51 protein-coding genes (1 of these 51 running past the window's edge) are annotated in these 57671 nt (G+C 43.4%); 16 read left to right on the plus strand and 35 right to left on the minus strand.

The window, feature by feature from the left end; genetic code table 11:
- The first annotated feature begins 400 nt into the window (after positions 1–400).
- A complete protein-coding gene (locus tag BLQ81_RS06610) occupies positions 401–1303 on the plus strand; it encodes an NAD-dependent epimerase/dehydratase family protein (protein ID WP_092729171.1) in 903 nt (300 codons plus the stop codon).
- Between the two features lie 58 nt (positions 1304–1361).
- Here the strand turns inward: BLQ81_RS06610 and BLQ81_RS06615 are convergent, their stop codons facing one another.
- Positions 1362–1910 carry a C40 family peptidase gene (locus tag BLQ81_RS06615; protein WP_092729172.1) on the minus strand — a complete coding sequence of 183 codons (549 nt, stop codon included), beginning with the start codon at positions 1908–1910 and terminating at the stop codon, positions 1362–1364.
- A gap of 476 nt (positions 1911–2386) precedes the next feature.
- On the opposite strand from BLQ81_RS06615, the gene BLQ81_RS06620 reads away from it, so the two are divergent.
- Entirely contained in the window at positions 2387–3904 is a 1518-nt protein-coding gene (locus BLQ81_RS06620; protein WP_092729173.1) for a M20/M25/M40 family metallo-hydrolase, read from the plus strand.
- An 86-nt stretch (positions 3905–3990) separates the two neighbouring features.
- Here the strand turns inward: BLQ81_RS06620 and BLQ81_RS06625 are convergent, their stop codons facing one another.
- Both BLQ81_RS06625 and BLQ81_RS06630 read right to left on the minus strand, forming a co-directional pair.
- Positions 3991–4701 carry a DUF502 domain-containing protein gene (locus tag BLQ81_RS06625; protein WP_175454175.1) on the minus strand — a complete coding sequence of 237 codons (711 nt, stop codon included), beginning with the start codon at positions 4699–4701 and terminating at the stop codon, positions 3991–3993.
- A gap of 141 nt (positions 4702–4842) precedes the next feature.
- Complete coding sequence (locus tag BLQ81_RS06630) at positions 4843–7113, minus strand: helix-turn-helix domain-containing protein (protein WP_092729175.1); 2271 nt, start codon at positions 7111–7113, stop codon at positions 4843–4845.
- Between the two features lie 110 nt (positions 7114–7223).
- On the opposite strand from BLQ81_RS06630, the gene BLQ81_RS06635 reads away from it, so the two are divergent.
- Both BLQ81_RS06635 and BLQ81_RS22205 read left to right on the plus strand, forming a co-directional pair.
- A complete protein-coding gene (locus BLQ81_RS06635; protein WP_092729176.1) occupies positions 7224–7844 on the plus strand; it encodes an FMN-binding negative transcriptional regulator in 621 nt (206 codons plus the stop codon).
- 56 nt (positions 7845–7900) lie between these two features.
- On the plus strand, positions 7901–8068 hold the full coding sequence (locus BLQ81_RS22205) for a hypothetical protein (RefSeq protein WP_175454176.1): 168 nt from the start codon (positions 7901–7903) through the stop codon (positions 8066–8068).
- Between the two features lie 219 nt (positions 8069–8287).
- Here the strand turns inward: BLQ81_RS22205 and BLQ81_RS06640 are convergent, their stop codons facing one another.
- A complete protein-coding gene (locus BLQ81_RS06640; RefSeq protein WP_092729177.1) occupies positions 8288–9892 on the minus strand; it encodes a DUF748 domain-containing protein in 1605 nt (534 codons plus the stop codon).
- A 222-nt stretch (positions 9893–10114) separates the two neighbouring features.
- Between BLQ81_RS06640 and BLQ81_RS06645 the strand changes: the two genes are divergently transcribed.
- Both BLQ81_RS06645 and BLQ81_RS06650 read left to right on the plus strand, forming a co-directional pair.
- The gene (locus tag BLQ81_RS06645) at positions 10115–10912 is read left to right on the plus strand and encodes an endonuclease/exonuclease/phosphatase family protein (protein WP_092729178.1); all 798 of its coding nucleotides are present in this window, start codon (positions 10115–10117) and stop codon (positions 10910–10912) included.
- Between the two features lie 62 nt (positions 10913–10974).
- A complete protein-coding gene (locus BLQ81_RS06650) occupies positions 10975–11754 on the plus strand; it encodes a 3-keto-disaccharide hydrolase (RefSeq protein WP_245693201.1) in 780 nt (259 codons plus the stop codon).
- 343 nt (positions 11755–12097) lie between these two features.
- On the opposite strand, the gene BLQ81_RS06655 is transcribed toward BLQ81_RS06650, so the two are convergent.
- From BLQ81_RS06655 to BLQ81_RS06740, 17 genes are all read right to left on the minus strand, one after another.
- Positions 12098–13504, minus strand: coding sequence for a Gfo/Idh/MocA family protein (locus BLQ81_RS06655; protein WP_092729179.1), 1407 nt, complete (start codon positions 13502–13504; stop codon positions 12098–12100).
- A 412-nt stretch (positions 13505–13916) separates the two neighbouring features.
- Positions 13917–14114 (minus strand): YgaP family membrane protein, encoded by a 198-nt coding sequence (locus BLQ81_RS06665; protein WP_092729181.1) that lies wholly within the window; start codon positions 14112–14114, stop codon positions 13917–13919.
- A 167-nt stretch (positions 14115–14281) separates the two neighbouring features.
- Positions 14282–15319: a glycoside hydrolase family 113 gene (locus BLQ81_RS06670; RefSeq protein ID WP_245693196.1), complete on the minus strand. Its 1038-nt coding sequence runs from the start codon at positions 15317–15319 to the stop codon at positions 14282–14284.
- 22 nt (positions 15320–15341) lie between these two features.
- Positions 15342–16094, minus strand: coding sequence for a DUF6503 family protein (locus tag BLQ81_RS06675; RefSeq protein WP_092729182.1), 753 nt, complete (start codon positions 16092–16094; stop codon positions 15342–15344).
- A 159-nt stretch (positions 16095–16253) separates the two neighbouring features.
- Positions 16254–16982, minus strand: a complete 729-nt coding sequence (locus tag BLQ81_RS06680) for a hypothetical protein (protein WP_092729183.1) — start codon at positions 16980–16982, stop codon at positions 16254–16256.
- The gene (locus BLQ81_RS06685) at positions 16979–18313 is read right to left on the minus strand and encodes a glycosyltransferase family 87 protein (RefSeq protein WP_092729184.1); all 1335 of its coding nucleotides are present in this window, start codon (positions 18311–18313) and stop codon (positions 16979–16981) included. Before BLQ81_RS06685 ends, BLQ81_RS06680 begins: the two co-directional genes overlap by 4 nt.
- Positions 18310–19194, minus strand: a complete 885-nt coding sequence (locus BLQ81_RS06690; protein ID WP_245693197.1) for a hypothetical protein — start codon at positions 19192–19194, stop codon at positions 18310–18312. Before BLQ81_RS06690 ends, BLQ81_RS06685 begins: the two co-directional genes overlap by 4 nt.
- A gap of 38 nt (positions 19195–19232) precedes the next feature.
- The gene (locus tag BLQ81_RS06695; protein WP_092729342.1) at positions 19233–20057 is read right to left on the minus strand and encodes a KilA-N domain-containing protein; all 825 of its coding nucleotides are present in this window, start codon (positions 20055–20057) and stop codon (positions 19233–19235) included.
- 160 nt (positions 20058–20217) lie between these two features.
- Positions 20218–20910 (minus strand): glycosyltransferase family 2 protein, encoded by a 693-nt coding sequence (locus tag BLQ81_RS06700; RefSeq protein WP_092729186.1) that lies wholly within the window; start codon positions 20908–20910, stop codon positions 20218–20220.
- 9 nt (positions 20911–20919) lie between these two features.
- Positions 20920–22389: a cellulose synthase family protein gene (locus tag BLQ81_RS06705; protein WP_092729187.1), complete on the minus strand. Its 1470-nt coding sequence runs from the start codon at positions 22387–22389 to the stop codon at positions 20920–20922.
- A complete protein-coding gene (locus BLQ81_RS06710) occupies positions 22390–23934 on the minus strand; it encodes a 4Fe-4S binding protein (RefSeq protein ID WP_092729188.1) in 1545 nt (514 codons plus the stop codon). It lies immediately after the preceding gene.
- Entirely contained in the window at positions 23931–25286 is a 1356-nt protein-coding gene (locus tag BLQ81_RS06715) for an NAD(P)/FAD-dependent oxidoreductase (RefSeq protein WP_092729189.1), read from the minus strand. The genes BLQ81_RS06710 and BLQ81_RS06715 overlap by 4 nt, the downstream gene beginning before the upstream one ends.
- 42 nt (positions 25287–25328) lie before the next feature.
- On the minus strand, positions 25329–26093 hold the full coding sequence (locus BLQ81_RS06720; protein ID WP_092729190.1) for a DUF547 domain-containing protein: 765 nt from the start codon (positions 26091–26093) through the stop codon (positions 25329–25331).
- A 202-nt stretch (positions 26094–26295) separates the two neighbouring features.
- Positions 26296–26814 carry a rhodanese-like domain-containing protein gene (locus tag BLQ81_RS06725; RefSeq protein WP_092729191.1) on the minus strand — a complete coding sequence of 173 codons (519 nt, stop codon included), beginning with the start codon at positions 26812–26814 and terminating at the stop codon, positions 26296–26298.
- A 36-nt stretch (positions 26815–26850) separates the two neighbouring features.
- Positions 26851–27564, minus strand: coding sequence for a Crp/Fnr family transcriptional regulator (locus BLQ81_RS06730; protein ID WP_092729192.1), 714 nt, complete (start codon positions 27562–27564; stop codon positions 26851–26853).
- A 72-nt stretch (positions 27565–27636) separates the two neighbouring features.
- Positions 27637–28113 carry a type I restriction enzyme HsdR N-terminal domain-containing protein gene (locus BLQ81_RS06735; protein ID WP_092729193.1) on the minus strand — a complete coding sequence of 159 codons (477 nt, stop codon included), beginning with the start codon at positions 28111–28113 and terminating at the stop codon, positions 27637–27639.
- A gap of 21 nt (positions 28114–28134) precedes the next feature.
- Positions 28135–28818 carry a ComEA family DNA-binding protein gene (locus tag BLQ81_RS06740; RefSeq protein ID WP_092729194.1) on the minus strand — a complete coding sequence of 228 codons (684 nt, stop codon included), beginning with the start codon at positions 28816–28818 and terminating at the stop codon, positions 28135–28137.
- Between the two features lie 297 nt (positions 28819–29115).
- Between BLQ81_RS06740 and hemA the strand changes: the two genes are divergently transcribed.
- Entirely contained in the window at positions 29116–30384 is a 1269-nt protein-coding gene (gene hemA, locus BLQ81_RS06745) for a glutamyl-tRNA reductase (RefSeq protein WP_092729195.1), read from the plus strand.
- A gap of 91 nt (positions 30385–30475) precedes the next feature.
- Positions 30476–32044, plus strand: coding sequence for a WG repeat-containing protein (locus tag BLQ81_RS06750; protein ID WP_092729196.1), 1569 nt, complete (start codon positions 30476–30478; stop codon positions 32042–32044).
- Between the two features lie 14 nt (positions 32045–32058).
- Here BLQ81_RS06750 and floA read toward each other — a convergent pair whose 3' ends face one another.
- From floA to proS, 3 genes are all read right to left on the minus strand, one after another.
- Positions 32059–33063: a flotillin-like protein FloA gene (floA, locus tag BLQ81_RS06755; protein ID WP_092729197.1), complete on the minus strand. Its 1005-nt coding sequence runs from the start codon at positions 33061–33063 to the stop codon at positions 32059–32061.
- 6 nt (positions 33064–33069) lie between these two features.
- Positions 33070–33528 (minus strand): NfeD family protein, encoded by a 459-nt coding sequence (locus BLQ81_RS06760; RefSeq protein ID WP_092729198.1) that lies wholly within the window; start codon positions 33526–33528, stop codon positions 33070–33072.
- 107 nt (positions 33529–33635) lie between these two features.
- Positions 33636–35117 carry a proline--tRNA ligase gene (proS, locus tag BLQ81_RS06765; RefSeq protein ID WP_092729199.1) on the minus strand — a complete coding sequence of 494 codons (1482 nt, stop codon included), beginning with the start codon at positions 35115–35117 and terminating at the stop codon, positions 33636–33638.
- Positions 35118–35239: 122 nt separating this feature from the next.
- Between proS and BLQ81_RS06770 the strand changes: the two genes are divergently transcribed.
- Together BLQ81_RS06770 and BLQ81_RS06775 are read left to right on the plus strand one after the other, a co-directional pair.
- Positions 35240–36670 carry a hypothetical protein gene (locus BLQ81_RS06770; RefSeq protein ID WP_175454177.1) on the plus strand — a complete coding sequence of 477 codons (1431 nt, stop codon included), beginning with the start codon at positions 35240–35242 and terminating at the stop codon, positions 36668–36670.
- 74 nt (positions 36671–36744) lie between these two features.
- Positions 36745–38259 (plus strand): OmpP1/FadL family transporter, encoded by a 1515-nt coding sequence (locus tag BLQ81_RS06775; RefSeq protein ID WP_092729200.1) that lies wholly within the window; start codon positions 36745–36747, stop codon positions 38257–38259.
- On the opposite strand, the gene BLQ81_RS06780 is transcribed toward BLQ81_RS06775, so the two are convergent.
- The 3 genes from BLQ81_RS06780 to BLQ81_RS06790 all read right to left on the minus strand — a co-directional run bounded on the left by BLQ81_RS06780 (position 38249) and on the right by BLQ81_RS06790 (position 40549).
- A complete protein-coding gene (locus BLQ81_RS06780; RefSeq protein ID WP_092729201.1) occupies positions 38249–38779 on the minus strand; it encodes a shikimate kinase in 531 nt (176 codons plus the stop codon). The genes BLQ81_RS06775 and BLQ81_RS06780 overlap by 11 nt on opposite strands.
- Positions 38776–39873, minus strand: coding sequence for a BT_3928 family protein (locus tag BLQ81_RS06785; RefSeq protein WP_092729202.1), 1098 nt, complete (start codon positions 39871–39873; stop codon positions 38776–38778). Before BLQ81_RS06785 ends, BLQ81_RS06780 begins: the two co-directional genes overlap by 4 nt.
- Positions 39874–39991: 118 nt before the next feature.
- Positions 39992–40549 (minus strand): DUF1599 domain-containing protein, encoded by a 558-nt coding sequence (locus BLQ81_RS06790; RefSeq protein WP_092729344.1) that lies wholly within the window; start codon positions 40547–40549, stop codon positions 39992–39994.
- Between the two features lie 122 nt (positions 40550–40671).
- Here BLQ81_RS06790 and folP point away from each other — a divergent pair, with 122 nt between their 5' ends.
- Together folP and cdaA are read left to right on the plus strand one after the other, a co-directional pair.
- Entirely contained in the window at positions 40672–41448 is a 777-nt protein-coding gene (folP, locus tag BLQ81_RS06795) for a dihydropteroate synthase (RefSeq protein WP_317042023.1), read from the plus strand.
- Positions 41445–42320 (plus strand): diadenylate cyclase CdaA, encoded by an 876-nt coding sequence (gene cdaA, locus BLQ81_RS06800; protein ID WP_092729204.1) that lies wholly within the window; start codon positions 41445–41447, stop codon positions 42318–42320. Before folP ends, cdaA begins: the two co-directional genes overlap by 4 nt.
- A 94-nt stretch (positions 42321–42414) precedes the next feature.
- Here the strand turns inward: cdaA and kbl are convergent, their stop codons facing one another.
- A complete protein-coding gene (gene kbl / locus BLQ81_RS06805) occupies positions 42415–43611 on the minus strand; it encodes a glycine C-acetyltransferase (protein WP_092729205.1) in 1197 nt (398 codons plus the stop codon).
- Between the two features lie 154 nt (positions 43612–43765).
- Between kbl and BLQ81_RS06810 the strand changes: the two genes are divergently transcribed.
- Positions 43766–44716, plus strand: coding sequence for an NAD-dependent epimerase/dehydratase family protein (locus BLQ81_RS06810; protein ID WP_092729345.1), 951 nt, complete (start codon positions 43766–43768; stop codon positions 44714–44716).
- Positions 44717–44746: 30 nt separating this feature from the next.
- Here BLQ81_RS06810 and BLQ81_RS06815 read toward each other — a convergent pair whose 3' ends face one another.
- From BLQ81_RS06815 to BLQ81_RS22210, 4 genes are all read right to left on the minus strand, one after another.
- The gene (locus BLQ81_RS06815; RefSeq protein ID WP_139183576.1) at positions 44747–45076 is read right to left on the minus strand and encodes a hypothetical protein; all 330 of its coding nucleotides are present in this window, start codon (positions 45074–45076) and stop codon (positions 44747–44749) included.
- Positions 45077–45122: 46 nt separating this feature from the next.
- On the minus strand, positions 45123–45455 hold the full coding sequence (locus BLQ81_RS06820) for a hypothetical protein (protein WP_139183577.1): 333 nt from the start codon (positions 45453–45455) through the stop codon (positions 45123–45125).
- Positions 45456–45531: 76 nt separating this feature from the next.
- Positions 45532–46698 (minus strand): DUF4221 family protein, encoded by a 1167-nt coding sequence (locus tag BLQ81_RS06825; protein ID WP_092729208.1) that lies wholly within the window; start codon positions 46696–46698, stop codon positions 45532–45534.
- Between the two features lie 69 nt (positions 46699–46767).
- Entirely contained in the window at positions 46768–46938 is a 171-nt protein-coding gene (locus tag BLQ81_RS22210) for a hypothetical protein (protein WP_175454178.1), read from the minus strand.
- A 461-nt stretch (positions 46939–47399) separates the two neighbouring features.
- On the opposite strand from BLQ81_RS22210, the gene BLQ81_RS06830 reads away from it, so the two are divergent.
- The 3 genes from BLQ81_RS06830 to BLQ81_RS06840 all read left to right on the plus strand — a co-directional run bounded on the left by BLQ81_RS06830 (position 47400) and on the right by BLQ81_RS06840 (position 53274).
- Positions 47400–50126: a DUF1553 domain-containing protein gene (locus BLQ81_RS06830; protein ID WP_092729209.1), complete on the plus strand. Its 2727-nt coding sequence runs from the start codon at positions 47400–47402 to the stop codon at positions 50124–50126.
- Between the two features lies 1 nt (position 50127).
- Positions 50128–51636 (plus strand): DUF1501 domain-containing protein, encoded by a 1509-nt coding sequence (locus tag BLQ81_RS06835; RefSeq protein WP_092729210.1) that lies wholly within the window; start codon positions 50128–50130, stop codon positions 51634–51636.
- Between the two features lie 246 nt (positions 51637–51882).
- Entirely contained in the window at positions 51883–53274 is a 1392-nt protein-coding gene (locus BLQ81_RS06840; protein ID WP_092729211.1) for a c-type cytochrome domain-containing protein, read from the plus strand.
- Positions 53275–53420: 146 nt separating this feature from the next.
- Here BLQ81_RS06840 and BLQ81_RS06845 read toward each other — a convergent pair whose 3' ends face one another.
- The 3 genes from BLQ81_RS06845 to hemL form a co-directional block, all read right to left on the minus strand.
- The gene (locus BLQ81_RS06845; RefSeq protein WP_092729212.1) at positions 53421–53771 is read right to left on the minus strand and encodes a Spx/MgsR family RNA polymerase-binding regulatory protein; all 351 of its coding nucleotides are present in this window, start codon (positions 53769–53771) and stop codon (positions 53421–53423) included.
- A 271-nt stretch (positions 53772–54042) separates the two neighbouring features.
- On the minus strand, positions 54043–56805 hold the full coding sequence (locus BLQ81_RS06850; RefSeq protein WP_092729346.1) for a M14 family metallopeptidase: 2763 nt from the start codon (positions 56803–56805) through the stop codon (positions 54043–54045).
- A gap of 133 nt (positions 56806–56938) precedes the next feature.
- Positions 56939–57671, minus strand: the 3' portion of a protein-coding gene (hemL, locus tag BLQ81_RS06855; protein WP_092729213.1) for a glutamate-1-semialdehyde 2,1-aminomutase. 560 nt of this gene lie beyond the right edge of the window; only the last 733 of its 1293 coding nucleotides appear in the window; the start codon falls outside the window, past its right edge; the stop codon is at positions 56939–56941.

Genomic DNA, 57671 nt, shown 5'->3' on the forward strand with positions numbered 1-57671 from the left:
GAACATGCTACGCCACGGCGCACAGGTGTGGACCGTCGACCGTTGTCTGTGGACGATTAGCCGCAACTTCTAAAGCATATTTCTTAATTTCTGGCAGGATTGCGGATAATTAGATTTTAGAATTATTATCCGTTTAAAATGCTTTAGTGACTATGAATCAAATTACCACATATAGCTTTTTCAAGGTTGAGGGGTTTTCAAATAAGCAGCATAGTCCCATGGCTCTTGGGACGGGATACCGCTATTTGTAAAAGGTGCCAAATTGGACATGGAAAAGCTGGTTTCGCTACTGTATTGCGATCCTTTGGTTTAGTTTTGCCTTGATTCGGATTGCAGCGCTTGGTAAATTCCCGCCACAAGCCAGACTTCAGCTAAAAATCAGACCTAAGCAAAACCCCCCATGTCCAAAAAACGCATATTCTTCACCGGAGGATCAGGAAAAGCAGGAAAGCACGTGATCCCTTACCTACTCGAACAAGGATATCGGGTAATGAATGTTGACCTCGTGCCATTGAAAATTCCCGGAGTGGATAATCTGACAGCGGATATCACGGACTCCGGACAGATGTTTAATGCAATGAGTTCGTACGCTGGCTTGGATGAATTGGAAGCAGGAAATGGGATACCGAAGTTTGATGCGGTGGTTCATTTTGCCGCTGTACCCCGAATCCTGATCAATCCGGACAATGAAACTTTTCGGGTCAATACCCTGGGTACCTATAATGTGATTGAGGCTGCGGTCAAGCTTGGGATAAAGAAAGTCATCATCGCCTCCTCCGAGACAACCTATGGCATCTGCTTTTCCGACGGCAAAACCGATCCCAATTCACTGCCTTTGGAGGAGGACTATGATGTGGATCCCATGGATAGCTATGGCTTATCCAAGGTGGTAAATGAGCAAACTGCCCGTGCCTTCCAGCGCCGATCGGGGATCGATATCTATGCCCTTCGCATCGGAAATGTAATTGAGCCCCACGAATACGCCGAATTGTTTCCCAATTATTTCAAAAACCCGGAAGTACGTCGGCGGAATGCGTTCTGTTACATCGACGCCCGGGACTTGGGTCAGATTGTGGACTTGTGTTTGAAAAAGGACGGGCTTGGCTTTCAGGTTTTCAATGCCGGAAATGACCACAACGGTGCCATTATCCCGAGCAATACCTTGGCTGAACAGTTTTTTCCCGGCGTACCCCTTACCCGGGAATTGGAAGGGCATGAGGCCCTTTTTTCCAATCGGAAAATCCGTGAAGTGTTGGGATTCAAGGAACAGCACAACTGGCGAAACTATGTAAAAGCGGAATAACCCTGAAAGCACCGAGCCTTGAGGCTTGGCTGAGCATTCCCCGGAATAATCCCTTATCTCAAATCACGCGGATCGCTTTCACAAAGCGGCGGGTATAGCTTGGCTTAGACAGGTCGGTAAAGATGACTTTCATCTCAGGTTCTGAGGAGGCATGAATAAATTGACTTTCCCTTCCATTTTCACTGGTGACAATTCCGATATGACCAACCACATTCCGTGTTGGGCTCAGAAACAGCAATAAATCTCCCTTTTGGACATGCTCAACCGGGATTTCTCGACCGAAATTCTGGAAATCCGCTGTAGTACGCGGCACTTTAATATTGAAATGCCTGAAAACAAAGTGGACAAATCCGGAGCAGTCAAACCCATCTCTTCCGGAGCCCGCTGTGACATAGGGCGTTCCCAGAAATTCAATTCCATAGTCCACGATGCTATTTTTCAAGGAATCATCCTTTTCCACTGCAGCTAGTGGGCTTACCGTTTCGGGCAATTGGACTTGAGTATTTACCGCATCAGGCTTTTCGTAGAATACAAAACCCAGCGAGAAAATAATCAGCAGCATAAATGCGAATTTTCCAATAAACGGGAGTTGGTGTCTCTTTATCATAAGGGGTGAATTGCGTAAATCTACTGTTTTAAACCCGATTTATGCATTAGGTTTTGTTATGAGGGCAGTAATTGCAATAAAATCAGGCTGTTTGGAGACTGAGGCATAGCACCACTATGGTGAAGTCGAAAACAGCAACTTAGTGACTGATTTTGAAGCAATTACTGTCCGTAATAGAATTGCTAATGCATATATCGGGTTAGTTGTCAAAGTCAAGCTTTAAGCGATTCCACACACCTCAGTCAATGGAATGAAAAGGGTACGAAGATGGGTAGCTCTCCGCCGATTTACGGGCTAACACGGAGTAATTACCATGAAAATTAAATTTGGATTCCAAAAGCGGTACAAGTTCCCGATTATTTAGGGGCCTGGCCCATTGGCAGCGGGACTTTCAGCTTTGGAAATATCCGTTGCATGGCCACCCGCTTTTGACTATTTTTCTTGCGTTTACACTTGTTGATTAATTGCCACCTACCATGAGAATTACAGCCCTTATCTGTTGCCTGCTTTTTTCCCTGTCACTTCAGGCTCAAAAAACTGAACGCGCACAGCTCGAAGCACTCACCGAAAAGCAGTGGCAAGCTGCCATAAAACTGCTCAATGACCTCGTTTCCATGCCGAATGACGCGGTGTTTCCGGATCAGATCGAAGAAAATATAGTCTGGTGTGAAAATGTCTTCGCTACCAGAGGCTGGACGCAGGAGCGACTGGAAACAGGAGGAATCCCCTTGCTTTTGGTGGAAAAAAAGCAGCCGAACCCGAAAAAAACTGCGCTCTTCTACTTCCATGTCGATGGTCAGGCCGTAGATCGAAGCCGTTGGTTTCAGCCTGATCCATATATCCCTGTCTTAAAAGAGCAAACAGCGGACGGAACTTGGGAGATCATTCCAATGGATCGACTGAATAAAGAATACAATGCAGATTGGCGGATTTTTGCCCGGTCCAGTTCGGATGACAAAGGACCTTTGGCGATGTTTATCAGTGCCTGGGATGCATTGACCCAAGCGGGAATTTCTCCGGATTATTCGATCAAGATTATTTTGGATTTTGAGGAAGAACAGGGTTCGCCGAGACTTCCTGCAGCCGTGATTCAATACAAGGAAAAACTGACCGCTGATCTGATGCTGATCATGGATGGCCCCCAGCACACCAGCAATAAACCTACCCTCAGCTACGGCGCAAGAGGAATCTCAGAATTGTTTCTGACGACCTATGGCCCAAAGCTTTCACAACATAGCGGACACTATGGGAATTATGCTCCCAATCCGGCCCTGTTGCTTTCTCAGCTTTTGGCTTCGATGAAAAATGAAAACGGCAGAGTCATAATACCGGGATTCTATGAGGGAATTACCCTGAGCGAATCGGAAAAAGCCGTCCTCAATGCTGTACCTGATGATGAAGTCGCCATCAAAAAACGCCTTGGAATCTCCCGAACGGATCAGGTGGGACAGAGCTATCAAGAGAGCATCCAATATCCTTCGCTGAACATCCGCGGAATGCGTTCGGCTTGGGTAGGTTCTGAGGCTCGGACCATCATCCCTGAAGTGGCCGTGGCCGAGCTCGATATGCGACTGGTGCCGGAGTCCGATCCGAAACGGCTTTTTGGACTGATCGAAAACCACATCCGGGAGCAGGGTTTTTACATTGTAGAAAAAGATCCTACCGATGAAGAGCGCATGAAGTATCCCAAGATCGTCCGAGTCAACAAATCTATTTCGTATCAGGCATTTCGAACCCCGATGGATTCCGAGGCAGGGGCTTGGCTGAGAAAGAGCATGAATCGGGCATTTGGTACAGACCCGGTTCAAATCCGGATTTCCGGAGGTTCAATTCCCATTTCCCCTTTTGTCGATGCATTGGGGATTCCGGCCGTCACCATCCCCACGGTCAATGCCGACAACAATCAGCACAGCCCAAATGAAAATCTCAGATTGGGCAATTACAAAGACGGGATTGTGACCATTATGAGCGTACTCACCGAACCGATGTATTGATTCGCTCGAATAAGCTGCATAAGGATTTGACTCTTTCAGCAAAAGAAACTAGGTGGATGGACCGTGGGTTGGGCTGAGTTTTTTTGCTACCCGTCATTTTCGGGATTGGTATCGTTGACTATGGGGAATCGCTTTACTTCATCCAGTTCTTCGACTTCCTCTGTCCTTTCTCTTGCCGCAAACAAGACCGAAGAACCCGTCCCCATTCCCATTATCGTCCGCATGGCTTTTTCAGGCTCAATATCCAAAAACCTCATTTGGGTAGAAGGCACATGGTAAATATTCCCGTTCATTGGATTTGGTGCAGTAGGGACAAAAACGGTATAGATTCCATCACAGGCCTTTTCGGTAATAAATCCTGTCAAAAGCACTCCGGTGTTGTATGCATCAATAAGTACTACCTGACTGAAGGGCATTTTCTTAAGTCCCGAAAATTGCGCGATGGTCTCTTGAAGCGTAGAATAGAGTGGTATTCGAAGTAAGTATCTGCCTTCAAAAATTTTAAACGATTTTTTACTCCTGGCACTTCTCAGAATTAATCCTATCGTGAAAATAAATACCACCAGGATCAACAAGGCCAATAAGTTTATTACCAACGCATGCTTTTCGGCATTTTTGTCCAATAATGCACTGATTGGAGATACAATATTAAAAACAAACTTAAAAATCAGGGAGAGTAAAAACAGGATAATGATTGTTGGTAAAACCAATAATAGCCCGTCCAAGAGGGTCTTGATAAAAAATGGTTTGGACCAAAATTTATCCAATGAGATATTTTTATTCGGGTTTGTATGCATAGGATTTTCCATTGAATTATTTCTGTTAGTCTGTCTTAAAACCGAAGATTTAAGTCAATTTTATGAGAAAAGTATGCCAAGCCCTCCAATACCTGCTAACACATCCATTGGACTTTCAGAAAAAGAAAAACTTCCTCCCCGCTAGTCCAGGGTATTTCGCTCTAAATTCAGGACCATCCTCAAGGTTCCGTAATCATACTTCCCTCCGAAATGCTCGAAGTAAGGCTTGAGCGAATCATATTTCCCCGCTTCAGCCTGAATTTCCCGGATGTCCTGCTCGGCTACCAATTGTTCCAGTTTAAGCACTCCCGACTTCACTCCAAATGCCAAATGCCCCATGATCGTCGACAGGGCAAACTCCCGCTCTGTGGCGATTTCCTGTGGATTTTTACCCTCCAAAAACAGTCGGACGCTGATTGACTTGGAGTCTTCCTTCTTTTCCTTGGGAGCTGTGGTTTTTTTGGCTGTGGATTTCTTACGACCGGTTTTGGTACTCGATTTTGGTTTTTCGGGGAGGGTTTTTCGGATTGTTTCTACAATGGATTTTCTCAAAGCAGCAATTTGCTGATCCAAATCCGGCATCCTTCCGGTAATTTCTCCCTTCAAAATGGCCTGAATCAGGCGGCCGCTTCTGGCTATTCCCAAGTACTTCCCGAGCAGTTCCAACTCCAATTCTTCGAGTCCGTTTTGGTAGGATTTGATTCTGGAAAACTCCTCCACCTTCACCTCGTGAAGGATTAACTTTTCCAAAATCCCCCTGAGTAAATCCAGGTAGTAGCCCGTCCCCTTTTCGACTCTAGCCAACAGCTTTTCCTGATCGCCCTCCTGCAGCAAAAACAATAGCTGCGAACGGAATTTCCGGGTGTTTTCTCCTTCCGATTCCAGGGCTTGAAAAATCACTGACAGGTCTTTTCTCAGGCTCTCATCTTCAAACTCCAAACTGCTTTCATGCTCCTTGGCAAATTGACTGAGGGATTTGAGTAAGCTTCCAAACTCAAACGTATCCTGAATCAGCTGAGTCAAATACTGACTTTGGCGGGCGGTAAGCAAGTCGCTCAGGCTCTCCTGAAGGACGGTACCAAGCGTGAAATCCACCACCTTGGGATCAGAATAGATCACATCCGCCTGCACCCGGGTCCTCAAAACCAGACCGTCAAGGCTTCTCAGGCGGCTGAGGGCGACATAGACCTGCCCCGGAGCAAATGCCTGCCCCACATCAATGATCGCCCGATCAAAGGTCAGGCCCTGACTTTTGTGCACTGTCACGGCCCAGGCGAGCTTGATGGGAAATTGGGAAAAAGTCCCGATCACTTCCTCTTCCAACTCTTTGGTGTCGGGGTTGATCCGGTATTTTTTGTTTTCCCAAAGTTCCTTTTTCAATACAAATTCCTCATGGGAGTCATCCATCTCCACTGTGATTTGCTCCTTGTCCAGCTTGATCACGGTGGCAAGTTTTCCATTGAAATAGGAAGAAAGCCCCGAGGTGTCATTTTTGATAAACATCACCCGCGCAGCAACCTTCAACTCGATGGATTGGGGAAGTGGAAACAGGTTTTCGGGAAAGTCCCGCTCTACCTCAGCATCATAGAAAAATGACGGAGCGTCCAAGCTTCGCAACTCCCGCAGGTTGATCTCATCGGCCTTGTAGTTGTGCGTGGTCAAGGTGATGCAAGGGGGCAGATCGCGGATTTGATCCAAGGTCTTGAAATGTTGATTGAGTACGCGGACGTCTTCGGGAGTCGCCCGGTTATCCCGGAGGTTGTTCAAAATACGGATAAACACATCGTCCTGCTGCCTGAAAATCTTGTCCAGCTCGAGATAGATCATCCCGGAGTTTTGCAGTGCTTTGGCCTCAAAAAAGTGCATGGAATTGTAAAACCGACTCAAAACAGTCCATTCCTGATCTTTGACCACAGGAGGCAATTGATATAAATCTCCGATCAGCAATACCTGAACTCCTCCAAAAGGCACCTGATAGTTTCGCTTGACGCTGCGCAGTCGATAATCTATCGCGTCCAAAATATCCGCACGCAGCATACTTACTTCGTCGATCACCAGCAGATCAATGCTCTTGAGTACATTTCTCCGAAACTGATTCAAGGGATGTCGCCTTGCGAGTGTCTGCTGGGTGTAGAAGCCATGATTATCCGTAAAGTTTCCCTCAGCCTCCCGCGTAGGAAGAAAAGATCCGAAAGGAAGCAGAAACTGGGAATGAATGGTCACACCCCGGGCATTCAGCGCAGCTATGCCTGTCGGTGCCACGATAACGAATCGCTTGTGCGTCAGAAGGCTAAGCTCTCTCAGGAAGGTAGTCTTGCCCGTTCCCGCCTTTCCTGTCAAAAAAATCGGGGCTCCAGTATTATTGACAAATTTTGCTGCCAACTGAAGCCTGGCAGTGGATTGGTTTTCCATCCAACTAAAGTAAATTTTTCAATTGAAAAAATCCCTATTTACATTCAAAAGGAAAGAAACTTTTGTCTGAATGCTTCGAATTCCACAATTTCAATCCATAATTCATCGCCATGTACATCCATCCGCTTAATTCCTGGAAAAACGACCCGGAAATCCATGATTTCCTTCGAAAAAACGCATTTGCCACACTGGTGACTCAAGTGAATGGGAGGCCTTGTGCCACTCATCTGCCCTTCGTTTTAGATGAAAATTCATCCGGAGAGGCCATTTTGAGCGGACATTTTGCCAAAGCAAATCCCCAATGGAAATCTCTGGCCGGGATGGAGGATGTTTTGGTGATTTTTCAGGGACCTCATGCCTACATTTCCTCCTCCTGGTACAATCATGAAAATGTGCCCACCTGGAACTACCTCGCTGTGCATGTCTATGGAAAAATCCGGATGATTGCCGGTGAAGAATTGATGGATCACCTCAAAAAGCTGGTTGATACTTATGAAGTGGGTAGGCCGAATCGCGTCCGGGTGGAGACGATGACCGAGTCCTATGTACAAAATCAGGTGAGAGCACTGGTAGGATTTGAAGTGAAAATCGAGGAAGTGCAAGCCAGTGCAAAGCTGTCACAAAACCGGGACGGGGTGAATTATAAAAACATCATCCAAAAGCTGGAAGAGAGCCCCTTTCCTTTAGATAAGGAAATCGCTGAGGAAATGCGGAAAATCAGACCGCAGTAGCATCCAAGTGCCATTTCCTTAATCTAATTCGAGGAGAAAATACAATCCATTCCCTCATGTCTCGGGGCAAAGGATCTATTTACCTGATTTCTCTGCGCTCTGAAAAAAGAGGCTGTCTCAAAAGGCCTGATTTGTGTCAGCCTGAGCACCTGACCAACGAGAGTTGGGCAGTACGAAGGAAAGTAGAAGCGAATACCGGCGCATTTCGACTTCGATACCGATGACAGATTGATTTTAATAGTCTAATATTGTGCAAGTCCGAGCACCCGACAGACGGGAGTCTGGAGGCCCGAGGACCTTTCGTACTGACCGACTCGCGTCAGTCAGGTGCTCAAGGTGACAAAATCCCTGCTTTCGAAGTAATTCGCCGTCATTTCCTTTTTGTTTGTTTACCAAATATTTCCAACTCAATGTGACAAACTGAAGGTATGTGACAGCCCCTTTTACTTTTCTGAGTTACTCATTATCTCTTTTGCGACACCACCGGGCACGATAGTCATCATGCCTTGTTTGGTGCTGGACCATATCAGGTGAAATGGGCCTCGATACCGGTTTCTTTGAGTGGTGTAGTGGGCAGTCATGTATCTTTTGTCCCCGGGCATATTGTTGGAATTCAAGGCAATATTGGCAATGGTAGACATCAGTTTGCTTTTCTTTTGTGAGTCCTTCTGATACATCTCAATTTTCAGGTCCGAATAGTCAAATCTGAACAGGTTGGTGGACCGGTAGACATCCGCATGAATCTTTATATTCATCCTCACCAGATTCCCTGACACGATCTCCCCATTCATTATCGGTTTCAGGATTTCATTGATTTTAGTCAGCCGAAATGAGGTAAAGTCAACCACCATATCAAATTCGTCCTTGTCGTAAGGGACACTGAGGTCTATGGTCAAATTTCCGCTTCCCTCAATTTTGGCAGTAAATTTCCCGTCAAAGTGCCTGTAGAGCGTTTGGAATTCCGGGATAGTGGTAATGTTGACAAAATTACCCTTGAGATTATCGATGTGAAACTGCCAAGTTTGGTTTTTGCCAGGCACGGATTCTCCGTAGACAATCGCTCCATTTGAGACTTTCAGTGTGTCCAGTTTGAGGGGGAAATTGACTTTTTGCAACATTCCCTGGAAAAGTGATTTCACTTCGTTGGGAGGTCTCGGCAATTCCTTATTTCTGAAATCTTCCAGAAAAAGCCCCAACAACTCAAGTTTCTGCGCTTTGATATCCAAATTGGAGTACAGATTACTGTTGGCTTCAATCCCTGACAGGATCAGGGAATCCAAGCTAAACTCGATCAGATCAACCTGAAAATCCATTTTGGAGGAAGCCTTTTGGATTCCTTCAGGATACTTGAGCGAAATCAAATTCATCTGAAGCTGTTGGTTTTTGGTATCAAAGCCAATTTTTCCGGTTTTGAATTTTTGACCATTTCCCATGATATAGTCCAGGCTGTCAATCGAAATCAAAATCCGCTCATAATCGAATGGAATCGGATAATTCCACTTTAAGGAATCGGTGCTTAGCTCATTGGCTACAATATTCAGGTTATTCAAACTGCCAATCTGATCCTCCCCAAGCATCATCCGCGCACTTGCCTTTCCCAATTGGAAATTTCGGATCATTCCTCTGGACAAAATATCTCCAAAAAGACTTTGCAAAGCCGTGGCGGGTTTTGCCTCTTTGTTATTTTCCAGCGGAATGTGAATAATAAAATCCGGCTGGGAAAAGGATAAGTTTTGGACGATCAGGTCCCTTTGCATGATAAGTTTGAGGACTTCCACTTGACTCAGTAAAACCTGCACTACTTTTCCCTCTACATAAACGCCCGCAAGTTCCCCAAAAGGAGTAATTTTCACCTCATCAATTTGAATCACCTTTCCAAAAAAATCCACATCAATTCTGTCAAATTTAAAATCGTATTTTCGATCGGGATTGGAGTTAACCACGGATTCCAGATTTTCATTAATCCAGGATTTCCCCCAGTAAACTCCTATTCCAAAAAGAACAAGAAGTACGACTACGAATACTGCAAAAATCTTTAAAAACTTCATAGTTGGTATATTTTGACAAAATCAGCGAAGCAAGTTGGCTATCAATCCTTTTCCTCTAAAAATTCAGGAAACTTAGCTTTGGAAGATTTTGACGGCTCTATCAGGAATATTAGTAAGATATAAGTTTAAGGATTGTTGAAAAGAATAAATAGCTTGGAAAAATTCTACCTCCCTTTATCAAATTTGGCTACTAGAGTAAATTACATTTTAATACATTTGAGAATGAAGCAATTTTTCTTCGCTTGGATTGCAAGTTTTATGCTAGCGTCCCCCCTTTCGGCCCAGGAAATTAAAATTTTAACCTACAATATTCTTCACGGAGAACGTGCTGATAAACCTACTACTCCAAATCTACCTGATTTGGCGAACCTCCTGATTCAAATTCAGCCTGAAGTAATCGCTCTTCAGGAGGTCGACAGCATGACCCTGAGATCCGCAAAAATCTATGGGGAACGCATGGATTTTATGAAAAACCTCTCCAGGGAAACCGGATACAAGGGCTATTTCGGCCGAGCCATGGAATATGACAGTGGGGCTTATGGAGAAGGTGTTTTGGTAAAAAAAGGATCAAACTACCATACGGTCAATCTGCCAAATCCGGCAGGAGGAGAACCTCGGGCTATAGCTTGGGTAAAAGCGGAACTTAAAACCCTGGAAGAATTTTATTTTGGATCCACTCACCTCTGCCATGAATTTGAAGTCAACAGGATAGCTCAATTGGACTCTATTCTTTCTTATGCGGATTCGCTGGATAAGCCTGTGATATGGGTCGGTGATCTTAATTTCACGTCCGATTCACCGGAATACAGCCGGATTCCAGCCCATTGGAAAGAGGCAGGTGCAGAAGCGGGAGACCTGCAAAACACCTACGGAACACATGATTCAGGGGCAAGAATAGACTACATCTGGTACGACTCCAGAAAATTTGAACTGGTGGAATACAAAGTATTGACTCACATCACTTTTTCTGATCATTATCCTGTGTGGGCCGTGCTTCGGATGAAAAAACAAAAAGAATGAAACTAATCACACTTTACCGTTTTATCGCATTGGGAGGGGTAATCTTCCTTTGGAACTTCACGATGCCCGAAAAGAAAAGTAAATGGCAGGAGCTATTTAACGGTAAAGACATCAACAACTGGGTGGTGAAAATCCGAACCCATGAGGTAGGAGAAAATTTCGCAAACACCTTTCGGGTGGAAGACGGAATGATGCAGGTCCGCTACGATGGTTACAGTCAATTTGACCGGCAATACGGCCATATTTTTTATAATAAACCCTTTTCGTACTATTTACTTCAAGTCGAATACCGGTTTGTGGGTGAGCAATGTCCCGGAGGCGAAGGATGGGCCCTGAGAAACAGCGGCGCGATGCTACACTCTCAAGACCCAAAGACCATGCTCAAGGATCAGGACTTCCCGATCTCGATCGAAGCGCAGTTTCTCGGAGGAAACGGAAAAGATCCCCGTACGACCTGCAACCTGTGTACGCCCGGCACCAATGTGGTTTTGGCAGACACGCTTTTCACTCCGCATTGCATCAATTCCAGGTCCAAAACCTATCATGGTGACCAATGGGTTCAGGCAAATTTCATCGTCATGGGAGATGAGGAGGTTCACCATTTGGTCGGAACGGATACGGTTTTCAGCTATTTCAAACCTCAAATCGGCGGTGGAAATGTGAGTCCTGTAGACCCGGCTGTCAAGATTGACGGAAAACTATTGAAAGAAGGCTACATTTCCCTTCAAAGTGAAAGCCATCCGATTGATTTCAGAAGAGTGGCAGTGATCGACCTGACCAAGATCAAAGACAATCCCAAAAAACTCAGAAAAGCGGTAAATCAAGCCTTAGGCAAGAATTAGAAAAACTGATTATCCGCTATTCTGCCATTAAAAATTTCTTCTTGGGTCGGGTAAAGGGAAAACCGGAGACCGAAAAGAGCCTGAAAATTAGAATTTAGGCCAAAGTCACGTCCTGATTTTACTTGACACAATAGTTACAACTTAACCGAAATTGTTCAACCCTTTCAGGGTTGTCGTCCCTGATTAAACATATTAAATTCCCCGCGTTTTACACGGGGTTCCGCCACGGCGGACAAGTTATTCAAAGTTTAACCCTTTCAGGATTGTTAATTTACCCAGGAAACCACAATCTTCTGTCTTCTTCTACGGTCTACGGTCTTCCATCTCCGGTCTCCCTACTCCACTACACCCGAACCTTCGTAGTCCCACCACCTTTCAGTGTTATGGGCACGGGAGGATTTGTTTTCCAGTTACCACCCGTAAAGTCAGGGACATCAATAGAATTGGATCGGTTGGCGACGGACCATTCACTCAGTGGCGTGATGCAGCTCCAAAGTGCCGCGTCATAAACATCCTGATCGAGCGGAAGTCCATTTCTCAGGCAATCGATCAGCCTCCAGTCCATCATGAAGTCCATTCCTCCATGACCTCCGATTTGCTTGGCAAGTTCACCGACTTTTTGGACGATTTCAGGAGTGTATTTGGCTTGCAATTCTTTCATTTCATCCTCCTTCATCCAGCTATGCCCTTTGGAAACCTTCTGATCGGGGTACTTTTGCGCATAGCCTTCGGTGCCGCTGACTACATGAAGTCGGGAATAGGGTCGGGGTGAGGTCACGTCATGTTGGATCATGATGGTCTTTCCTTTTTTTGTTTTCACCACCGTAGTATTCATGTTTCCACGGTAGTTTTTGGCCGCATAAGAATTCCAAAAAGAGTCCTCCATTGCAAGTTCCTGTGCTTTGGCTTTCATCTGAAAGTCATTGGAAGAAACTGAGGTAAGGAAATCCATCTGATCTCCCCTGTTCACATTAAGAATCTGGCAAATGGGTCCGAGTCCATGGGTTGGATAAAGGTTTCCGTTTCGGAAATTCTCTTCCAGTCTCCACATGCCCTGATATCCTTTGTCTTTGTCAAAATTCAGCCAAAGCAAATCGTGAATATAAGCCCCCTCCACATGCAATACCTCTCCAAAAAACCCTTCACGAGCCATCCTCAAAGTCATCATTTCAAAAAAGTCATAGCAGCAATTTTCCAGCTGCATGCAATGTTTTTTGGTTCGCTCAGAAGTTTCTACCAGTTGCCAACATTCGTCGAGTGTGCGGGCAGCAGGCACTTCTACTGCAGCATGTTTGCCCGCTTCCATGGCGAAGACAGCCATCGGCACGTGCCATTCCCATGGGGTTGCGATATAGATCAAATCCAAATCCTTTCGCTCACACATTTTTTTCCATGCATAGGCACTTCCTGAGTAGAGCTCAGGACTGTGGGGAGTTCCGGCAAGAGATCTTTTAACCTTTTCGGCACGCTCGGGAAGTAAATCACAAAGGGTTTTGATCTCCACTCCTTCGATTTTGCTGAGTCGGTCGACTGCACCGGGACCCCGCTGACCCAAGCCGATAATGCCTACCCTGACAGTTTCAATTTTTGGGGCAGCAAAACCACACATATTGAAGGTTTGCATTCGGGACGCGCCGTATTTTGCCTCGAGGGGTAAGGTATGTAGCTCTTCTGCAAGTGCACTTCCAGCGCCGAAGAGGCCCAAACCTGCCAATCCGGTGGATTTCAAAAATTCTCTTCTTTTATTCATGTGTTTATAATTTGTTTTTTAGCTGTCACATGGAATGCCCTTTATAATCATTCCCCTGTGTGATCCCGTACCTACGGGATCATGGGCATTTCATCTGTTTATAATTTGTTTTTTAGCTGTCACATGGAATGCCCTTTATAATCATTCCCCTGTGTGATCCCGTACCTACGGGATCATGGGCATTTCATCTGTTTATAATTTGTTTTTCAGTAACCACATCTGTCTGCCCAAACCTGCCCAGGCTGGAGCCGCGATTTTATGTGATAGATTTTTTCGCCATTTCCATAGGCTATTTAACAAAAAAATCAAAGAAGTCCGTACCGTAGATCAGAAAGCAGAAAAAAAACCGAAAGCAATCGCCTCCGGTCTTTCCCATAATTTGAAAGCACTATCAATTATCTTCACTCAACTTTTAAGCTGATTTGATTTTACAGGTATTCATTCCCAGCAGGGTATAAAGGGGACAGAAGCCTACCAAGCTCGTCAGTACAAACACTGCTGCAACCACAAGTCCTACTACTCCCCAGGTTCCGGTCACTGTACCTGTGAAATAAAGTGCTACTAAGACAAGTGGCACGATTATCCGAATGGCCATATCAACTCCTCCCATATTTTTTTCATGAGTTCATCTGTTTAAGCAGAAACCTTTTTGCGAAATTGTATACTAAAACTAACCCAAGTTCTCAACCCTTAAAATGACAAAAGTCACAGAAGGAGGTGATTTTACGGTGTTTATAATTTGTCTTTGGGTGGTCACACCTGCAGGCAGGCTCAATTTCAGTCAGCTGAAAAATATGCCCTCATGACCTCTTCCGCCATTTTTCCCTGTGGAGTAAAATCCGGCTCCCGATTGTGTCGCTCAGGATACCACTTCCAAAAAAATACCCCTGCCATCCAGGATTTCTTCCAGGCAGTCTCAAAAAATGCTTCGTAGCAACGTGCCTGAACTTCTTCCGAAAACTGGATTTCCTTCCGCTCATTGGGCCAAACCCAGGGCTCAACAGCTGCATCGACGGTATTGCAATAGCCTATTTCAGTGAATAAGACAGGTTTTTTATACTTTCTGACCACCTTTTCGATTTTTGGTAAATGGCTTTCCCAAGACTTTTTCAACTCATCCAAATTAGGATTGTGATCTTTAGCCAAAGGAAAATAAGCCTGAATTCCTATGTAATCCAGTGCATCCCAGAACTTCACTTTTTCAAATTCAGTAAAATTGGCAGCATAGGTGATTTTGCCTGAGTAAACTTTTCTCACTTCAGCGATGATCGCTCTCCACTCCTTTTCCCGCTGAGAGGTCTTTTCCAACTCGGTTCCCACACAGAGCATCGGCATGTTCAGTTTCTCTGCCAAGCGTGCATAATCCAGGATGAATGCCTGATAATTGGCAAACCAAATCTTCCAATCGGCCTCGTTGCCCATTTCGATTTCACCAACCCACCCTTCCCTGACCCACAGGTGAGGTTTCAGCATATTCATGATTCCCTTTGTGGCCGAAGAGTCAAAAGTGGTCTGAATCCCAACCGGAGTCTCTCCCCACCATCTCCGTTCATTGCTCATATCCCAGCGAATTTCCGGTGTGTTCTTTTGGCTTTGCCAGCCAAAAGGTGTCTGAGAGATGGCATTTGCGCCTGTATTCACCAAGGCCTGAATTTCTCCACCCTGAAGGGGCTGACGACTCCCCACCCAACAGACGCCTTTCCACTTCTCCCCGGTAGAAATCAGGGTTTCGACAGGGATAAAAAACCAAATTGAAAAACTCAATATGATCAAACCCACCGAACTGAAAAGGTACTTGCGGAACCAGAGCTTCATAAGGGTTTCAGTTGTGCTAGAATTATTTTGATAGCGGTTTTAATACAATGTTCTCCAAGATGATCTCCGAGAGTAATTCCAAGTTACCAGAAAGGTAGAGTTCTTGCATCTTTTCCACCGGAGTATTTTTGTCCTCAGGCTTGAGATTCAGGTAGTTTTGAAATCGGATCCCTCCTACTTCCATCACTTCACTAACCTCCCGCATACGGACTCCACCACCATCGGTATGATAGCTGTAAGCCATGAAATCAAGGGAATAATCTGCTACACCTATCCAATACAAAAACTCATCTTCGTAGTGCTCCCCGCCGCCCTCGGGCACAAAAGTGACTTTGATCAAATGATATTTTTTTTCATTGATTTCAGTTTCGCCCAGGTAGGTTTTCACTGCCGCCGCATCGTTAAGACCATATGGAAGGTATGCGAAATAGGCTACCGAGTTGATGGATCGTGAATAAGCGCCAATACGCTCCTCGGTAAGCGTATCAATCGGAGTACCGTCCAAGGTTCTTACAAAACCGGAATTATTGAGTACATCTCTGATGATTCCTGTTGAGTCGGCAAATTCCCGGATGTACTCAAAAGCAGTGGGAGTTTTGTAAATGGTATAGTGGATATTTCTAAAATCAAAATCAATGATGGAGCTTTCATAGAGTTCTCCTCCATACACCTCGATTGCAGCATCAACGATTTTTTCAGCCTCTGTTCGCTGATTGCAGGAAAAGCCCAGAACACCGACGGCTAAAACAACTATTATGTAAATAATTTTTTTCATGAATTTTTAAATAACTGGAAATACTATGGAAACAAACTCCACTGCGGGGAGTGAAATAAAATTGAAATATTTCGTATTCGATATTTCATTGAGCAACTCGAAATCTATTTCAATTGTATTTTTAATCTGGTATGTGAACTAGCATTGTTCTTTTAGAATCTACTTTAGAATTTGGTATTCCGAATATCGGTATTCTGCTCTAAGAAACAGCCTTTCATTTTTTTCGTTCACCCGCCAGCTTTCGCGCTTGCCATGAAATTTGAACCCTTGTACTTCTTCCCTGCTAAGGTTATTAACCAGGCTTCGGTGATCTTTCAATTGCACTTCATTGCCCACCATCAGCGAAGTCACCGGGTCAAAATAATACCACCATACATCTGAATCCAGGCCATAATCGACTCGAATCACCTCTACAACTTGCCCGCTTTCCAGCGATTTTTGCCCTTCATAGAATAGTTTTGTTCCTTCATCAAGCAATTTCCAAGGTTGAGCGACCGTATAAAATGCCGCATCGAAATCTTTCCTTTTCGAGGCGAGAAAACTCGGATTCTGAACCTCATTTTCTCCCATCAAATACCGCATCCGTGTTCCATCCCAAGAGACAACATGGATAATACTATCCTTGGTCCAGGTAATTTTGCCCTCAAAATAAGGTTTGAGCCTGAACTCATGCCATTGATCCAGTTCGCTTTCGATACTTCCATCCTCCAGGAGCAGCCTGGTCCATTTTCGGAACTTCAGACTGCTTACTTCGGACCAATTAGCTTCCCCACCATGGGCCTCAATGGATTTTTTCAAAAGGCTTTTTCCCTGCTTTTCTGCATTTGGAACACAAGAAAATTGAAGAAGAAAAACAAAGGCTAAGAGCAGCTGACAGCGAGTTCTCATCGGTTTAAATTAAGTTTTCTTTTTGGGCGAAAGTAATCCAGGTAAACCACTAGGAAAACGAGCAAATACTCGGCAAAAAGGAAAATCGGATTTTCCCTGAAGTCTGCATTTCCATAGGCATGATAAGAAAAAATTGCGGCAAAAGACCAAATCAAAAAAACGTTTTTATTGGTCAATAAGCTTAATCCCAAAGCCGGAATAATGTACCAGGGATGAATGATTGGTTGCAAAATCAGGTAGATGAGATAAATCAAAACCCATAAATCCACCAATTCCGGGGTCGAATTGGGTCTTCTTTTCCAAGAGAAAAAGACAATCCCGATAAGGGTCGCGAGCGAAAGGATTTTAGTCAAAGTCTCGATAATGTTGTACCCCTGAATCCAAAAACCAACTTCCCGAAACAGGTAATAAAGGGAGGCATTGAACTCGAATTTTCCCTGATAGAGTCTGAGACTTTGGAAGAAATTCAGGTAAGATTGATCCCACCAAAGCCAGGCAAAACTCAGGATGACCGCGATTGAAACTCCTGACCAAAACGCGAGGTCTTTCCGGGTTTGGGAAGAAAATAAGAAGGACGGAGCAAGCATCAAGGGCAGAAGTTTCACCCCAATGGCAAGCCCCCAAAACCCACCGGAAAGGGTCATTTTATTGGCTGTCATGCGATTAATACTCGCCAAAAGAAAAAGGAGCACCAAGCCCTCAAAGTGGAAATTTCCGGTAATTTCCAAGATTACCAAAGGATTGAACCAATAGAGAATTAAGAGGCTTTCAGGCTTTCGGAATGTGCGCAAAAGTCTCAAAAGCAGAAAAAACACACCAATTTCGCCCAGAAGCAAAATCAATCTTAAACCCATAAACCCATTCCAGACAAAGCCATTTGAAGCTTTTGCACCAATCCAAAAAACAGCCTGATTTAATGGGGGATAGACTGAAAAGTAGTCTGGAGAATTGAGATTTTGAAAAAGCTGTTTCAGATAAGCATCATCCGGATTTTGGTTTTCCTCTTGCCATTCGCTTGGAATTTGTAGGTAGGGATTTTCGCCCATTTCCAATAATTCTCCATCCCAGAGGAATCGATAGACATCATCTGACCACTGTGGAGCGAAGCCAAAAACAGCCAGTCGAAATAGAATTCCGGACACAAAAATGCCTATCCAGTTTATTTTCTCCCCGGTAATCAAAAAAGCCAATCCCATCCCTGCAAAGAGCAATGAGAAAATCAAAAAAGTGAGTGCGAATTCAGTTCGTGGGATTTGGGCTAAAATAAAAAGCAATCCAGCCATCAGCGGGACTACAAGATAGATCAGCCATTGTTTTAGCTTCGGATTCAAAGCCCCAAATCCTTTCTCAATGGCTCATAAACCTTCTCATTTTTATTCCAATAATCCATCATTTGCATCGTGGACCGAGTCGCTGTTGTCACTTCTTGTTGACCGTTGGTTTTGGTCCAAGTTTCGGTAAAACCGAGGATTTCATACGGGAAAAATTGCTGGTATCGGATCGTGATTTTACGACCGATTTCATTGTAAACCACCTCAATCTCTGCCTGATTAGAGCCAAGCTCTTTTTTGGAAGTGGTAGCCTGCTCGGCCTTCAGAGGAATATGGGCAAAGCGCTGAAAAATCAGACTGGGGATTAATTTTTGATTTCCCATCGGGACCAAGTCGGGATTTAGCCGAATCAGGTTGAATAGCTCCTCCTCAGCCATCGCATTGAGTTTGGACTCGGTATCGCCTTCCGACTCGAAATAGGAAAACTGCTTCGCATGATAGTTTCCGTTTTTGAAATTGAGCTGGGTAAATGCCTGACCACACCATTCGGTCACAGAAGCTGTGAGTTTGGGCGAATGGACCTCGTCATATATAGGTGTAAAAACCGAGAGCATGGTGTTGTAGGGATAAACACCGGTCAGAAATTCCCGCGTCATATTGAGTTTGATCACTTTCTGGGCGTCAGCGCGATTGTCCTCCGGCTTATCCAATTTGACCTGTTTCTTCCTGGAAAAATCTTCCGTAACAAAAATCATCACTGCTTTTCCGCCCCTGACTTCGCCATATCTACTTTGCTGCAGGTCGTATACGTTGATTTCCGCTTTTCCCTGATACCAATATCCGGCAAACTGGGTTTCATCCACGCCTTTACGGCTGGAGGAGCTGCAAGCCGAAAAGAGAGGAATCATTACTATAAAGAGCCCAAATAGCTTATTTTTCATTATCTATTCAATGTTTTGACCAAGCAGGCCGATCCTATTTAGTTGATTTTTTTTAGACTCACACTATTGACCAAAGATGTCATTTGTGTTATAGCAATCTGGTTGAGTTGAAGCAAACGATCCGACGATTCCAAGCCCTGACGGATCAATACCGCATTGATACTTTCCAGATTTGAAAGTACAACCAATTGCTCTAATGTGGCAAAATCCCGGATTTTACCTTTCGCCTCAGGATTCTCAGTTCTCCATTCTGCGGCCGTCATACCAAAGAGTGCTAAGTTCAAAAAATCTGCTTCGGAAGCATAAACCATGGAAGGATTTGAAGTGATTCTTTTTGGGATGAGCTTTTCTTTAATGGCATCGGTATGGATTGTATAGTTGACTTTGGCAAGAGTCCGCTGGAGATTCCAGTCTAGTTTTTGGCGATTGTTTTCGTCTTCTTTTAGGCGCTGGAATTCTTTAATAAGATATAACTTGAACTCTGCACTGATCGCTGAGCCAAACTCAAATGCAATGTCCTTGTGGGCATAAGTACCCCCATATCGCCCTGCCTTTGAAAAAATTCCAATCGCATTGGTTTTTTCTACCCAATTCATCGGACTTAACACAAATGATGGTAAACCAGCCTGAGTTTTAAAGTGGTCAAATTCGACCACTTTAAAGTTTGGATTGTAAATTTTTTCCCATGAACCCAGAAACTCAAGTGTGTATCGAGTTCTTATCCAATTTTTGATCACATCCGCAGCCCGGCTTTCGTCAGTTTTGGCCTTAGCCATATCTGTTAGGCAGATATAATCTTGACCTTTGATATCAGTGATCGATACATTGATTTTCTGTACTTCTATAGCCTTACTACTTGCCATATTCATCAAATTTGGAAAAGTACACCTTCAATTCAAACATAAATTCAACTTAAAAGAATCTCGTCCAATTAAAATTGAGAAAAATTTCCCTCTAAAAACAAAAGAAAATTATTGAAAATGAATTTCCTCACCTATTCAAGTTTGAAGATCAAACCTTGATTCACCAGTACTTAAAGATCGTAAAAATAATTTTATACCCTGCGCCAAAGACCCCTTTCACAGTCCCGCTGACTTTAGAGACTCCGATGCGCTTGCGGTAGTTTACGGGAACTTCGGTGTAGCGAAGACCAGCCTTGTGCGCTTTGATTTGCATTTCGATTGTCCATCCAAAGTTCTGATCAACCATATTCAGGTGGAGAAGCTTTTGCCAATCTATCGCGCGAAAAGGGCCCAAGTCCGAGAATTTAGCTCCTTGAATGTACTTCATCATTGTAGTCGCCAGCCAATTCCCGAAGACTTGAGGAAAGGTCATCGACCCAGCTTCCCGCTTTCCCAAAGCTCTTGAACCAATCACCATATCGGCTTTTCCGTCTAGAATCGGTTGTACCAATTCGAGCATCTCATGCGGGTAGTCACTGTAATCTCCATCCAAGAACACCACGATATCGGGTTGGATTTCCTGCGTTTTAATCCAATCCATTGCCGTGAGGCAGGCTTTACCGTAGCCTTTTTGAGCCTCAAATACGACCACTGCGCCGGCTGAATGGGCTGCATTTCCGGTTTGATCGGTGGAATTGTTATTTGCGACCACGATGTGCCGCACCATTTCAGGAATCTCTGCGATGACTTTTGGGATTGACTTTTCTTCGTTATAAGCAGGAATAATGACGTCAATGATCGGGGGATTTTGCATCAGCAGGAATTAGCGACCGAGGCCGTAAGATTTAAACGAGGTGATGAAAACAAGCGTGTAGCCAAACGCCAACATGCCATGAAAGGGAAGGAAAATAAAGTTGTTCTCCTGAAAAGCCAGCCACACCATTCCCCAAAAAACCAAAGCCAAGCCTCCTTCAAACCAAGTGGTGACCGGCATCCGGTGGAGGAGGTATCGATTGCTTGAAAGTTTCACTTTTCCCGACTCTAGATTGAATTTAGGCGTGCGGATAAATGGTGATTTTTTTCCTGACAATCCTTCCCATACAGCTTGAGTATTGTGCAAAGCCAGTCCCATAGAGACGGACAAGAACAGTGGCAACTGCCATATCACACCCAAAGCAGAGCTGGCGAATGATCGCTTCCCGTAGAAAAAAGATACCAGATAAACCGCAGCTATAATGACAAATCCTACGAGAAATATCCCGGAGATGCGTACCCAAACCTCTGGAACCAAACCTTTTTGACCTGCCCACCATACTCCAATGCTGCTCAAACTCGTCACCAGTACTGCGATGAAAATCGCTGAATTGAAAAGATGGGCGAATGAGTGGAATTTAACCCGAAAAGGAAGCTTTTCCTGACTCACAGCTGCTGCATGCTTCATGGCACATTCGGCACCACCTTTGGTCCAGCGGAATTGTTGGGACTTGATAGCGGACATGACAGGGGGTAATTCAGCGGGAGATTCGATTTCGGGGCGGTAGACAAACACCCAGCCTTTTCGCTGGGCCCGATAGCTAAGATCTAGATCTTCCGTCAATGTATCGTCATGCCAGTTGCCGGCATCATAAATGCAGCTTTTCCGCCATATCCCTCCTGTCCCATTGAAATTGATGAATGCGCCCTGATGATTCCTCCCCATTTGTTCGATGAAGAAATGAGCATCCAATGCAAAGGCCTGCAATCGGGTGAGAATCGAGTAATTTTGGTTGAGGTGCGTCCAGCGCGTCTGCACCATTCCTGTTTTTTCGGAGGAAAAATAGGGAATAGTCTGCATCAGAAAGTCCGGATCCGGCACAAAATCCGCGTCAAAAATGGCTATAAATTCTCCGGTTGCTTTTTCCAGGCCTTCCCGCAAGGCTCCGGATTTGAAGCCTTTTCTGTCAATTCGGTGAATGTATTGAAAGTTGATTTCGGGATAGTGTTTTAGCTTTTCCTTGATCAAATCCACTGTCTGATCCGTGCTGTCGTCCAGCAATTGGATCTGAAGCAATTCTTTGGGGTAATTAAGCTTTGCGACAGCATCTATCAATCGCTCCACGACATAAAGCTCGTTGAATACGGGAAGCTGAACGGTTACTTTTGGCCAGGTTTCGGGAGATTTTTTTGGAACTTTGTCCCATTCTTTTCTGGCCTGAAGAAAATGAAAAAGCAAATGTCCCTGCGCCAAACTGTAAATCAGAATAAAAAGCATACCCAAGGCATACAGGCCGCACAGGAAATAAAGGAAAATCATTTATGCGTGGATCTTGATGGAGTCATTGCCGATAATAATCGGCAAGTCATTGATACGGTTTTCCTCTGGTCCATTTTCCAACTTCAGCACTCCACGCGGACAGACTGCAGAACAAACTCCACATCCAACACAGGAAGAGCGCACAATGTTTTGGCCCCGCTGGGCATACCACCGCACGTCAATACCCATCTCACAATACGTGGAACAGTTGCCACATGAAATACATTGCCCCCCATTGGTGGTAATCCGAAAGCGGGATTTAAATCGCTGAACAATACCCAAATATGCTGCTAAAGGACATCCAAATCGGCACCAAACTCTGTTTCCCATAAAAGGATAAAAGCCCGTTCCCACCACACCAGCGAAAGCTGAACCTATTGCAAAACCGTAAAACGAATGTAGCTGGTTAGTTACATTTCCCAAAAAACTAAAGCCTGAAAAGTAATTGGCAATCGTCACTCCTGTCATCACCACTGCCAATACCAAAACAGAATGGACGATCCATCGTTCATATTTCCAGGCCTTAACGGACTTGTCAGAAAGCTGCCGAAAGGGATCTCCAACTGTCTCCGCCAGACCTCCACATCCGCAAACCCAGGAGCAATACCATCTTTTACCAAAGAAGTAGGTGAAAACCGGAACTCCAATGATGATCAGCAAGATCCCCCAAATCAACATAAACATCCCTACTCCGCCACTGGAGAGAAATGTAGCGATCTGATAATCGTAGAAAAAATCGTAATCGAGTGGCCAGATATTTTTGAAATCGAAATAAGGCTGATTGAGCAAAACAAGAACCTCAGGAATCAGAAAAGCAAAAGCAGTCTGAAAAAACATCACCGAAGCTGTGCGAAGTTGTTGGTATTTATTGCCCCGATACTTTCGGAACATTCGTATTCCCATGACGATAATCGCCAGCGTGTAAATCAAGCCATAGAGAAACCATTGACTCGCCGGATTGCCTGAAATCATCTCCGAAATCGGATTGACCATCCAGACAAGATTGACCAAATAGGCCGGAAACCAGTACAACACCACGTAAAACAGAATCAGAAAGAAGCCTGTAATCATTCCGATCCAACCTCTGTTTTTTAGCTTGGAATGGAAAATTCCATTGTTCTTGATTCCCTCGGGCTCGTCTGCATGTTGGCGGAAATTGTATAAAAAGCCACCTAAAACAGCCAAACCAATCGCCAGCGCAAAGAAAAGCCATGGACTGTCACGCACGGGACTTTTCAATCCGGCCTTTGCCAAGGCAAAACTGTAATCATCCCAAATGACTTCATCCCAAAGTTGCTGGGACTTTAAATCATCATTGTATGCATCGAATTTTTCTCCGAAAGCAGAAAGAAAGGTAAAGTTGGAACTGTATTCCTGCCCATACATGGGCGCAAGGATTTCAGCCATTTTATCCTGATGAATAGCCTTGGTGTTTGCTTTTACCAGTTCTTCGGAAAGGCTGTAAGTTCCCAAAAACGGAATGACCAGAAAGGTGGTCAAACCAACCAAAAACAATCCCAAACCGATTTTTTCAATCCAAGTCATACCTTCGCGCCGAATAGTTTTTGAATGAATGTTTTTTTCGAAGGGTGGAAATTTCCTCCAAATTCAGCTTTGAACGCTTCCTGAATTGAAATGTAATATGGTGCGAAAAACTCAGGGTCGAAATTCGCGTGATTGAGACGGTCCATGACTTTTCCACCAGACCACTTCTCACGGATTGCCCGATCCATCACTTCGTGACGAAGTCGGAACCCAAAATTATTTACTCCGAGGACTTTCCCCTCCAAATCCATCAACATGCGGAAACTTACTTTACCGGAGGAATGCTCCCAATAGAAATTTTTCAATTGACCTACTTCCCATGTGGCCGGGACTGTACCGTAAGTTTGATATTCGATATCAAGGAATTTTGCAGAGTTGAACCAGACTCCCGGTCGATATGGAACGGGTTCATGGCAGAGATTATGCGCCAAAGTCTCTCCATGCATCCTGCCTGTGTACCAAACCTGCTCGATCGGGCGGCGATCCGGTGCAGGCACTTTGTCAAATTCCGCGCAATCGCCGATGGCATAGACATCAGGCACGTTAGTCCGGAAGTATTCATCCACCTTGACTCCCCGGTCGACTTCCAAGTCAGTATTTTTCAGAAACTCAATATTCGGGGTGACTCCGGCTGTAAGTCCCACAAACTGGCAATCGATCTTTTCGCCTTTGGATGTGATGACTTCGGAAACCCGTCCACTTGAATCGGAAAGAATCTCTTTCAATTCGCACTCCAGGCGCAGATCAATGTGATGCTCCAAGATATGTCTTCCGACGAGTTCAGACTCTTCCTTTGGCAAAATGTTATTCCAAAAACCGCACTCACGAACCAGAAAGGTCACCGGGATCTTTTTATAAGCTAGCATTTCAGCCATTTCAATTCCAATCAAGCCTCCTCCCACGATGACAGCACGCTGGATTCCGGACTGCGTATTTTCTTCCATTAGCTCCAGGTCTTGCTTTGAATACAATCCCTGAACCCCTATTAATTCTTGGCCCGGCCAGCCAAATTTATTAGGCTTAGAACCTGTGGCTATCACCAAGGTGTCGTAAGGGAGCGTCTCTCCCGACTTGAACACCAAGGATTTTTTGGCGAAATCGACCGTTTCCACCCAAGCCTCTTTGAGCGCGATTCGGCTTTTGTCCCAAAAGTGGTTTTCATAAGGCTGCGTATGCTCGAATTTCATGTGCCCCATGAAGACATACATCAGAGCAGTTCTGGAAAAGAAGTATTTGGATTCACCCGAAATCACCGTTATCCTGACGCTGCTATCCATTTTCCGGAGATTTCGGGCACAGGTGACACCCGAGATTCCGTTGCCGATAATGACTACATGAGGACTTTGAGGCATTGTTTTGAAAATAGTTGAGAAAAGTTACCGAAAAGGTTTTAGCTATTCGTTGAGATTCCAATTATAATCCTTGTGAGAAATTTTTGCATTAGACTTGATTTTCACTTTAGCGTATGTGTTTAGAAAATCTATTAATGTCCCCTTTTTAGTAAAGTCTCCTTTAAACCATAAGAATATGGAAGAAATCTGTGCATTGTCTGGCGTTATTTTATTTTGATTTTGGTCATTAATAAAGTTGGTAGTCACTTTTTGAAGCTGTGATTCTATTTTTTCGGCTGTGTAGGCCTCATTTAGTAGAGGCGGACAAGAAACAGAGGCACAGTTGACTGCAAAGTGGATTCTAGGTTCGTCAAATTCTTTCCTGAGAATGGAATGCTCGATCTCATCCAAACTGGAATCTACACCGCCAATTTTGAAAAACTTATAATGCCAAACGTCTTTAAGCATGGGGATTTTAAATTTTGGTCCTAAATCACGAATGCTTTTGACAGGATAATTATCTACGATCAGCTTCACTGTAAGTGCATTGTACGCATTGATCCAATAGGCTAATTGTTGTTCTTTAGTCCAGGTTTTCCGGTCAGGGGCATTGTCACTCAGGAGTTTGGTGTATTGCTCCAGTTTTGCTTTGTCTTTGATAAATCCCTTATAATCCACCAATCCATTGGATTTGACATGGGATTTAAGCAAGCCGTCCCAAATCTCATGACTGGGTGGCTTAGTGCCCGCTAATCCCAAAGTCGAACTTTGACAGGAGAAGAGAAGCATTGAAACTGCAAAGAAGTAAATAGTTTTATTGAGTTTCATACGGTTATATTTTGTCTTTAAGTTGTTGTATGGAATCTGTTGCCCGCCTAATGTCACCAGTTGAATTATAATCATCACAGTAAGTAAGGCTAGAATCAGGCAGGCTCGATTTCATGGTTAGATTTCCATTAATTACGCAGTAAGCCAAATCTGGGATGAAGATGAAAATCAAAATGTCAGGGGACAGACAAAAAGGTGGATTCTAATAAACCTTTTCTCCTCTAGTCAACCAAATCCCCCAAGTTCGGGTGTAGGTGTGTACTTTTTGGGTGGGTTTTCCCGCCGCTTCCAGGCTTCTGCCCTCATTTGCCCATTGGATAATCCCCCCGTACAAATTGAATACCTTGGTGAATCCGGCTTTTTGTAATTTTTTGCCTATATCCTGAGACCTGGCCCCAACGGTGCAATAGACTAATACGGGTTGATTTTTGTCAAGGCCTGCTATATTTTTCAAACTAAAGGTATCATACCCAATCCAGAGGGCCTTGGGAAGATGACTCACCTCAAATTCTTCCTTTTCGCGGGCATCAAGGATTTGATATTCGGAGATGTCAGTGACCTGATCTGACTTAACAACCGGAAAATCTCTGTCATATAGGGTGCTGAGCAAGGTCCTATAAGGCAGGGACTGCGAAAAACTTGGTGTCGCAAAAAGTATAATCCCCAAGAAGAATACAGGTAGACCCCAAACTGTCCCGCCAGAAAATAAAGAAATCCTCATGAAGGGAAAACCCCTAAAAACCAGAAGAGGTTCTACTTAGGCATAGAAATCTGATAATCGAGCCAAGCCCTTCTTATCCTTGATGATGATTTTTTTACCTTCAAGGTCGATAAGGTTGTCCTTTTTGAATTCAGAAAGCAGACGAATCACCGATTCAGTAGCCGTACCAACTATTCCTGCGATTTCCTCTCTACTTAATATGAGGTCGATTTTTTGATTTTCTCCACCTTCTACCCCATAGGTATTACCGAGTTGAAGTAAGACAAAGGCTAAACGCTCTCTAATGCTTTTCTGAGTTGCATCCGTGAGTTTGTCTTCCATTACTCCAATCTCATTACTCAAGGATTTGGTAATTCTTCTCAAAAACGGAGTGTTGTGAAGAATTGAATTCATGAAAGCTTCCTTGGGGACAAAACAGATTTTAGCATCCTCCACGATCATGGAAGAGTTAGAGTAGTTTTCTTCGCCCAGCAAGGCTGCATATCCCAAAAAGTCTCCTTCTTTGGCCAAGTGAATTATCTGTTCTTTCCCATTAGAAGCGGTTTTATAGACTTTGACTACGCCTGAATTAATGCAAAAAATTCCTAAAGGTTTTGTTCCTTCGTTGTACAAAATTTGGCCTTTTCGGTGAGAAATCAGGTTCTTATGCTCCGATATCACACAAATCTGAGCTTCGGGTAATTCTGAGAAAAGTGAGTACTTCCTACTTCTGCAGAGCTCGCATGGGGTATTATGAGATTGATTAGTCATCGTATTGCTGAGGTGTAATGATTACAGTTCTAATATAAAAAAAGGGTGACGTATATCATGTTTTTAGTCAGGTTATTTAGGGCATTCAGGCAAATGAGGCTTCTGCACAAATTTTTTTTCGCTTTCAGAATATTCCACATAGATGTGGTTTAGGCCATTTGACAATACCAGATTGGGACAGTTTAATGTTGAATTGTAGGTCATTATCTGACTCAAGGACCCTTCATTGATTTTGATTCCCGGTGCCTTGCATTCCACCAGCAAATAGGGATTGCTCGCTCTGTCGAAGACCACCAAATCCGTCCTTTTACTCATTTGATTGTATTTCAATCCCTTTTCAAGAGAAAAAAGTCCTCTTGGAAAATTGTGATGATTAATCAAAAAATGGATCCAATGCTGACGAACCCATTCCTCCGGAGTCAAGACCAGAAATTTTTTTCGCAATGAATCAAAAATCCAAAGTTTGCCATCCCGCTGCCGGAGTTCCGGCTCAAAGTGAGGGAGGTTTAATAGGGGGAGGTTAATTTTTTGATTCAATTCCAAACTCATACCCAAAGATGACAATACCTTCTATTCAAAACTAAGGTAAGGCTTGATCTTTTGAACCCATTCCGTCTTAAATATTTTGATTTTCAGCAGATCGTCCGATGAATTGAATTTGCCATGCTGGGTTCTAAAGGCGATCAATACCTTCGCCTCTCCATAACTGATATAAGGGTGCGCAGCCAATTCCTCCGATGTAGCAGCATTGATTTTCAGCTTTTTGAAGATGTGCGGATCAAACTCAAAGAAATCCCAGACCGCCTCGGCTGTTTCAGTCTTAACGCCAAAAACCTCGCCCAACTGATTCTTACTATGAAATCCGCCCAAGTTTTCACGATACTTGATAATCCTGCCGGCTGTAGCTTGACCTATTCCGGGCACGATTTGAAGCATAACCGAATCAGCCTCGGAAAACGGAATCCGATTTAGATTATTGATTTGCTTTTGATTCCTTGTTGTTTTGGCGGTGTCATTTGGGTTAAATGTGGGTAGCGGAGAAGTTTTCAGCTGAACACCCAAGGTTTTCAGGCTGTCAAATTGGAGTTGATACCGGTCGAAAGCCTGCTCCGCCTGATGATTTTTGAAAAATCCAATCCCTGTGGGTACAAATCCAAACACTACTAAAAATGGGATCAGAAGTACAAATCCCTTTGATTCTTTTCTGGAAAACCCCAGGTAAGATTTCATCCAATAAAAAATGGTTTCCTTCATAAGTTTATTATTTGATTTTTAATGGACACACCTGTCAAGAGGCGGGCTGGGAGAGCAGTGGATCATCATGCCCCGGTGTAAAAGCTTTTCTCATGAGTGTTTCGTGGCTTTAAAAAGCTAGAGATACTAACAATAACTTATAAGTTAATATGATTGTGTTTAGAATCCAATTTGGACTTACATTGAATTGGAATCCAAATTCTTTATTTAGACGATTTCTAAATTACAGACCTATTACACGAAATAAACTTTTGGGGGGACTTAGTCTGTTAAATTTGTGTTGTCAAACTTGTAAAGATGCATACCAAGTTTAGAGCTTTAAGTTTATCCCACAAGACCGCGCCCGTTCAGATCAGAGAATTGATTTCTTTGGATGAAGGATCGATTCACAGTATCCTGCTGAAGCTCAAAGAGTTTTTTAGCTTGGGTGATGCGCTCATCCTATCTACCTGCAACAGGACTGAAGTCTATTATAGTCATGAACTTGACCTTAGTACTGAAATCATCAAATTGGTCGGACTTGAAAAAGGCCTGACCGATGTGGTGGATTACCTCGATTATTTTGTAGTACACAATGAAGACCGCAAAGCCATCACCCATTTGTTTCGGGTATCGATGGGCTTGGAGGCGCAGGTAGTAGGTGACATTCAGATTTCAAATCAGGTAAAGAGAGCCTACCAAACTGCCGCGGATTTGGATATGGCAGGACCTTTTTTGCACCGACTGATGCACACCATTTTTTTCACCAACAAAAGGATTGTACAGGAGACGGCGTTCAGAGACGGAGCTGCTTCACTTTCCTACGCCACCATCGAACTCATCGATAGCTTGACTTCAAACATTTATCAGCCGAGGATACTTTTGATAGGAGTTGGAGAAATCGGTGAAGATGTGGCCAAAAACATGGTTCATTTGCCTGAAGCAAAAGTAAAGATCACCAACAGAACCCAATCCAAGGCTGAGGAAATAGCCGGAGCAATGGGTTTCGAGGTGGTTCCTTTTGAAGATTGTCAGAAAGCCATGAAAGAAGCAGACGTAATTGTCTGCTCAATCATGAAAAATGAACCCTTCATCACCAAAGAACTGGTAAAACAATTTGACATTCAGAGCTACAAGTTGTTGATAGATCTGTCTGTGCCAAGAAGCATCGAAACCTCAGTAGAAGATGTGCCCGGTGTTGTACTTTACAACGTGGATAATATCCGTAGCAAGGCCAGTGAGGTATTGGAGAAGCGACTTTCGGCAGTCCCTCAGGTAGAACAGATCATCAGTGAAAGTATTGAGGATTTCTACAATTGGAAAAAGGAAATGATGGTCTCTCCGACTATCAACAAGCTGAAGCAGTCACTGGAGCAAATCCGTCAGGAGGAGTTGGGCCGATTCCTTAAAAAAGTGGACCAAAAGGAATTTGATCTGATTGACAAGATTACAAAAAGCATGATGCAGAAAATTCTAAAAGTTCCTGTAGTTCAGCTAAGGGCGGCATGCAAGCGAGATGAAGCGGAAGAGATGATCGAAATAATTTCAGACATTTTTGATCTCGAAAAGATTAAGATCGAAAAATAATCAGTGTTTTTATTCACAGAAATGACCGAGGGATCAAATAGTATCCTTTGGTCATTTTATATTTAGGCCAATAAGAATTCAATTTCCCGATATGGTTACCTCCCAAATTCGCTCCCTGCTGGCCTTGCTGGCTTTTTCTTTTGTTTACACCACCTTACCTGCCCAGACATGGGGGGTTTATGACTTACAGGGGAATCTTAAATCTCTGGCGATATACGACCGGATCGAAGTCCTCAGCGAAACTGTGATCACAGGCAAGAATGAAAAAGGACTTTCAATGCTGTCAAGAGATCTGAGGCCGGTAGTGGATCTCAAAGGTGATGAGGTCTATCAGTACCTTGCCCCATGGATCCTGGTCAAAGGGCCAAAGGGAATTGGTGCTTTTCATGAGTATGGCATGCAGGCGTTGCCGCTGGAATATGATGAAATCCAAACTTATTATAACTTTTTGCTGGGGCGAAAAGGGAAGGAATATTGGTTCTTTGAGAAAGGAAAAGAAAAAACAACCGCTATTGGAACTTGGGAGAAAGCCAATTTTACCAAAAATGGAATCCTAATAGGCCAAAAGGCAGGAAGCTATTTTTTACCTCTTTCGAAAGACCCCGAACGTCCCTACAAGCTTATCCAAGAGAACGAAGGAAACTATCTTCTTGCTCAGGAAAATACAGGCTTTGGCATTCTCAATTTTGAAGGAGATTATGTGATGCAACCTACCTTAGCTCAACTCGAGCATACGAGAGGTGACTACTTCTATGGTTATGATCAGAATCAGTATCTCCTGATCAAAGGCGATCACATCAAATCTGATGTATCCTACAATTCCTATCACAAAATCACCAGGGAAGGGGGGCTAATGCTTGAATACATTCACGGAAAGCTTCGACGGGTGATGGAAGGAGACGGGATTTTACTCGATTCAGTGGGTATCGAATCAGTGAAGTTGGTTGGGGATAATTTATATAATGTCAATTTCAGAGGAAACAAAGTTGGACTTTTGGGCAAAAAAGGCTGGCAAGTGCTCCCTTCTACCGATTTGAACTGGATCAATCCCGGTGCCGAGGGATTATTTCCCGCTGGCAAAGGAGGTAAAACAGGTTTTGTAAATTCTTCGGGGAAATGGGTGATCGAACCCAGGTTTGCCGAGGCAGGTAATTTTTCCGAGAGAATCGCATCCTTCCGAAACTCTTCCAAATGGGGATTGGTCGGAATGGATGGACACATCATCAGTGAGCCCAAATGGGATGAAATCAAAAACTTCTCCTCCGGAATAGCAATTGCACAAGACAACGGTCAGTTTTTTTTATTGGAAAAAACGGGCTCAATGCTAAATCAGGAAGGGTTTGATAAAGTCTGCAGACTGAAAGAAGGCTATTTCTTAGTGGAAAGAAATGGCAAAAGAGGCTTGTTGAGCAGTGTAGGAACAGAGATTCTTCCAACAGATTTTGATAATATTCAGGTGGAAAAGCTTGATTTTTTTATCGTAAGCAAAGGAGGACTGACCGGAGTTTTGAATGAAAAAGGCGATGCAATTTTCCCCATCAATTATCAGGAAATCGTGGCCGACTGGGCAGGAAATCAAATCTTGGCTAAAGAACTATATAAACCTGTGGTGATTCAGGTGGAAGAATCGACAAAGGGGAAAAGAAAAAAGGGAGCTTAATGCTCCCTTTTTATTTATTTCTTTTCAGATTTTCCTGAATCCTTTGGGTCCTTATCCGAACTGGCTATCGATTCTCTCATCGAGGTATCCGATTTGATATTTTCCATTCGGTAATAATCCATCACACCCAACTTTCCAGTTCGGAAAGCCTCAGCCAAAGCCTTAGGAACTTCTGCCTCAGCTTCGATTACTTTAGCGCGCATTTCCACGTTTCTGGCTTTCATTTCCTGTTCCAAGGCTACTGCCATGGCACGTCTCTCCTCTGCTTTAGCTTCTGCTACTTTCAGATCCGCAGAGGCTTGATCGATTTGAAGTTTTGCGCCGATGTTGGTACCCACATCTATATCTGCGATATCGATCGACAGAATTTCAAATGCAGTCCCTGCATCCAAACCGCGCTGAAGTACCAATTTTGAAATTCGATCAGGGTTTTCAAGTACTGTTTTGTGATTGGCTGAGGAACCGATTGATGTCACAATCCCCTCACCTACTCTGGCAAGAATCGTTTCTTCGCCGGCACCACCAACGAGTTGCGCAATATTTGCACGCACAGTAACACGGGCTTTAGCAATGAGCTGAATTCCGTCCGCAGCAACTGCGGCTACATTGGGAGTATTGATCACTTTTGGATTTACCGAAATCTGAACTGCCTCGAAAACGTCTCTTCCTGCCAAGTCGATCGCTGTCGCCTGTTTGAAGGTCAGACTGATGTTTGCCTTATCCGCAGAGATCAAAGCTCTAATAACAGTCGGGACATTCCCCCCTGCCAAGTAGTGTGTTTCCAAATCATTGGTGGTCAGGTGGAGTCCTGCCTTAGTAGCCGTTATCAACGAATTGACAATCACGCTTGGCGGCACTTTTCTTATTCTCATACCGATGAGTTCCCCTATCCCTACCTTCACATTGGAAAACTGGGCCGTAATCCAAAGTCCAACCGGAACGAAATACAGAAAGATGAATAAAAGTACTATCCCTGCAAATGCAGCTATTAATACGAACAACGAACTTGATGGATCCATAAATATTTATTTAACTATTATTTTATTGTTTTCAATTTTTATTATTCTCACTTCCCTGCCCACTTCTATAAAGCCATCTTCAGATTTTACTTCATAGCTCGTATCGCCGAATTCAGCTTTTCCGATCGGCTTAATATCCGAGACTGCCTTGCCAATCATACCAACGGACAAACCTAAAGTTCTGCCGTCAAAAGCCCCTCCCTGCATGGATGATTTCAGGGAAAACCGATTCCAGATGCCAGAACTGAAACCATACCAAACCACAATCAGGTTCAAAACTGCCGCAGTTCCGATAATCCAATAGGCCGTCTCCGAATCATAGGAGACAAAGGCATAAATAATGCCTGCCAGAGTACTCCCCAAACCCAAAATTCCAACGATGGTTGTTCCAGGGATAAACAAAACTTCGAGGAGAAGTAAAATCAACCCGATAATCAGGAGACTGGTTAATATCAGGATTGTCATTGGCCTATCAAGCGGTAAAATAGAATTAGGCCTAAAATACGAGTTTAGATGCGTAAACCTATACTGAAAAAGAAAAAACCCGAAAGGAATATTTCCGGGTTTTGATTTTAGTAGGCTTTCGCGAAATAGACGCGGCCTGTAGAAGGATTTCCTGTGAACACACAAGTCCCTGCTTCTTCCTTTCTGCCCAATGGAATGCAGCGAATGGTTGCTTTGGTAAGCTCTTTGATTTTTTCTTCAGTTTCAGAGGTTCCGTCCCAATGTGCAGATACAAATCCGCCCGTATCGTTAAGAACTTTTTTAAACTCTTCCCAAGAATTTACCTCGGTAGTAACAGAAGCTCTGAAGTCGATTGCTTTTTTGAAAATCCCATCCTGAATTTGATCCAATAAATTCGAAATTTTAGTTGCGATGGGTTGAGAGGAAAGTTCAAAGGTCTCTTTGGTCAAATTATCCCTTCTGGCTATTTCAATGGTGCCATTCTCGAGATCCCTTGGCCCCAATCCTATTCTCACCGGTACGCCTTTGAGTTCGTATTCGGCAAACTTCCACCCCGGCTTCTGAGTATCCCGATCATCATATTTTACAGAAATACCGACTTTTCTTAGGTCAGCCATGATTTCTTTAGCTTTGACTGAGATCGATTCCAGTTCAGCTTCTCCTCTATAGATAGGAACAATCACCACTTGAATCGGTGCTAATTTTGGAGGAAGAACCAAACCATTGTCATCCGAGTGAGCCATGATCAGCGCACCCATCAGACGAGTGCTGACTCCCCATGAGGTACCCCAAACATATTCCAGTCCACCTTCCTTGGTTGCAAATTTTACATCAAAAGCTTTTGCGAAATTTTGACCCAAAAAATGTGAGGTTCCTGCTTGAAGGGCTTTCCCATCCTGCATCATCGCTTCAATACAAAATGTCTCGTCTGCTCCTGCAAACCGCTCATTTTCTGTTTTTTTACCTTTGACAACAGGCACAGCCATGTATTCTTCAGCAAATTGGGCATACACATTCATCATTTGAATGGTCTCCTCCATAGCTTCCTTAGATGTGGCATGAGCGGTATGCCCCTCTTGCCAAAGAAACTCAGTAGTCCTGAGGAAAAGTCGGGTTCTCATTTCCCATCTCACCACATTGGCCCACTGATTGACTAAAAGAGGGAGATCCCGATATGATTGAATCCAGTTTTTATAAGTACTCCAAATTACCGTTTCGGAAGTAGGTCTAACAATCAATTCCTCTTCGAGTTTTGCATCCGGGTCAACAATTATTCCTGAACCATCTTCTGCATTTTTTAGCCGATAATGGGTCACCACAGCACATTCTTTTGCAAAACCTTCCACATGACTTGCTTCCTTACTCAAAAAAGATTTCGGAATAAAAAGAGGGAAATATGCATTGGAATGGCCTGTTTCCTTAAACATCTTATCCAGCTGTGCCTGCATCTTTTCCCAGATCGAATAGCCATAGGGCTTGATAACCATGCAACCACGCACGGGAGAGTTTTCTGCTAAGTCCGCTTTTTTTACCAATTCATTATACCACAGGGAATAATCTTCGCTGCGTTTTGGAAGTCCTTTGCTCATTTGGTTGGTTAAAATGTTAAAATGTCTTTATTTTTGCTTAATTAGAGCGGGCAAATATAATCCAAAAAGTATAACCTCAGGATTGTCAGTTCGTATAACAAGACAACAAATAAACTTCAACTATGAAGAAATTACCAATAATCGCCGCTTCATTTCTATTTGGATCAATTGTCGTTTCCTCTTGCAGTACCAATAAAATGGCTGCCAGTGCGACTGACGACAATTTGTACTTCATGGCTTCAGATGTGAAAATTGCCACGCAGTACGCAGTTAACAACAATAATCCTCAGTCATTTAGAAACATCTCCCAAGAACCGGAATTAGCCGAGCAGAACTTCAGTGCTAGAAATGTCAACCCTGAATACATTTCAAGATATCAGGCGATGCAGAATACTTCTGAAGATGGGGTGGTTTATTTTGAGGAAGAAGTAGCCAATAATCAAAATCAAGTTGGAAATATCCACGCCTACGATAATTATTCCACTTCGGGAAATAGAAACAACGGCTTTAACTCACCAAATATCAATTTCAATTTTGGAATGGGAATGGGATTCGGAGGCATGATGAGTCCTTGGGGCTTCTATGATCCGTTTTGGGGTCCAGGCTTTGGGTTCAGACCAGGACTTAGCCTCGGAATTGGTTTAGGATGGGGAAACCCATTCATGGGTGGCGGCTTTGGTTGGGGCAATCCGTGGAGAAATCCATTCATGGGTTTTGGAGGTATGATGAGTCCTTGGGGCTTCTATGATCCATTTTTTGGACCTGGTTTCGGAATGATGGGGTATGGAATGGGTTTTTCTCCTTGGGGTAGACCAATCCATGCAGGTAGACCAATTTTCATCCTTCCCGGTGCCGAAGGTGATCGAAGAACGGTTTATGGTGCTCGTCCTACAAGAGGTGCTACTTTAGCCAACTCAGGAATGAGATCTTCTCAAGCCGGTGTAATTCCAAGCACTGCAAGAGCTCAGGCAAGAGGATATGCTTCGGCCGTGGATAATTCCTCCGCCAGAAGATTAGTTCCTTCCGAAAACTCCAGAGTTGCATCAAGGGATTTCAGCAATTCTCAAAATGATTACTACAATTCCGGAAGAAGCAGAGTAGCTCCCACAACAAGAAATACCAACTCTCCGGCAAGTGACAGAGGTGTAAGTACTAGGTCCAGAAGCACAATTCCTTCTGCCAGAACTCCAAACAACCTGAATCCGAGTAGCAACACCAGAACCTATTCCCCATCAGGAACTAGTTCTCCTGCATACAACAACAATAGATCCACAAGTCCTTCTTTTAACAGAAGCACGAGTCCTTCCTATAATAGATCAACTGCACCTTCTTACAACAGAAGCACAAATCCAACAAATAACAATAGAGTTGTGACACCTAGCAGAACAAATTCAACTCCTACCTTCAGTGCTCCAAGCAGATCAAGTGGAGGGGGAAGCTTTAGTGCTCCAAGCAGATCAAGTGGAGGGGGAAGCTTTAGTGCTCCGAGCAGAAGTTCAGGAGGGTTCTCGGGCGGTAGTGTCGGTGGATCCAGAGGGGGAAGGGGGAATTAATTTCCCCTTTTTTTTTAAATTCAGCACAAATATCTATCGCATCCGTTTATTCTTTTCTAACAAACTATTCTTTAATGAGAATTCTGACAGTCTTTCTCACTCTCACTTCATTCACTATTGGAGGAGCCTTCGCTCAAAGTGGATATTTTGAAGATGCCTATCGCTTCAGCAGAACAATACCATCAGGATCGGCAAGAATTATAGGCATCGGAGGTACTCAATACTCATTAGGCGGCGATGTATCCAATATTGCCGGAAACCCAGCAGGACTCGGTTTTTTCAGATCCTCCGAGGCAAGCATCACATTAGGCTATAATGATTGGGGAGTGAGTACTCAGTATTTGGGACAAAAAGGATCCTATAATACAACCAACTTCAGCCTGCCCAATATGAGTTATGTCATGGCCAAACCAAAAAACAGTCTGAAATCGGGTGCTTTTAAAGGTGGTGCTTTTGGAATTAGCTTTCAGCGAATTGCCAATTTCAATACCGAGTATGGGTATTTTTCTGATCTCCTTGGAGAGAGCTCCATCATTGATTTTTATCTGCAAGATGCCTTTGGAATTCCCGAAAGTCAGATTGAAAATTTTGGACTTACCGGACTTGCGTATAAAACCTATCAAATCAACCCAATTGCTTTTGACCAACAAGGAAAACCCATCCCGGATCCTAATTCTTACGATTCTTTTGTTTTGGGATTACCTTTTCAGGATGAAAATATAACTCAAGAGGGTAGCGCAAATCAGATTTCATTTTCTTACGGCGCAAACTTTAATCATAAAGTTTTTGTCGGTGGCGGATTAGGAATTAGATCACTCTCCTTTTCTTCATTCAAAAATTATAATGAGGAATTCATTGATCAGCCCCTGGTAAACTCAAACCTGAGAGAAAGCTTATTTATCAGCGGAGTTGGGTTGAATTTGAATTTGGGATTGATCTACAAACCCATTGATAATTTGAATTTAGGCTTCAACTTTCAATCCCCAACTTGGTATGCACTGAATGAAGAATATGAAGCGGGAATGACTGCCAATTACAATAATTATTTTTTCGAACAAGAGAATGTGACCCTGGGACAGGAGAGTGCAGTTACAGATTTTGTGATCAGCAAATATGGACTGAACACTCCACTTAAAATCGGTGGAGGAGCTACCTACTTCATTGGGAAAAATGGGTTCATTTCCGCGGATATCGATTGGGTTGACTATAGCACTGGAAGAATCAGCTCCAACGACTTTGATGAAGGTCCAGATAACCGAGTAATTCGCGATATATATGCCAGTACAATCAATTATCGCATAGGTGGCGAAGCTCGGGTAAATAATTTCAGATTTAGAGCAGGATATGCCTTCTTTGGAGATCCATTTGCTAATTCCTTCGGATTTGATCAAAGCACTCAACAACTCAGTGGTGGCTTTGGTGTAAAAATCAATTCATTTTCAATCGACTTTGCCCTAGTCAATCAGAAATACAGTGGCCTTTACAGAAGCTACCAAGTATTGGATTCAAATGGGAACAATTTTGGTCCAGTCACCGAACTGGAAAACAGCATCACTTCCGGTGTCCTTACTTTTGGGATTAATTTTTAAGCTGATTAATCAATTCATACATCAAAAGCTCAGCGGAGAAATCTTCACCGCTGAGCTTTATTTTTGACTGATTGTAAAAATGTTCCCGCTGAGCTAACAGGCTCTTTAGCTTCAAAGTGATCTCTCCTTGATCCAAATTCAAAAACATGGGACGATTATGTACTTTGGAAACTCTTAAGCGTTCGGAAATAGTATCTAAGGGAACATCGAGATAAACGGATATAGATTTCTCGTTGATCAGATCCATATTGTCATTAAAACAAGGCGCTCCTCCTCCGGCCGCAAGGACAAACGAAGCATCCCGATGCAGTAATTCCGAAAGTGTTTCAGTTTCCCATTCTCTGAATTTCCCCTCTCCGTGAATGGCGAAAATTTCGGGAATTTTTAATTGAAATTTTTCCTCGATTTGGTAATCCAAATCCAAATAGGGAAAGCGTAATTCATGAGCTAACTGCCGACCAAATGTGCTTTTGCCACATCCGGGTAACCCTACAAGAACCACTTTCAGCCACTTACTCATAGGAAGAAGTCCAAAACATCCGTAGCATCCGGAGTATTGTTATGGTGATACTTTTCCATCACCACTCCGTCTTTCAAGATCATAATCCCCGGATTGGCTCGCATGATTGTTTTTACAACCGTGGCATCAGCTTGCAAGCCCATCACACTCCAATTTTGTTTGGACAAAAAGCTGTCAATTTCTTCCTGACTCGCCGCAGCCATAAAAACCACATCCACGGGCGCACCTTCCATCGATTTCACCAAATCATTCAATTTATCCAGATTAGCCTCACTCATTTTAGCCATGTTACTACTGAGGATAATCACCTTGTTGCCTGCAAAAAGAAACTCGGACTGATCACCTTCTGCATTCCAGGCTGCAAAATCTGAGATTTTCGGAAGCGCGTCGGGATTCTGCAATACCATCTCCACAAACTCATAGCCGTCTTCAGCCGGATATTGATCAAAAGTGAAGGTCTCTCCATCTTTTTTCATCACGTAGATGTATTGAAGCTGGGACGAAGGCTGCATATTAACGGGAATATTGACGCCGTTCTTATATGCTCTGAAGTCGATAAACGGCAAGTTTTGAATTGCCCAATACGCAATCGCCAAAGAAATTACCAAAGTAAAAATCGCAGTAATACTCGCCCATTTTGGTGTTTCTTCGGGAAGATCTTTTCTGTAAAAGAAAAGGAAAGAAATCATGATCAAGAGGATAATATCTTTGTAAAAAGATTCCCAAGGTGTCAATTTGATCGCATCCCCAAAGCATCCACAATCTGTGACTTTGTTGAAGTAAGCTGAGTAAAAAGTCAGAAACGTAAAAAACAGCACCATCAAACCCAAAGCCCAAACAGTCTTTTTCAACTTGACACCGATAATCAGCATGACTCCCAACACCACTTCTGCTACCACCAACACCACTCCGATATACAAGGCAAATGGCTTGAAGTAGTAGAAGAACCCTGCGATGTCGTTAGAGAAAACATCAAAATATTCCTCCAACTTAATAGCAGTCCCTACCGGATCATTCACTTTGATTAACCCTGAGAAAATAAAAAGACCGCCTACCAAAAGGCGAAGAATCCAAAGTACTGTTTGCTTATTCATATGATTTTATTTTTTTCAATAACCAAACCCGAAGGCTGGCTTTTGGAAGCTCTCACTTACCTACAGCAGACAGGTGATTGCTATTATTATCGACTGTTTTTCGTCTTGCCAGTCTAATTCAGGCAGGTTCAATTTTATGGTATCCAAGTTTGATCAGACAGAAAACAGAATAGTTTATCATATCCTGATAGTTGGCCTCAATTCCTTCAGAAACGATTGTTTGCCCTTGATTGTCCTCGATTTGTTTTACTCTAAACAACTTCATCAGTATGATATCTGTCATCGAACTCACGCGCATATCCCGCCAAGCCTCGCCATAATCATGATTTTTATTTTCGAGCAAACCCCTCGTTGTTTCAGTCCAGTGATCATAAATGGACTCGAGTTCGGAATACGGAATCTCCATACGGTCATCATCTCTCAAGCTGATTTGAATTAAGGCAATCAGGCAATAGTTGATGATCCCAACAAATTCATCCAAGATTGGATCATTGACCTTTTGACTCCCTTTTTCCTGTATTGACCTAATTCGCTGTGCTTTGATGAAAATCTGATCCGTAATCGATGAAAGCCTCAAAATCCTCCAAGCTGTCCCATAATCAAGTGTTTTCTTACTGAATAAATCTTTACATCGGGCGATTACTTGCTTATATTCGTTGCTGGTATTAGTCTCCAAAATTCCTTTGTTTAATGCTATCCGGATCAAATCCGTCTTCTTCGACCGAAGATAAATTATTTCCCCAAAAATATACACTCCAAACCAAAGGAAGGATCATATCCTTGGATAAACCCCAAGTGATGGGAATCTTGAATCTGACTCCTGATTCTTTCTTTTCCGGAAGCAGAATCGATAAAAATCGGGAAGCCATCCTTTCGAAAGCGGGAGAAATGATTCGGGAAGGTGCCGCCTTTTTGGATTTGGGTGGCTATAGTACAAGACCGGGTGCTGTTGATATTTCAATTCAGGAAGAAATTGATCGAGTGGTACCCGCTGTGGAAGTCATCCGAAAGGAATTTCCCGATATCTTACTGTCAATCGATACTTTCCGATCCAAGGTAGCTCAAGAAGCCGTATTTGCAGGTGCTGATATCGTCAATGATATTTCTGCCGGGAATCTGGATGAGGCCATGCTTCCCATGATTGCAAGTCTTGGAGTTCCCTACATTGCTATGCATATGAGAGGAAATCCACAAAACATGCTGTCCCAGTCAAATTATTCTGATATTCTGAGAGAAATACTGCATTATTTCGCGGAAAAAGTGGATCTTATTAGAAAACTTGGCATCAAAGATGTAATTATCGATCCCGGGTTTGGATTTGCAAAGACGATTGAGCAGAATTTCTATTTGCTGAAAAATCTAAAAAGTTTTGAAACCTTGGGATTTCCACTTTTGGTTGGGGTATCGAGGAAATCAATGATTTACAAAACACTGCAAATTGATACTACAAATGCACTAAACGGGACAACAGCCCTGAATATGTTTGCTTTATTGCAAGGAGCAAACATACTCAGAGTTCACGACGTTAAGGAAGCAAAAGAGACTGTAAAACTATTTGAACAACTATACCCTTGAGCTTACTTTTCAAAATAGGTTTTTTGGACATCTCCATCGTCAATATGATCGATATTGCGTTGGTGGCGGCGCTATTGTACCAGGTTTACAAGCTTCTAAAAGGTAGCGTTGCAATCAAAATCTTTGTCGGTTTCCTTTCACTTTATCTGATTTATCTTTTGGTAAGGGCACTCCGAATGGAACTGCTTTCAGCAATTCTCGGCCAATTTATGGGAGTCGGAGTAATTGCTGCCCTTATCATTTTTGCTCCAGAGATCCGAAAGTTTCTGTTGATTGTCGGCCGAACTTCAATTTTCTCCGACGACAATATTTTAAAGGATATTCTTTTTTTCTGGAGAAAAAAAGAAAATTCGGCATTCAACATCAGTCCGATCATTGATGCTTCCAAAGTTCTGGCAGGAAGCAACACGGGAGCTTTAATGGTCATTTCCAGTAATACCGAATTGAAATTCTATGCAGAAAGCGGCGACATTTTAGATGCCGAACTTTCAAAGCGTCTATTAATCTCGATTTTCAACAAATACAGCCCACTCCATGACGGTGCAGTAATCATTCACAAAGGCCGAATTAAGGCTGCCCGATGTATTTTGCCGGTTACGGAGCGAGAAGTACCTGCTCAGTTTGGACTTCGCCACCGAGCTGGAATTGGCATGTCAGAGGCTACCGATTCATTGATCCTTGTCGTATCCGAAGAGACAGGACAGATGTCGATGATGAAAAACGGCAAAGTCCTTCATAATCTTTCTTTTCAGGAAATCAGAGAAATCATCAACGACTATCTCAACAATGAAGACTTGGATGATCGATTTGAAAGCCTCTCGGAATACGACCATTCGACAAAAAGCCGCTTAGCAATTTCAGGAAAATCCTGATTGGAAAAGAATAATCTCAAAGGAATGAGCGAAGTAAAAAGCCTGTCAGTTTTGTTCTGACAGGCTTTATTATTTCAATTAGGCATCAAAAAAATCATTTTAATACGCCAAGCTCTTTGCCCACTTCTATAAAGGCGGCAATCGCCTGATCCAAATGATGCCGCTCGTGACCTGCTGAAATCTGCACCCGGATTCGAGCCTGACCTTTGGGAACAACCGGATAATAGAAGCCAATCACATAGATCCCTTTCTCTAGCACCTTTTCCGCCATCTTCTGCGAAAGTACCGCATCGTAAAGCATCAAGGGCACAATGGCATGCTCGCCCGGCTTGATGTCAAAGCCTGCGGCAGTCATTTTAGATCGGAAGTACTTTGTATTTTCCTCCAACTTATCCCGCAACTCGGTAGTCTGCGAAAGCAAATCAAAAACCGCGATAGAAGCTCCTGTGATCGATGGTGCCAAAGTATTGGAAAATAAATACGGTCTGGATCGCTGACGAAGCAGCTCTACAATCTCTTTTCTGCCAGAAGTGAATCCACCTGAGGCACCGCCCAAAGCTTTCCCAAGCGTCCCGGTAATGATGTCAATTTTACCCATCACTCCGCAATGCTCATGTACGCCACGACCTGTTTTTCCCATAAATCCTGTCGAATGACACTCGTCGGACATGACCAGCGCTTCATATTTTTCTGCCAATGCCACGATTTTGTCTAGCTGTGCAATTGTTCCATCCATGGAGAATACCCCGTCGGTCACAATGATCTTTTGCTTGGCACCGGCAGCGATGGCATCCTGCAGCTGCTTTTCCAGATCAGCCATGTTATTGTGTTCATAGCGGTAGCGCATTGCCTTGCAAAGTCGAACGCCATCGATGATGGATGCATGATTAAGCGCATCAGAAATAATGGCATCTTCCGCACCGAAAATCGGTTCAAAAACTCCCCCATTCGCATCGAATGCCGCGGCATAAAGGATGGTGTCTTCCGTCCCCAAAAACTCAGAAATCTTCCGCTCCAATTCCTTGTGAATGTCTTGGGTTCCGCAGATAAACCGCACAGAAGACATCCCAAAACCATGGGTATCAATGGCCGCTTTTGCTGCCTCTACTACTTTTGGATGGGAAGAAAGTCCGAGGTAATTGTTTGCACAAAAGTTCAGCACTTTTTGTCCTCCAGCGATGGTAATCTCAGCAGATTGGGGAGAAGTGATGATGCGTTCTTTTTTAAACAATCCGGCTTCTTCGATGGATTTTAACTCTTGTTCTAATTTGGGTTTAAGCTGATCGTACATGCGCTATTGAATTAAATTGATTTTCAGATTTTGAGATTTCCGCCGATCAAAAAACTGAGGCGGAGCGGTGATTTTTACTACTTTTGCGCTAGCAAACCCAAATATAAACAAAAACCCTCAAGGCCACTTTGGGGCTTTTTTGGAAGATCTTCCCATGGAAAAAATCCTCATCATCGGAGCTGCCGGACAGCTCGGTTCAGAACTCACCCGATCTCTTGCCTATCAGTTTGGCGGAGAGCAAGTTATCGCAACAGACCTCAGAGATTCCGCTCGTTTCGAGTTTGATTATTGCCGGTTTGAAGTCTTGGACGCGATGAATAAGGAAGCGCTGCACGATTTGGTCAAGGAAGAAAATGTGACGCAGATCTATCATTTGGCAGCTGTACTTTCTGCCACGGGAGAGAGAAATCCCAAATTCGCCTGGCACCTGAACATGGAAAGTTTGCTTTTCGTATTAGAGCTTGCAAAAGAACTGAAACTGGATAAAATCTATTGGCCCTCTTCCATCGCTGTCTTCGGACCCAACACTCCTAAAATCAACACCCCACAATACTGCGTCAAGGAACCCAACACAGTCTATGGCATCAGCAAGCAAGCCGGGGAAAGATGGTGCGAATACTACTTTCAAAAATACAATGTCGATGTCCGTAGCCTTCGCTACCCCGGACTGATTGGATATAAATCTCTTCCCGGCGGAGGTACCACTGACTATGCTGTGGACATTTATCACAAGGCTTTAGCGGGTGAGAAATTTACTTGCTTCCTTCGAGCCGACAGCTATCTGCCGATGATGTATATGCCCGATGCAATCAAAGCCACGCTAGATCTAATGAATGCAACTCGTGAATCAGTAAAAATCAGATCCAGTTACAACCTGTCAGGGATGAGTTTTTCCCCGAAAGAGATCTTCGAAAGTATAAAAAAGCACATTCCCGGATTTGAGATTGAATTCAAGCCTGACTTCCGTCAAGCGATTGCAGACTCTTGGCCGAACAGCATTGATGACAGCTGTGCAAGCAAAGATTGGGGCTGGAAACCGGATTATGACTTGGACGCGATGACGGTGGATATTTTGAAAAATCTACCGAGTTATTTCAAATTTTAAAGGGAGTGGCTTATACATAACTCGGAAATTTTAATCAATCGCCACCTTTGGCGAAAATTTAAAAGGAAGTATAAGGGAGGTAGACACTTTCTTACCATTCAGTTGGGAAGGAATCCAAGGCTCTGTATCTTTCATAGTTTGGCATACCATAGAATCAAAAGTCAATGATATACTTGGATATTGTTCACCTATTTTCAATTTTCCATTTTCTAAAACAGTAAACTCAACAAAATATTTGATTGTATCATTCAAAGTTATATTTGGATTAATAACCATAACATCTAAATATTTGTAGAAACTATCCAACCCAAAAGATGGAACCGCAACTTCGTCAACTTCTTCTAAACTATAAATTTTCAATTTATCCGAATTACTCTCACATGAAGTCGATAAAACCAAAAACAAACTAAAGAAACTCAAGATAATCAATGATTTCATTTTCCAATCCCCCCTCTACTTTTATCTTAAATTCACAGCTCTTAAAATAAACATACATCCAAATATAACTTGGGTCTTCTTCGATCAATTGATAATAATTTTTTAAACTATCGAGTAGGACACTACTAAATTCATTTAACTCATTACTATAAATAATTTTAGAATCTCTAATTGACCCATTTGGAACAATCACTAGTTTAACTTTATCCTTTTTATGGAATTCTCTAATAATTGTCCTTGAAGACACTAAGCATTCACTACATGCAATTGAGGGAAAAAATAACTTCACTGAATCCGGCATGGATTCATTAGATTTAAGGGCTTTAAAATCCGTAAATTGATTCTTTGAATATTTACAATTTCTATTATAACAAGAACTAAATAGAAGGAAAAGAAATATTATGTAAAATAAGCTTGTTTTCATTTTCATTATTCAATAAATATACACCAGATTTATATATAAAAATTCCATATCTGGAAAATTCCTTGGGAAGTTGATACTCTCCAATCTTCTGAAATTCTTTATTTAAAACAATTAAACTCTGCTCATTGGGAGAACCTGATTCTCTGTTCATTATCTTATCGATAGAATCATCTGAATATCTCTTATTCGCGATCAAATAATACCTCTGACGATATTGATCCTTTGAAATTGAAAAGTAATAATCATTTCCAAGTTGAAATTTGGTCCGAACTTTTCTATCCAAAGATATTTCAGGAAGTGGATTAACTTGAGAAACTATATCGCTCTTAACATAAACTTGAGATTTAAAAAATCCAGATTCAGAATCAACAGAATAAATGGAATCCTCAAATGGAAAGCTTGCAACTAAATTATTTCCGTCCAAAGAACTTATAATACTTGGTAAAATATGTTCTGGCCCTCCCCAAAAACCACCAGATTTATACTTCGTAGGATAACCTAGCAAAAGATCAAAATCACCTGAAATCAAATCCAATTTCATTAAAAGATTTTCTCCTGAATAACTGGAAAAATAGGGATCTGAATCAGGATAACAAGGGATATACAAAAATCTGTCTCTAATTATAGCTCGGCTTTTATTGTCCATCCAGGGAATTACAGAGTTTTCATCAGATTCAATACCTTCAGAATCTTTAAGCCGAAATTTTCTTTTAACATGTCCTGAAGAATCTACTAAACTCATCTGATAGGAATATCGGTCAAAAACGAAAATAGAATCAAGATTATGAAAGAAAAAGTCACTCATTTCACCTACTCCGTTTGGACCTTCCGATTTAAAATCAAGGGTAAATGATTTTGCGGAATCAACTAAATTATAAAAAAAAATTAAATTGGGGTCATTTGGAAAAGGATTGCAAAAAACCAAAAATTCATCATTTGAAATAGAGACCTCTTGAGAGAGCATGAAAAAATTCGAGGATAAATCGTTTAATGATATTTCTATATCATTTTCTGGGTGGAATAGAAGATCTTTAAACTCCTTTTCAAAGTTCAATTTTTTTGAATCATCACAAGAGCACAAAAATGTTGCACTCAGCACTAGACAAGTAATTCTTAACATAAATTCAAAATAATAAATTGGTGAAAAATTCGGGCCATATCCTAAAATATACGACCCGAACTTACTTTATTATTGGATAATTACGGTAGGAAGACACCCTCCATTAGATCCTCCACATTTTGATGAAACTAATTTCCCGTTGATATATGTATCAACCCAAATTCGATATGCAAAGGAGCCGGTGGTACTGATTCCCAAAAGAACAAGGGAAAGGGATAGTGAGATTAATCTCTTTTTCATGATTTGTTTTTGGTTAAAGTGTTGAACTGATTAAATGAATGGTTGATTTTAAAAAATCAGTTTCAAACTTCCAAATCACTTAGGATCAAAAACTTGTATTCTTGGAATTGTACAATCTGAAAAACGGATTTTTTCAGAATAAACTTCTGAATTTTTAGGTTTCCCCCCCCCCCCCCCCTAAGCCTTAGTTTGTTTGGGAACTATCCAAACTAACAAAATATTCAATCTTATTTCAACTTGTTTCAATTATTTTTTATTAGACCTAAAAAAGTACAACGAATTTTTATGTTTACCCTTGAACAGAAAACCAATGCCTGTCAAGATTTCCAAGAACCGTAAAAAAGAGGCATTCCAATAATCCTTTTTATGGATGCTATCATTTCTTTTTTGACTTGCTTTACCCATTTTTCCTTCCATTTCCTTTCGAAATTGGCTAGTTTAGCTCCGATTCATTTCGGACCATGCTCACCCACCGCCTAGCCATTATTCTCAGCCTTTTGATCGGGATTACTCTGATCGGTTTTTTCTTTTTCGGGGCAGAAAAGGATGTTGATTTCAGTTCCGATATCAAACCCATCCTCAACAAGCACTGCATTTCCTGTCATGGTGGAGTGAAAAAAAGCGGGGGATTTAGCCTGTTGTTTGAAGAGGAAGCCTTCGCTCCTACCGAATCCGGACATCCGGCTATCGTCCCGGGAAGTGCCTCCTCCAGCGAACTGATCAAGCGGCTGACGCACTCCGATCCCGAACTCCGCATGCCCTACCAGCGTGCCCAACTCAGCGAAGAAGAAATCGAACTACTCAAGGAATGGATTGATCAAGGAGCCAAATGGGGAAAACATTGGGCCTATGAGCCAGTAAAGGAACCCAAGCTTCCGACTACGACAACTACAGCAAGTCTGGGAGTAAATGAATCCAATACCCTCGCTCCAATCGATTTTTTTGTCAGGGAAAAACTCGAAGCTCAGGGCCTGATTCCTTCTCCTCAAGAAAACTCCATGCGGCTGCTTCGACGAGTGGCCTTGGATATCACCGGCTTGCCTCCTTCGGATGCATTGGTCAAAGACTTTTCCTCTGGCAAAATCAGCTATGAGCAAGCCATCGATCAATTGCTTTCCTCTGAAGCCTTTGGTGAAAAATGGGCAACCTGGTGGCTGGACCTTGCCCGCTACGCAGATACCAAAGGCTACGAGCGGGACGTTTCCCGTACCTTTTGGCCCTATCGGGACTGGGTAATCCGGGCTTTCAATACCGACAAACCCTTCGATGAGTTTACCGTGGAGCAACTGGCCGGTGATCTATTACCTAATCCCACGCAAGACCAACTTACGGCCACGGCTTTCCATCGGAATACAATGAACAATGACGAGGGCGGAACCGAGGATGAGGAATTCCGTATCGCGGCAGTTTTGGATCGAGTCAATACTACCTATGAAGTTTGGCAAAGTACCACGATGGCTTGCGTGCAATGCCACAGCCATACCTACGATCCGATTCGGCATGAGGAATTCTATCAGTCGGCGGCCTTTTTCAACAACACCCGAGACGAAGACACCCACGATGAGGAGCCTAGATTGCGGTTCTATGAACCTGAGCAGCAAAGCCAAATCGATGCGGTCATTACTTGGGCCAAAGAAAATGAAGGAGAAAAGGCTGCGAAAACCCGATCTGACTTCCTAAAATTCTACGAACCAAAATATGCTGCTCACTTAGCAACTGACTTCAACAGGTCCGAACTGATCGACACCAAATGGCTGGGACTCTGGTCTGGTGGTTCGGCTGTTTACAAAAACATCGACACCCAAGGCTCGGATCAGATTCTGTTGGACTATTGGACTGGATTGAATGGCACTGAGATGACGATCCGGAGAGACGGTCCGGCTGGCGAAATCCTAGCTTCATTTGTCATGAATAAAACTCAAGGAGAAGTGGTCAGGCAAATTCCCTTCAAACCCATTTCAGGAAAAGTCAATCTCTACATCGAAGCAGAAAATCCATCAGCCGGACCTCAGCAAAATACTTCCTCAATCGTATGGTTTGCTTTTGTGCCAAGTCTGAAAGGAAAAGACAAGTCAGGCTTTGCGCAAGCTGAAAAAAGTTGGGAAGAGCTGCTCAAATTCAAAGGCACCCGACTTCCCATTTTGATCGAAAATCCACCCTACATGGCCCGAAAAACAAATCTGTTTGAGCGGGGAAATTGGATGGTTTTAGGAGAAGAAGTCAAACCAAAAATCCCGGATGAACTTGGAGGCTGGAAAGAAGAATGGCCAGCCAATCGACTTGGATTTGCCTATTGGCTCACATCGCCGGAAAATCCACTTACCGCCCGCACCCTTGTGAATCGGGTTTGGGATCAGCTGTTTGGCAGAGGAATCGTCCGGACTTTGGAAGATATGGGCAGTCAATCCGATCCCCCAAGTCATCCTGAATTGCTGGATTACCTGGCTTGGAAGACGATGAATGACTACGATTGGAGTATGAAAGCTTTGATCCGTGAGATCGTCACTTCGGCTACTTACAAGCAGTCTTCTGTTCTTTCGGCAGAGGTTTTTCAAAAAGACCCGGAAAACCAATGGTACTCCCGAGGACCAAGATTTCGCCTTGCAGCCGAGCAAGTTCGGGACCAGGCTTTGGCTGTAAGCGGACTGCTCAGCCAAAAAATGTATGGCCCAGGAGTCAAACCCCACCAACCGGAAGGGATTTGGCAAACAGTGTATAATGGAGAATCCTGGAAAGAAAGCGAGGGAGAAGATAAATACCGAAGAGGAATTTACACCTTCCTAAAGCGGACCAGCCCCTACCCTTCCTTCATCACATTTGACGCGGCAAGCCGGGAAGTGTGTCTCAGCAAACGACTGGTGACCAATACCCCCCTTCAGGCCTTGGTCACGCTCAATGACCCAGTTTATCTTGAAGCCGCAAAAAACTTAGGGAAAAATACCTGGGAAAAGAGCGGAGAAAATCCTGAAAAAGCAATTTCGGCTGCCTATGAAAAACTGATCTTAAGTCCGATTTCCGAAGGGAAAAAGAAAACACTTCTTGCCTTGTTCGCTTCCGCAAAAGCAGAATTCACCAAAGATCCCAATGCTTTGAATGAATTCTATCCCGGAGCAAAACCCGAAGTAGCAGCCATATCAGTAGTAGCCAATGCCATGATGAATCTGGATGAATTTTTAACCAAGCCTTAGGATGAATAGCCATGAAAAACTCTTTGCCGAACTTGCGGTTCAAAAGCTGCAAAATCAAACCCGGAGACATTTCCTGATTGATTGTGTCAGCAAAGTCGGGGGTTTGGCGATGGCACCGCTGCTTTTTGGCTGCGAACCGGAGCAACTGATCAAAAAATCTACTGGCTTAAATCTCAGCGAGCGGGATTTGAATCCTTTGGCACCTTTGCCTCCACCCTTTTTGGGCAAAGCCAAATCCATCATTTACCTCCACATGGCCGGAGCACCATCTCAGTTGGAGCTTTTTGACTACAAGCCTGAACTTGCCAAATTCCACGACAAAGATTGCCCGGAGAGCTTGCTGGAAGGGCGGAAATTTGCCTTTATCCGCGGTGTTCCGAAAATGCTCGGACCGCAGGCAAAATTCGCACAGCATGGCCAATCCGGTGCCTGGGTTTCGGATTACCTGCCCCACTTCGCCAAGGTGGCGGATGAAGTGGCTTTCCTCAAGGCAGTGCATACCGATCAGTTCAACCACGGTCCCGCGCAATTATTCATGCAGACGGGTTCGCCAAGACTGGGAAGGCCAAGTTTGGGTAGCTGGGTGACGTATGGTTTGGGGACGGAGAATCAAAACCTTCCAGGATTTGTAGTGCTAACTTCGGGAGGAAAAACTCCGGATGCAGGCAAAAGTGTCTGGGGTTCCGGCTTTTTACCTTCCGTCTATCAAGGCGTACAGTGCCGGGCTAAGGGTGACCCGGTTCTCTATTTGGAGGACCCATCAGGGATGTCCCGGGATCTTAAGAAAAACGTCATTTCCGCGATCAATCAGGTGAATCAGGAAGATTTCGAAACCTTTGGCGATCCTGAGATCCTTGCCCGGATCAATCAGTACGAAATGGCCTACCGCATGCAGATCGAAGTGCCTGAAGTCATGAACATTAACGATGAACCGGAACACATCCATGAACTCTACGGAACCAAAGCAGGTGAGGAGTCTTTTGCCAACAACTGCCTCCTGGCCAGAAAACTGGTGGAAAAAGGCGTGCGGGTCGTTCAACTCTATGATTGGGGTTGGGATACGCATGGCACGGATCACGACGGTTCGATTGACAAGGGACTGAGAAACAAGTGCCGAGAAATTGACCGCCCGATGTCAGCACTACTCCTGGATTTGAAGCAACGAGGATTGCTTGAGGAAACCTTGGTCGTTTGGGGCGGGGAATTTGGCCGAACACCGATGCAGGAAAACCGGGAAGGAAAAATTCAAGGCTTCATGGGCCGTGACCATCACGTAGATGCGTTCACGATGTGGATGGCCGGAGGCGGAGTCAAGAAAGGTGCGAGTTACGGAATTACGGATGATTTTGGCTTTTCGGGAGTTGATGAACGCGTTTCGGTGCACGATCTGCACGCGACAATTCTACACTTGATGGGCTTCAATCATGAGAAGTTTACCTATGAATTCCAAGGAAGGCCTTTTCGTCTGACCGATGTCCACGGGGAGTTGATTCATTCAGTCCTAGCTTAGAAAATCCAACTTTGAAAAATCTTGGACAGCAAAAAAATCAATCTTCGTTCAAAATCTCACACAACTGTAATCGAGAATTAATTTAAATGGAAATCAATCATTTTTCCCATCTTTCAAAAAGTCAGTTAAAAACTCTTTTGACCAAGATGCTAGAATTTCTTCGGTCTCCGGTCTTCGGTCTACCTACCACAAGAATTATAGGGAGAGTTTGTCCTTTTTTCAAAAAGCTTAAAATCCCTTCTTTTTATGCTTGATTTCCTTGGGCCCCTTTTAGGCCGGATGCATCCGGTTTTGGTTCACCTACCAATCGGTATTCTGATTTTTGGGATAGTACTTTGCTTTTTTCCTCAGAGAGAAAAGAACAATTTCCTGCCCGCTATTCGACTTGCTTTTTTGATTGGCGGAATTGCCGCTTTGGGCGCAGGAATAAGTGGATTTCTGCAGTATCAGTTTGAAGGATTTGCTTGGGAAGATGTACGCGTTCATTTGGTCGGAGGAATTCTGACAGCCTTGGGGAGTTTTGGGCTTTTCTTTCATCTCAGAAAAAAAGACGTGATTCAATCGAAAGGAAAAGTATTTGCGTTTGTACTGGGTTTGATTTTGACCATCACAGGCCACTTGGGAGGAAATCTAACCCACGGGGAAAGTCATTTCACTGATGTTCTTCCGCCTGGATTGCAATCCTTTTTGGGGATTGAAATCTTGCCCGAAAAAGGCCCCCAACTCCCGGAGGAAAGCTGGGAAAATGCGGAATTATTTTCTGAAGTAATCCAGCCAATTTTCAATCAAAACTGCAAAAGCTGCCATAATCCCAGAAATCAAAAAGGGGAATTGGATCTTACTACGATGAAAGGATTGCTTGCAGGAGGAGAAGATGGACTGATTTTCACAGCAGGAGATGCCGAACATAGCGAACTTTTCGCCCGATTGATTTTACCCAAGGATGATGAAAAACACATGCCCCCTGCTGGGAAACGTCAGCCCTCCAAAGAAGAAATTGCTTTGATTGAGAGTTGGATCAAAAAAGGGGGAAAAGAAACCCAAACCCTTGCAGAGGCTGGAATTTCAAGAAAACTCATCGAGCAGTTTATTCTGAAAAGTGAGCTTCCTTTTTATCCAAAAACTTCCCTTGCGATTCTATCGGCAGACTCACTTGCGACATTGAAAACCGCAGGATTTTTTGCGGAAGCCATAGAATCAGGTTCGGGATTATTGAAAGTAAGCTGTACCAATTTTTCAGGATTTCAGGATTCTGATTGGGAGAAGCTTTCTCCGATAAAAAACAGGATCGCGTATCTGGATTTAAGTGGAACTCAGGCCACAGATGCTATTCTGGACAGCCTCGAAGGACTATCTAATCTGACCGTCTTGAAGCTGAATGAAACAGCGGTTTCCGGTAATTCTTTGGATAAACTTGCTCGATTGCCTCACCTAAAATTGCTTTATCTAAACAAGACCGGAGTGAATCTCAGGATAATCGAGCAGCTGTCAACCAGCAAATCCCTTCAAAAAGTCTTCGCCTATCAGACTCCTGCAGCGGAAGAATTCCCAAATTCAGGAAAGCTAAGTTTGCCTTTTCTTCTGGAAACAGGAAACTACTCCCTTCCTAAATTACCGACGGATACGGTTGTGTATTAACATTCAAGAATTAGACAAATTGAAACCATTAAGAAAATTGAGTTCATTAAGTTTTATTGAAAATTTAGGAACGAAAAAATTAAGCACACCGAACTGATTATCCGCTCTAAATTTCCTTAATTCTCTTAATGGTTAAAAAATTCTATTTAAAGTTTCTCCTCAATCTTTTCCGGCACAAATCCCAAAGTCAGACTTCCATCCGGATAGGTAATCACAGGTCGCTTGATCATACTGGAGTTTTCGATCAGAATGGGAAATGCTGTTTCGACTTTTTCCAAAGCCGCCTTCAGCGCTTCATCCATTTTTCGATAAGTCGTCCCCTGTTTATTAACCAAAGTTTCAAGGGGAGTTTTTGTTAAAAACCCATTTAAAAGTTCCTGAGTCGGCTTTTGCTTTTTGTAATCAATGAATTCATAGGAAACGCCTTTTGACTCCAGGAAGTCAAAGGCTTTCTTTATGGTATTGCAATTCTTTATTCCGTAGACTTTGATAGACATCTAGTGATTGGTTTTATTTTTCATCTGTTTATTTTTTGTTTTTCAAAGGTCAGATGGAATCTCGCATGGCTTACAATCATCCCAGTGTGTGACGCTCTCGTCATGCTTGATTTCATGTGTTTATAATTGATTTTTATTGGTAACAAGGAATCTTCACATGTATTCCCCGATAGCTCGGGGCATCCCTCAGTGTTTCGCTTTGGATCATGCCTGTCTGCCTCAGGCAGGCTCGATTTCAAATGATCTTCTGGCAAAAATAGCCTTCAGACTTTTAATCCCCCAAATCATCCCAATTAATAAGGGTATTCCAAACTAAAGGCGCATCATGATGATTCAGGAATCGATGAAGTGGGTCAAAGGTAAAGGCGATGATCCGTCCCTTGCCCACAGGAACATTGAAAATACTCCCCTGACCGATAATAGTTTGTTCATTTCTCACCATTCCTGATCTCACATACGGTGGTTCTTTACCCGCAGCAGCTTTTTCTTCTTTTTTTGATTCGGTTTTTTCCATCCCCATAATTTCTCCGGTATAGGGTTCCTCATCTTTCAACGGTTTGGTGCCATACTGAAGCAGCATCATGTCCCTTTTTGCCAGATCTACCTGATAAAGTGGACCATTCCCTTTGAAAATTGAAAAAGTCTCAGGAAATCCATATAAAATGGGGTGATCTGATTTCTTGGCTTTGACAGTAACCACAGAACCCGGATGAAATAATCCCGATGCAGCATACGGTTTCAAATCACGGGTAATCCCTGTCTCAGCTACCATCACGGTAGAATTGTCCAGCGTGATGACCACACCACCTGCCTCAATAAATTGTTTAAGATTTTCTATTCCCATAAACCCCGGCCCCCCTGTGATATCCGGACTGGAATCCGGGAAGCCGTGTGAAGGAAATTGTGCGGTTTTGGTATAAGGCATCGGCCCGAATCGGGAGTCAATTCCATGGATAAAATCAGCAGCCGTTCCTCTTGATCTTGGAACCAAGATTACATCAAATTTTGACTTGAGATTACCTGCTTTCAGATCATCCTTATCGATGGAGGTGTACGGAATTCCTCGTTGCTCAAACGTATAGCGTGACCAACCCTCATCCTGCGTATTGAACCAAGTATGGTAAATGGCCACTTTTGGAAGTTGTACAAGGTGAGTGTGGTCATTATTTGGAGTCGATGAACTGCGAATCAGGTCAATGCCAAACTTTTTCCCCAACTCCACAGCCTGAGAAGAAGAAATTCCTTTGATCATCATTGATCCAATATTCAAGGTGTCCTGGCCAATTATAAATTCAGATTTAATTACGCGAATTTCAGCGTTTTTGGACTGCTCCTTAATCCAGTACAATGCCGGTAGCACAGTATTTTGGGCCTGATAGTGGATGAAATAGGAATTACCGGAACCTGAAATTTCTCCTTCATACTTCAGCTCAGATTCGACTTTTTTAAGGGAAGAAATCTCATAGGCAATGCTGTCCTTTTGCTCCACTTCTACTCCGTACAGGTAGCCCAAAGTCCAAGCAATGTCGTCGTAAGGTGGAAATTTGGCTTCTTTTGGATACTTCTGCTCCGTGAGCAATGTTACGGCAAGATTTCGGTAAGGCTGATCCAAAAGAATCACATATTCCCCTGAGTCGGCCTGATGGACTTCAATGGCTTGTACCCGAAGTTGGTTGACCAGATAAGCTGCCATTGTCGGGTCTTTTTGTTGGGTAGGAATGACAAAAGCTTTTGGGCTGTCCTCTTTTCCTTTACGGATAGAATTCACTCCCTTTTGGTAAAAATTGCGCAGGAGTTGCTCCCCATTTTGCGCAGCATATGTCAATGAAGCAAGAACTCCGGCCTGCATATAGTTCACATTGTTTCGAGCTGACCAATAAACCCGCTCTGTGGGTGGATCAGGACGATACCACTCCCGTGTTGTCGCAGGATCCCCTGCATATTTCTGGTTGGAAAGGTCCCGCATGTAGGTATTTGCTCCCGCATTGCCGAAAGTCTCATAAAATCGCCCATTGGAATTGTGGTTGTTGGCTACCCAAATGCCATATCCAGGCCACCAACCGTCATAGAAAGCCCAAGTAAACGCTCCCGGCATTCCCTGAGTTGCCAGGGTGGTGATGTCGTGATTGGCCATGACTTGCCACTCCCCGATGGTCACGGGATCCACCTGTTCGTTGTAGGGACCGGTACCGGTAGAGATATAAAGCAAAGGAACGGACTCATGAAGATCCAGCATGACGGTAGGATGCCATTCGTAAAAGATCGAAAAAATGCCTTTCGTGATTGCCTGTGAGACCTGCAAACCGTCTCGATTATTGTCGTGAAACACATATTTGCCCCAATAGGGAGCTGAACGGGGAAAACCATCATCCCAATCAGTTCTTGCTTTTGTATAGCGATAGTACCAATCTACCAGTTTGTCTCTGCCATCAGGTTCGGATACCGGATTGATCAGCACAATGACGTTATCTCGGATTTGCTTAATGGATTTTTCTTCGCTGGTCACGAGTCTGTATGTCAATTCCATCAGCATTTCCGGAGAACCCATCTCTGTGGAGTGCATTCCACCATTCAGGTAGTAGACAGGTTTTGCCGATTCAAGGATAGTTTCAGCTTCTTCGGCAGAAGTAATTCTTGGATCAGCCAGTCGCTTGAGTTGATTCTTATACACATCCAGCTTGTTCATGCTATCATCATTTCCGATGATTACCACATAGATCGGTCGACCTTCTTCTGAGGTTTCTACCTGTTTGATTTGGAGGTGTGGAGACTTTTCTGCCAAAAGCTGATAGTATCCATAGATCTCGGTTGTATTGTGCATCACACCGGGTGCCCCGATGATTTCCCCAAAATGCTTCAAAGGAGATGGAATCGTAGGGTGATCAACTACATTCAGCACCGACGCAGGTAAAAATCTTGAATCTGTGGTATGCGCTTTGATTTTGGTGTTGTATTCTAAATCGACTTTTTGAGCAAAAATAGCAGGACTGATCAAGCACAGGGCCATCACCCCAATAATGAGTGGCTTTTTCATAAAACAGGAAAGATTGGTGGACATTACTATCAGTGGTTAAGATAGCAAAATTGGCTGATAGGTGATTTTCTACTCATGTAAAACCCAGATTTAGAAAAAAGAAAAGGCTGACATTTCTGCCAGCCATTGCTTATCAATTCATTATCTCTTTCATACTTTCCTCATGTGCCTGCAAAATCTTTGCGATCAAATCATCGGTAAGGGCCGTGGACAGGAATAAGCTCTCATACTGAGAAGGAGCCAAATAGACCCCGCGATGAAGCATCGCCTGAAAGTATTTCCCAAACAAAGCGGTGTCCGATTTCTTGGCAGATTCAAAGTCAGTCACGTTCTCTTCTGTAAAAAACAGAGAATACATACTTCCCAGTTGATTAATGGTAATGTCATGCCCAAGCCGATGATTAATTGAGGCAATCCCTGAAGCGATTTGCATTCCGATTTCATTCAATCGGGTATAGACTTCAGGGTGAGAATTCAGATAATTCAGCATGGTCAGACCGGCAGCCATGGCAATCGGATTACCTGAAAGTGTCCCAGCTTGGTAAACAGGTCCAGCAGGCGAAACGAATTCCATGATTTCTTTTTTGCCTCCATAGGCTCCTACAGGCATACCTCCACCGATGATCTTGCCAAGTGTTGTCATATCCGGCGTCACTCCAAAAAGTTCCTGAGCGCCACCTTTTGCGAGGCGAAACCCTGTCATCACTTCGTCGAAAATCAAGACAATTCCCTCACGGGTACAGATGTCTCTCAATCCCTGCAAATAACCGGGTTTTGGAAGGCAAAGGCCCATGTTCCCGGGTACAGGTTCAAGAATCAATGCCGCTATTTCACCCTTATTGGCAATAACTAATCTTTCAATGGCT

The sequence above is a fragment of the Algoriphagus alkaliphilus genome, from assembly GCF_900103735.1.
GTDB lineage: Bacteria > Bacteroidota > Bacteroidia > Cytophagales > Cyclobacteriaceae > Algoriphagus > Algoriphagus alkaliphilus.

Excerpts from the sequence above, each read along its gene's own strand:
- BLQ81_RS06610 (WP_092729171.1), top strand. The coding sequence starts at position 401 with ATGTCCAAAAAACGCATATTCTTCACCGGAGGATCAGGAAAAGCAGGA.
- BLQ81_RS06615 (WP_092729172.1), bottom strand. The coding sequence starts at position 1,910 with ATGATAAAGAGACACCAACTCCCGTTTATTGGAAAATTCGCATTTATG.
- BLQ81_RS06620 (WP_092729173.1), top strand. The coding sequence starts at position 2,387 with ATGAGAATTACAGCCCTTATCTGTTGCCTGCTTTTTTCCCTGTCACTT.
- BLQ81_RS06625 (WP_175454175.1), bottom strand. The coding sequence starts at position 4,701 with ATGCATACAAACCCGAATAAAAATATCTCATTGGATAAATTTTGGTCC.
- BLQ81_RS06630 (WP_092729175.1), bottom strand. The coding sequence starts at position 7,113 with ATGGAAAACCAATCCACTGCCAGGCTTCAGTTGGCAGCAAAATTTGTC.
- BLQ81_RS06635 (WP_092729176.1), top strand. The coding sequence starts at position 7,224 with ATGTACATCCATCCGCTTAATTCCTGGAAAAACGACCCGGAAATCCAT.
- BLQ81_RS22205 (WP_175454176.1), top strand. The coding sequence starts at position 7,901 with ATGTCTCGGGGCAAAGGATCTATTTACCTGATTTCTCTGCGCTCTGAA.
- BLQ81_RS06640 (WP_092729177.1), bottom strand. The coding sequence starts at position 9,892 with ATGAAGTTTTTAAAGATTTTTGCAGTATTCGTAGTCGTACTTCTTGTT.
- BLQ81_RS06645 (WP_092729178.1), top strand. The coding sequence starts at position 10,115 with ATGAAGCAATTTTTCTTCGCTTGGATTGCAAGTTTTATGCTAGCGTCC.
- BLQ81_RS06650 (WP_245693201.1), top strand. The coding sequence starts at position 10,975 with ATGCCCGAAAAGAAAAGTAAATGGCAGGAGCTATTTAACGGTAAAGAC.
- BLQ81_RS06655 (WP_092729179.1), bottom strand. The coding sequence starts at position 13,504 with ATGAATAAAAGAAGAGAATTTTTGAAATCCACCGGATTGGCAGGTTTG.
- BLQ81_RS06665 (WP_092729181.1), bottom strand. The coding sequence starts at position 14,114 with ATGGGAGGAGTTGATATGGCCATTCGGATAATCGTGCCACTTGTCTTA.
- BLQ81_RS06670 (WP_245693196.1), bottom strand. The coding sequence starts at position 15,319 with ATGAAGCTCTGGTTCCGCAAGTACCTTTTCAGTTCGGTGGGTTTGATC.
- BLQ81_RS06675 (WP_092729182.1), bottom strand. The coding sequence starts at position 16,094 with ATGAAAAAAATTATTTACATAATAGTTGTTTTAGCCGTCGGTGTTCTG.
- BLQ81_RS06680 (WP_092729183.1), bottom strand. The coding sequence starts at position 16,982 with ATGAGAACTCGCTGTCAGCTGCTCTTAGCCTTTGTTTTTCTTCTTCAA.
- BLQ81_RS06690 (WP_245693197.1), bottom strand. The coding sequence starts at position 19,194 with ATGAAAAATAAGCTATTTGGGCTCTTTATAGTAATGATTCCTCTCTTT.
- BLQ81_RS06695 (WP_092729342.1), bottom strand. The coding sequence starts at position 20,057 with ATGGCAAGTAGTAAGGCTATAGAAGTACAGAAAATCAATGTATCGATC.
- BLQ81_RS06700 (WP_092729186.1), bottom strand. The coding sequence starts at position 20,910 with ATGCAAAATCCCCCGATCATTGACGTCATTATTCCTGCTTATAACGAA.
- BLQ81_RS06705 (WP_092729187.1), bottom strand. The coding sequence starts at position 22,389 with ATGATTTTCCTTTATTTCCTGTGCGGCCTGTATGCCTTGGGTATGCTT.
- BLQ81_RS06710 (WP_092729188.1), bottom strand. The coding sequence starts at position 23,934 with ATGACTTGGATTGAAAAAATCGGTTTGGGATTGTTTTTGGTTGGTTTG.
- BLQ81_RS06715 (WP_092729189.1), bottom strand. The coding sequence starts at position 25,286 with ATGCCTCAAAGTCCTCATGTAGTCATTATCGGCAACGGAATCTCGGGT.
- BLQ81_RS06720 (WP_092729190.1), bottom strand. The coding sequence starts at position 26,093 with ATGAAACTCAATAAAACTATTTACTTCTTTGCAGTTTCAATGCTTCTC.
- BLQ81_RS06725 (WP_092729191.1), bottom strand. The coding sequence starts at position 26,814 with ATGAGGATTTCTTTATTTTCTGGCGGGACAGTTTGGGGTCTACCTGTA.
- BLQ81_RS06730 (WP_092729192.1), bottom strand. The coding sequence starts at position 27,564 with ATGACTAATCAATCTCATAATACCCCATGCGAGCTCTGCAGAAGTAGG.
- BLQ81_RS06735 (WP_092729193.1), bottom strand. The coding sequence starts at position 28,113 with ATGAGTTTGGAATTGAATCAAAAAATTAACCTCCCCCTATTAAACCTC.
- BLQ81_RS06740 (WP_092729194.1), bottom strand. The coding sequence starts at position 28,818 with ATGAAGGAAACCATTTTTTATTGGATGAAATCTTACCTGGGGTTTTCC.
- hemA (WP_092729195.1), top strand. The coding sequence starts at position 29,116 with ATGCATACCAAGTTTAGAGCTTTAAGTTTATCCCACAAGACCGCGCCC.
- BLQ81_RS06750 (WP_092729196.1), top strand. The coding sequence starts at position 30,476 with ATGGTTACCTCCCAAATTCGCTCCCTGCTGGCCTTGCTGGCTTTTTCT.
- floA (WP_092729197.1), bottom strand. The coding sequence starts at position 33,063 with ATGGATCCATCAAGTTCGTTGTTCGTATTAATAGCTGCATTTGCAGGG.
- BLQ81_RS06760 (WP_092729198.1), bottom strand. The coding sequence starts at position 33,528 with ATGACAATCCTGATATTAACCAGTCTCCTGATTATCGGGTTGATTTTA.
- proS (WP_092729199.1), bottom strand. The coding sequence starts at position 35,117 with ATGAGCAAAGGACTTCCAAAACGCAGCGAAGATTATTCCCTGTGGTAT.
- BLQ81_RS06770 (WP_175454177.1), top strand. The coding sequence starts at position 35,240 with ATGAAGAAATTACCAATAATCGCCGCTTCATTTCTATTTGGATCAATT.
- BLQ81_RS06775 (WP_092729200.1), top strand. The coding sequence starts at position 36,745 with ATGAGAATTCTGACAGTCTTTCTCACTCTCACTTCATTCACTATTGGA.
- BLQ81_RS06780 (WP_092729201.1), bottom strand. The coding sequence starts at position 38,779 with ATGAGTAAGTGGCTGAAAGTGGTTCTTGTAGGGTTACCCGGATGTGGC.
- BLQ81_RS06785 (WP_092729202.1), bottom strand. The coding sequence starts at position 39,873 with ATGAATAAGCAAACAGTACTTTGGATTCTTCGCCTTTTGGTAGGCGGT.
- folP (WP_317042023.1), top strand. The coding sequence starts at position 40,672 with ATGGGAATCTTGAATCTGACTCCTGATTCTTTCTTTTCCGGAAGCAGA.
- kbl (WP_092729205.1), bottom strand. The coding sequence starts at position 43,611 with ATGTACGATCAGCTTAAACCCAAATTAGAACAAGAGTTAAAATCCATC.
- BLQ81_RS06810 (WP_092729345.1), top strand. The coding sequence starts at position 43,766 with ATGGAAAAAATCCTCATCATCGGAGCTGCCGGACAGCTCGGTTCAGAA.
- BLQ81_RS06820 (WP_139183577.1), bottom strand. The coding sequence starts at position 45,455 with ATGCCGGATTCAGTGAAGTTATTTTTTCCCTCAATTGCATGTAGTGAA.
- BLQ81_RS06825 (WP_092729208.1), bottom strand. The coding sequence starts at position 46,698 with ATGTTAAGAATTACTTGTCTAGTGCTGAGTGCAACATTTTTGTGCTCT.
- BLQ81_RS22210 (WP_175454178.1), bottom strand. The coding sequence starts at position 46,938 with ATGAAAAAGAGATTAATCTCACTATCCCTTTCCCTTGTTCTTTTGGGA.
- BLQ81_RS06830 (WP_092729209.1), top strand. The coding sequence starts at position 47,400 with ATGCTCACCCACCGCCTAGCCATTATTCTCAGCCTTTTGATCGGGATT.
- BLQ81_RS06835 (WP_092729210.1), top strand. The coding sequence starts at position 50,128 with ATGAATAGCCATGAAAAACTCTTTGCCGAACTTGCGGTTCAAAAGCTG.
- BLQ81_RS06840 (WP_092729211.1), top strand. The coding sequence starts at position 51,883 with ATGCTTGATTTCCTTGGGCCCCTTTTAGGCCGGATGCATCCGGTTTTG.
- BLQ81_RS06845 (WP_092729212.1), bottom strand. The coding sequence starts at position 53,771 with ATGTCTATCAAAGTCTACGGAATAAAGAATTGCAATACCATAAAGAAA.
- BLQ81_RS06850 (WP_092729346.1), bottom strand. The coding sequence starts at position 56,805 with ATGAAAAAGCCACTCATTATTGGGGTGATGGCCCTGTGCTTGATCAGT.